The organism is Microcoleus sp. BR0-C5 (genome assembly GCF_036705045.1).
In the GTDB taxonomy this organism is placed as follows: domain Bacteria; phylum Cyanobacteriota; class Cyanobacteriia; order Cyanobacteriales; family Microcoleaceae; genus Microcoleus.
Window position 1 is genome coordinate 41,976 of sequence record NZ_JAUBTR010000022.1, and the last position, 57,671, is coordinate 99,646.

General features: G+C 45.3%; 51 protein-coding genes, 1 tRNA gene and 1 pseudogene (1 of these 53 only partly in view). 29 read left to right on the top strand and 24 right to left on the bottom strand.

The features are described 5' to 3' along the window. From QUB08_RS13030 to crtB, 3 genes are all read left to right on the top strand, one after another. Positions 1–2,468 (top strand): Eco57I restriction-modification methylase domain-containing protein (locus tag QUB08_RS13030; RefSeq protein WP_333225104.1); only part of this gene is annotated, 2,468 nt, incomplete at its 5' end. Positions 2,469–3,071: 603 nt separating this feature from the next. After that, the gene (gene pds / locus QUB08_RS13035) at positions 3,072–4,445 is read left to right on the top strand and encodes a 15-cis-phytoene desaturase (RefSeq protein WP_333225105.1); all 1,374 of its coding nucleotides are present in this window, start codon (positions 3,072–3,074) and stop codon (positions 4,443–4,445) included. 91 nt (positions 4,446–4,536) lie between these two features. Next, positions 4,537–5,466 (top strand): 15-cis-phytoene synthase CrtB, encoded by a 930-nt coding sequence (gene crtB / locus QUB08_RS13040; protein ID WP_333225106.1) that lies wholly within the window; start codon positions 4,537–4,539, stop codon positions 5,464–5,466. Between the two features lie 142 nt (positions 5,467–5,608). Here crtB and QUB08_RS13045 read toward each other — a convergent pair whose 3' ends face one another. The 4 genes from QUB08_RS13045 to QUB08_RS13060 all read right to left on the bottom strand — a co-directional run bounded on the left by QUB08_RS13045 (position 5,609) and on the right by QUB08_RS13060 (position 9,853). Then, positions 5,609–6,106, bottom strand: a complete 498-nt coding sequence (locus QUB08_RS13045; RefSeq protein WP_333225107.1) for a hypothetical protein — start codon at positions 6,104–6,106, stop codon at positions 5,609–5,611. 74 nt (positions 6,107–6,180) lie between these two features. After that, the gene (locus QUB08_RS13050; RefSeq protein WP_333060153.1) at positions 6,181–6,528 is read right to left on the bottom strand and encodes a DUF5615 family PIN-like protein; all 348 of its coding nucleotides are present in this window, start codon (positions 6,526–6,528) and stop codon (positions 6,181–6,183) included. Continuing rightward, positions 6,529–6,840, bottom strand: coding sequence for a DUF433 domain-containing protein (locus QUB08_RS13055; protein ID WP_333060152.1), 312 nt, complete (start codon positions 6,838–6,840; stop codon positions 6,529–6,531). A gap of 196 nt (positions 6,841–7,036) precedes the next feature. Beyond that, a complete protein-coding gene (locus tag QUB08_RS13060; protein WP_333225108.1) occupies positions 7,037–9,853 on the bottom strand; it encodes a valine--tRNA ligase in 2,817 nt (938 codons plus the stop codon). A 158-nt stretch (positions 9,854–10,011) separates the two neighbouring features. Between QUB08_RS13060 and QUB08_RS13065 the strand changes: the two genes are divergently transcribed. After that, positions 10,012–10,347, top strand: coding sequence for a hypothetical protein (locus QUB08_RS13065; protein WP_333225109.1), 336 nt, complete (start codon positions 10,012–10,014; stop codon positions 10,345–10,347). Next, complete coding sequence (locus tag QUB08_RS13070; protein WP_015179269.1) at positions 10,340–10,714, top strand: type II toxin-antitoxin system RelE family toxin; 375 nt, start codon at positions 10,340–10,342, stop codon at positions 10,712–10,714. Before QUB08_RS13065 ends, QUB08_RS13070 begins: the two co-directional genes overlap by 8 nt. 317 nt (positions 10,715–11,031) lie before the next feature. On the opposite strand, the gene QUB08_RS13075 is transcribed toward QUB08_RS13070, so the two are convergent. Beyond that, a complete protein-coding gene (locus QUB08_RS13075; protein ID WP_333225110.1) occupies positions 11,032–12,684 on the bottom strand; it encodes an FAD-dependent oxidoreductase in 1,653 nt (550 codons plus the stop codon). 112 nt (positions 12,685–12,796) lie between these two features. Here QUB08_RS13075 and QUB08_RS13080 point away from each other — a divergent pair, with 112 nt between their 5' ends. The 5 genes from QUB08_RS13080 to QUB08_RS13100 all read left to right on the top strand — a co-directional run bounded on the left by QUB08_RS13080 (position 12,797) and on the right by QUB08_RS13100 (position 19,876). Continuing rightward, positions 12,797–13,120 (top strand): hypothetical protein, encoded by a 324-nt coding sequence (locus QUB08_RS13080; protein WP_333225111.1) that lies wholly within the window; start codon positions 12,797–12,799, stop codon positions 13,118–13,120. A 228-nt stretch (positions 13,121–13,348) separates the two neighbouring features. Continuing rightward, a complete protein-coding gene (locus QUB08_RS13085; protein ID WP_333225112.1) occupies positions 13,349–13,522 on the top strand; it encodes a PIN domain-containing protein in 174 nt (57 codons plus the stop codon). A gap of 198 nt (positions 13,523–13,720) precedes the next feature. Then, on the top strand, positions 13,721–15,382 hold the full coding sequence (locus QUB08_RS13090; RefSeq protein ID WP_333225113.1) for an AAA family ATPase: 1,662 nt from the start codon (positions 13,721–13,723) through the stop codon (positions 15,380–15,382). Positions 15,383–15,438: 56 nt separating this feature from the next. After that, a complete protein-coding gene (locus QUB08_RS13095) occupies positions 15,439–16,641 on the top strand; it encodes a 5-methylcytosine restriction system specificity protein McrC (RefSeq protein ID WP_333225114.1) in 1,203 nt (400 codons plus the stop codon). A gap of 457 nt (positions 16,642–17,098) precedes the next feature. After that, complete coding sequence (locus QUB08_RS13100) at positions 17,099–19,876, top strand: non-ribosomal peptide synthetase (protein WP_333225115.1); 2,778 nt, start codon at positions 17,099–17,101, stop codon at positions 19,874–19,876. 477 nt (positions 19,877–20,353) lie between these two features. Here the strand turns inward: QUB08_RS13100 and QUB08_RS13105 are convergent, their stop codons facing one another. Then, positions 20,354–21,358 carry a phosphoribulokinase gene (locus tag QUB08_RS13105; RefSeq protein WP_333035850.1) on the bottom strand — a complete coding sequence of 335 codons (1,005 nt, stop codon included), beginning with the start codon at positions 21,356–21,358 and terminating at the stop codon, positions 20,354–20,356. Between the two features lie 587 nt (positions 21,359–21,945). Here QUB08_RS13105 and petH point away from each other — a divergent pair. From petH to QUB08_RS13125, 4 genes are all read left to right on the top strand, one after another. Beyond that, a complete protein-coding gene (petH, locus tag QUB08_RS13110; protein WP_333225116.1) occupies positions 21,946–23,151 on the top strand; it encodes a ferredoxin--NADP reductase in 1,206 nt (401 codons plus the stop codon). A gap of 145 nt (positions 23,152–23,296) precedes the next feature. Further along, a complete protein-coding gene (locus tag QUB08_RS13115; RefSeq protein WP_333225117.1) occupies positions 23,297–24,052 on the top strand; it encodes a Uma2 family endonuclease in 756 nt (251 codons plus the stop codon). Positions 24,053–24,188: 136 nt separating this feature from the next. Then, entirely contained in the window at positions 24,189–25,505 is a 1,317-nt protein-coding gene (locus tag QUB08_RS13120; protein ID WP_333225118.1) for a homoserine dehydrogenase, read from the top strand. Between the two features lie 370 nt (positions 25,506–25,875). Beyond that, entirely contained in the window at positions 25,876–26,727 is an 852-nt protein-coding gene (locus tag QUB08_RS13125) for an alpha/beta hydrolase (protein ID WP_333225119.1), read from the top strand. A gap of 17 nt (positions 26,728–26,744) precedes the next feature. On the opposite strand, the gene QUB08_RS13130 is transcribed toward QUB08_RS13125, so the two are convergent. The 9 genes from QUB08_RS13130 to QUB08_RS13170 all read right to left on the bottom strand — a co-directional run bounded on the left by QUB08_RS13130 (position 26,745) and on the right by QUB08_RS13170 (position 36,449). Beyond that, a complete protein-coding gene (locus tag QUB08_RS13130) occupies positions 26,745–26,870 on the bottom strand; it encodes a hypothetical protein (protein ID WP_333225120.1) in 126 nt (41 codons plus the stop codon). A gap of 29 nt (positions 26,871–26,899) precedes the next feature. Continuing rightward, positions 26,900–27,784 (bottom strand): PhzF family phenazine biosynthesis protein, encoded by an 885-nt coding sequence (locus tag QUB08_RS13135; protein WP_333225121.1) that lies wholly within the window; start codon positions 27,782–27,784, stop codon positions 26,900–26,902. Between the two features lie 79 nt (positions 27,785–27,863). After that, entirely contained in the window at positions 27,864–29,444 is a 1,581-nt protein-coding gene (gene trpE / locus QUB08_RS13140) for an anthranilate synthase component I (protein WP_333225122.1), read from the bottom strand. A 20-nt stretch (positions 29,445–29,464) separates the two neighbouring features. After that, positions 29,465–30,325: a GNAT family N-acetyltransferase gene (locus QUB08_RS13145; RefSeq protein ID WP_333225123.1), complete on the bottom strand. Its 861-nt coding sequence runs from the start codon at positions 30,323–30,325 to the stop codon at positions 29,465–29,467. Between the two features lie 164 nt (positions 30,326–30,489). Next, the gene (locus tag QUB08_RS13150) at positions 30,490–30,915 is read right to left on the bottom strand and encodes a photosystem I reaction center subunit II PsaD (RefSeq protein WP_332949173.1); all 426 of its coding nucleotides are present in this window, start codon (positions 30,913–30,915) and stop codon (positions 30,490–30,492) included. Between the two features lie 298 nt (positions 30,916–31,213). Next, a complete protein-coding gene (locus QUB08_RS13155; protein ID WP_333154296.1) occupies positions 31,214–31,714 on the bottom strand; it encodes a peptidoglycan-binding protein in 501 nt (166 codons plus the stop codon). 885 nt (positions 31,715–32,599) lie between these two features. Further along, positions 32,600–34,588 carry a DICT sensory domain-containing protein gene (locus QUB08_RS13160; RefSeq protein WP_333225124.1) on the bottom strand — a complete coding sequence of 663 codons (1,989 nt, stop codon included), beginning with the start codon at positions 34,586–34,588 and terminating at the stop codon, positions 32,600–32,602. A gap of 613 nt (positions 34,589–35,201) precedes the next feature. Beyond that, positions 35,202–35,513, bottom strand: coding sequence for a DUF2973 domain-containing protein (locus QUB08_RS13165; protein WP_333154293.1), 312 nt, complete (start codon positions 35,511–35,513; stop codon positions 35,202–35,204). Between the two features lie 606 nt (positions 35,514–36,119). Beyond that, complete coding sequence (locus QUB08_RS13170; protein ID WP_333225125.1) at positions 36,120–36,449, bottom strand: DUF2605 domain-containing protein; 330 nt, start codon at positions 36,447–36,449, stop codon at positions 36,120–36,122. Positions 36,450–36,735: 286 nt separating this feature from the next. Between QUB08_RS13170 and QUB08_RS13175 the strand changes: the two genes are divergently transcribed. The 5 genes and pseudogenes from QUB08_RS13175 (at position 36,736) to QUB08_RS13195 (ending at position 41,385) form a co-directional block, all read left to right on the top strand. Then, positions 36,736–36,885, top strand: coding sequence for a hypothetical protein (locus QUB08_RS13175; RefSeq protein WP_333225126.1), 150 nt, complete (start codon positions 36,736–36,738; stop codon positions 36,883–36,885). After that, complete coding sequence (thrS, locus tag QUB08_RS13180) at positions 36,878–38,704, top strand: threonine--tRNA ligase (protein WP_333225127.1); 1,827 nt, start codon at positions 36,878–36,880, stop codon at positions 38,702–38,704. Before QUB08_RS13175 ends, thrS begins: the two co-directional genes overlap by 8 nt. Before the next feature lie 109 nt (positions 38,705–38,813). Further along, a pseudogene (locus QUB08_RS13185) lies at positions 38,814–39,590 on the top strand (DUF4058 family protein); the annotation flags it as partial. A 45-nt stretch (positions 39,591–39,635) separates the two neighbouring features. Then, positions 39,636–40,421 (top strand): DUF4058 family protein, encoded by a 786-nt coding sequence (locus QUB08_RS13190; RefSeq protein ID WP_333225149.1) that lies wholly within the window; start codon positions 39,636–39,638, stop codon positions 40,419–40,421. Between the two features lie 151 nt (positions 40,422–40,572). After that, positions 40,573–41,385: a DUF4058 family protein gene (locus QUB08_RS13195; protein ID WP_333225128.1), complete on the top strand. Its 813-nt coding sequence runs from the start codon at positions 40,573–40,575 to the stop codon at positions 41,383–41,385. Here QUB08_RS13195 and QUB08_RS13200 read toward each other — a convergent pair. Both QUB08_RS13200 and QUB08_RS13205 read right to left on the bottom strand, forming a co-directional pair. Next, a complete protein-coding gene (locus tag QUB08_RS13200) occupies positions 41,382–42,317 on the bottom strand; it encodes a DUF1350 family protein (RefSeq protein WP_333225129.1) in 936 nt (311 codons plus the stop codon). The two genes, QUB08_RS13195 and QUB08_RS13200, sit on opposite strands and share 4 nt — an antisense overlap. Positions 42,318–42,426: 109 nt before the next feature. Continuing rightward, on the bottom strand, positions 42,427–43,245 hold the full coding sequence (locus QUB08_RS13205) for a hypothetical protein (protein WP_333225130.1): 819 nt from the start codon (positions 43,243–43,245) through the stop codon (positions 42,427–42,429). A 434-nt stretch (positions 43,246–43,679) separates the two neighbouring features. Between QUB08_RS13205 and QUB08_RS13210 the strand changes: the two genes are divergently transcribed. The 6 genes from QUB08_RS13210 to QUB08_RS13235 all read left to right on the top strand — a co-directional run bounded on the left by QUB08_RS13210 (position 43,680) and on the right by QUB08_RS13235 (position 47,895). After that, positions 43,680–43,898 carry a DUF3285 domain-containing protein gene (locus QUB08_RS13210; protein ID WP_172190724.1) on the top strand — a complete coding sequence of 73 codons (219 nt, stop codon included), beginning with the start codon at positions 43,680–43,682 and terminating at the stop codon, positions 43,896–43,898. A gap of 206 nt (positions 43,899–44,104) precedes the next feature. Continuing rightward, the gene (gene ybeY / locus QUB08_RS13215; protein ID WP_333225131.1) at positions 44,105–44,641 is read left to right on the top strand and encodes an rRNA maturation RNase YbeY; all 537 of its coding nucleotides are present in this window, start codon (positions 44,105–44,107) and stop codon (positions 44,639–44,641) included. Positions 44,642–44,802: 161 nt separating this feature from the next. After that, a complete protein-coding gene (locus QUB08_RS13220; protein ID WP_333225132.1) occupies positions 44,803–45,312 on the top strand; it encodes a diacylglycerol kinase family protein in 510 nt (169 codons plus the stop codon). A gap of 180 nt (positions 45,313–45,492) precedes the next feature. After that, positions 45,493–46,080, top strand: a complete 588-nt coding sequence (locus QUB08_RS13225) for an aminodeoxychorismate/anthranilate synthase component II (protein WP_333225133.1) — start codon at positions 45,493–45,495, stop codon at positions 46,078–46,080. A gap of 258 nt (positions 46,081–46,338) precedes the next feature. Beyond that, a complete protein-coding gene (locus tag QUB08_RS13230; protein WP_333225134.1) occupies positions 46,339–47,121 on the top strand; it encodes an MBL fold metallo-hydrolase in 783 nt (260 codons plus the stop codon). Between the two features lie 165 nt (positions 47,122–47,286). Continuing rightward, positions 47,287–47,895: a fasciclin domain-containing protein gene (locus QUB08_RS13235; protein ID WP_333225135.1), complete on the top strand. Its 609-nt coding sequence runs from the start codon at positions 47,287–47,289 to the stop codon at positions 47,893–47,895. Positions 47,896–48,206: 311 nt separating this feature from the next. On the opposite strand, the gene QUB08_RS13240 is transcribed toward QUB08_RS13235, so the two are convergent. Together QUB08_RS13240 and QUB08_RS13245 are read right to left on the bottom strand one after the other, a co-directional pair. Continuing rightward, positions 48,207–49,124: a cobalamin-binding protein gene (locus QUB08_RS13240; RefSeq protein WP_333225136.1), complete on the bottom strand. Its 918-nt coding sequence runs from the start codon at positions 49,122–49,124 to the stop codon at positions 48,207–48,209. 89 nt (positions 49,125–49,213) lie between these two features. Then, positions 49,214–51,943, bottom strand: a complete 2,730-nt coding sequence (locus QUB08_RS13245; RefSeq protein ID WP_333225137.1) for a phospholipid carrier-dependent glycosyltransferase — start codon at positions 51,941–51,943, stop codon at positions 49,214–49,216. A gap of 133 nt (positions 51,944–52,076) precedes the next feature. On the opposite strand from QUB08_RS13245, the gene QUB08_RS13250 reads away from it, so the two are divergent. Beyond that, positions 52,077–52,149 (top strand) — tRNA-Phe (locus QUB08_RS13250). An 85-nt stretch (positions 52,150–52,234) separates the two neighbouring features. On the opposite strand, the gene QUB08_RS13255 is transcribed toward QUB08_RS13250, so the two are convergent. The 3 genes from QUB08_RS13255 to QUB08_RS13265 all read right to left on the bottom strand — a co-directional run bounded on the left by QUB08_RS13255 (position 52,235) and on the right by QUB08_RS13265 (position 54,336). Further along, positions 52,235–52,534, bottom strand: a complete 300-nt coding sequence (locus QUB08_RS13255) for a type II toxin-antitoxin system RelE/ParE family toxin (RefSeq protein WP_333225138.1) — start codon at positions 52,532–52,534, stop codon at positions 52,235–52,237. Next, positions 52,531–52,797, bottom strand: coding sequence for a type II toxin-antitoxin system ParD family antitoxin (locus QUB08_RS13260; protein WP_333225139.1), 267 nt, complete (start codon positions 52,795–52,797; stop codon positions 52,531–52,533). The genes QUB08_RS13255 and QUB08_RS13260 overlap by 4 nt, the downstream gene beginning before the upstream one ends. 111 nt (positions 52,798–52,908) lie before the next feature. After that, positions 52,909–54,336, bottom strand: coding sequence for a DUF4339 domain-containing protein (locus QUB08_RS13265; RefSeq protein ID WP_333225140.1), 1,428 nt, complete (start codon positions 54,334–54,336; stop codon positions 52,909–52,911). Between the two features lie 181 nt (positions 54,337–54,517). Between QUB08_RS13265 and bchI the strand changes: the two genes are divergently transcribed. Both bchI and ruvC read left to right on the top strand, forming a co-directional pair. Further along, complete coding sequence (gene bchI, locus QUB08_RS13270) at positions 54,518–55,633, top strand: magnesium chelatase ATPase subunit I (RefSeq protein ID WP_333225141.1); 1,116 nt, start codon at positions 54,518–54,520, stop codon at positions 55,631–55,633. Positions 55,634–55,723: 90 nt separating this feature from the next. After that, a complete protein-coding gene (ruvC, locus tag QUB08_RS13275) occupies positions 55,724–56,257 on the top strand; it encodes a crossover junction endodeoxyribonuclease RuvC (protein ID WP_333225142.1) in 534 nt (177 codons plus the stop codon). Positions 56,258–56,264: 7 nt separating this feature from the next. On the opposite strand, the gene QUB08_RS13280 is transcribed toward ruvC, so the two are convergent. Further along, entirely contained in the window at positions 56,265–56,834 is a 570-nt protein-coding gene (locus QUB08_RS13280) for a Uma2 family endonuclease (protein ID WP_333225143.1), read from the bottom strand. A gap of 262 nt (positions 56,835–57,096) precedes the next feature. On the opposite strand from QUB08_RS13280, the gene QUB08_RS13285 reads away from it, so the two are divergent. After that, complete coding sequence (locus tag QUB08_RS13285; protein ID WP_333225144.1) at positions 57,097–57,471, top strand: hypothetical protein; 375 nt, start codon at positions 57,097–57,099, stop codon at positions 57,469–57,471. A gap of 127 nt (positions 57,472–57,598) precedes the next feature. On the opposite strand, the gene QUB08_RS13290 is transcribed toward QUB08_RS13285, so the two are convergent. Then, on the bottom strand, positions 57,599–57,671 hold the end of the coding sequence (locus QUB08_RS13290; protein ID WP_333225145.1) for a hypothetical protein. Its footprint extends 197 nt past the window's final position; the window shows 73 of its 270 coding nt (coding positions 198–270); its start codon lies off the right edge, out of view; it ends in the stop codon at positions 57,599–57,601.

Below are 57,671 nucleotides of genomic sequence, written 5' to 3' on the forward strand. Positions count from 1 at the left end.
CTCTTGATCAGCAAAACAACGCATCCAACTCTTCCAACTCTTCCTCCCCCCTTAGCAAGGGGGGCCGGGGGGGTTCTCTTGATCAGCAAAACAACGCATCCAACTCTTCCAACTCTTCCTCCCCCCTTAGCAAGGGGGGCCGGGGGGGTTCTTCTCCCCATCACTTTGAAACCATCACCGAACTCCTCACCAATCTCGATGCCAATCTCTGCCGCAGGCTGCTAACAGACATCCTCCCCAACTTAACATTATTAGACCCAGCCTGCGGTTCCGGCGCGTTTTTAGTTGCAGCGATGAAAACGCTAATTTACATCTATTCAACAGTCTTTGGTACAAGCAAGTTTTTAAATGATAATTACCTCAATGACTACCTAAAAGACATCGAAAAGGAGCATAGTTCACTCAACTACTATATCAAAAAAAAGATTATTAGCGACAACCTCTACGGCGTGGATATCATGCCGGAAGCAGTGGAAATTGCTAAACTGCGACTATTTTTAGCCTTAGTTTCGGCCGCGCAGAATGTCAACGACTTGGAACCCTTGCCGAATATTGATTTTAACATCATGGCGGGCAATTCCTTAATTGGATTACTGCGGGTAGATGACGCAGAATATGAAGGAAGTGGAACTCAGTTAAATTTGTTTCACAAGACATACAGACAAGTATTAGAGGAGAAAAACCGTCTGATTTCTATCTATCGTCATGCGAGTACCTATAGCCAAAACTTGCAGAGTTTACGAGATGAAATTGCCGAAAAGAAAGCGCCGGCTATCGAAAATATTAATAAGATTTTGTTGGAAGATTTCCAGCAATTAAAAATTAAGTTTGAACAATCACAGATTAGCGGTAAGCCGATTAAGCGTAGCCTTTCTATAGCTGATATAGAAGCTTTGCAGCCTTTTCACTGGGGCTATGAGTTTGATGAAATTTTGCATCAACGGGGCGGATTTGATGCGATTATTACTAATCCGCCTTGGGAAATTTTTAAGCCAAATGCTAGAGAGTTTTTTGTGCAGCATAACGAACTAGCAAAAAAAAGTAAGATGGATATCAAAACTTTTGAAAAAGAGCAAAATAAAATTCTGCAAAACCCTGAGATTGCTGAAACTTGGTTAAAATATTTGAGTGAATTTCCTCATGTTAGCGCTTACTACCGTTCAGCAGAACAGTACAAAAATCAGATTTCAATTGTCAACGGTAAAAAATCTGGCACTGATATTAACTTCTACAAGCTTTTTCTAGAGCAATGTTTTAACCTCTTACGCCCAAATGGCGAGTGCGGCATCATCATTCCTTCTGGAGTTTATACTGATTTGGGAACTAAGCAACTGCGGGAAATGTTATTTGTTCAGACTGAGATTGATGCGCTGTTTGGTTTGTCCAATGAAAGGTTTATTTTTGAAGGAGTGCATCACAGCTTCAAGTTTTGCTTGCTCACTTTTGAGAAAGGTAAAAGTACAGAGTCATTTCAAGCTGCTTTCCGCATCAATCCGCGAGAAGCGATTCGGGTGGACAAACTCGATACTTTTCTGAACAATCAAGATGAATGTATTGAGATTTCTGTTAACTTGATTCGTCGCTTATCTCCTGACTCTCTGTCGGTGATGGAGTTTAAAAATGAGGGAGATATTCGGATTGCTGAGAAAATGCTGCAATTCCCTTTACTGGGCGAACAGATTGAGGGGAAATGGAATCTGCGGTTAACTCGTGAATTTGACATGACTAATGACAGTCATTTATTCCAGCAAGAACCAGGGAAAGGGAGACTGCCACTTTATGAAGGTAAGATGATTCATCAGTTTACTCATCTATACGCTGAACCGAGGTACTGGGTAGATGAGAAAGAAGGGAGGAAAGCTTTATTAGGAAGGAATGGCGTAGATAACGGTCAAAAATTAGACTATCAGTGTTACCGTTTGGGATTGAGATCCATAGCTCGTAATACTGACAGTAGAACAATAATTGTAAGTGCTGTTCCCCAAAAAGTAGTTTGTGGAAATTCAATGTTAGTTTCATCAGGGATGGATAAAATATCAAATAATGAAACTATTTTATGTCAAGCGATACTTAATTCTTTGGTGCTAGATTTTTACATTCGCCAAATGGTTTCTGCCAATATCAATATGTTTTATATTTACCAGACACCTGTCCCAAGATTAACATCAGGTGACAAATACTTCACCGATATCGTACAGCGCGCTGCCAAACTAATCTGCACCGCCCCAGAATTTGACGAATTAGCCCAAGAAGTCGGCTTACACTCCCACCGAGAAGGCGTTACCGATGAAACAGAACGCGCTCAATTGCGAGCCGAATTAGACGGCATCATCGCCCACCTTTACGGCTTAACCGAAGCCGAATTTACTTATATTTTGACTACTTTTCCGATTGTGCCAGAAACCGTGAAACAAGCAGCATTAGCGGCCTATCGCACCTTTGCAGCATCACCCGGAGATCCCCCCTAACCCCCCTTAATAAGGGGGGGACAGGAAGTAGATCCCACGTTTGCAGGGGAAAGAAGAGGAGACGGCAGTGCCGTTTCCCTACAAATAATTGGGCGATAGTTACATATTTCGTGCATGAAAATTGAGGATTTTGCGGTAGGGAAACGGCAATGCCGTGTCCTCTTTTCCTCCGCCAGTCTTCTCGCTTACCCGGCAGTCCGCCAGGGAATGAATTCCCTGTCTAATAGCGAAAGTCCTCGCTCAAGAGGACTGAAGAAGAACTCATTAGTCCTCTTGCAAAAGTCCTTTTAATCAAATTTTGGAACGGGCAAGATGCCCGTTCCACAAGAAAAAATGTTTTTTATAGGATGGGCATCTTGCCCGTCCTAGTTATTTTTGCAAGAGGTCTATTAGTCCTCTTTCAGAGGACTTTTGCTTTGAGGCAGGGGTTTCAACCCTTGCCGGACTATCGGGTGCGAGGACTGTCGGACTGTGGGACTGTCGGTTTAACGTGTTGGTTGACACATCCAAGCACAGCCGTGTCCCTACAGATTTCCCAAAAAAATGTAACGAGTTGTAAAGTATAATTAAACCGAAGCGAACACAGAGGCCAAGTAGTATCAAATGCGAGTTGCGATCGCCGGAGCAGGCTTAGCAGGACTTTCCTGCGCTAAATATCTTACCGACGCGGGCCACACCCCCATCCTCCTAGAAAGTCGGGACGTACTCGGCGGCAAAGTAGCCGCATGGAAAGATGCAGACGGCGACTGGTACGAAACCGGCCTCCACATCTTCTTCGGCGCATACCCAAATATGCTCCAACTCTTCAAAGAACTTGACATTGAAGACCGGCTGCAATGGAAAGAGCACTCGATGATTTTCAATCAGCCAGAAGCCCCCGGAACCTATTCCCGCTTTGATTTTCCCAATATTCCGGCTCCCTTCAACGGCCTTGTGGCTATCCTGAGAAACAACGATATGCTCACCTGGGCCGAAAAAATCAGTTTCGGCATTGGTTTGATTCCGGCGATACTTCAGGGCCAAAAATACGTCGAAGAAATGGACAAATACTCCTTTTCCGACTGGCTGAAAAAGCAAAACGTCCCCCCCAGAGTCGAAAAAGAAGTATTCATCGCCATGTCCAAGGCGCTCAACTTCATCGACCCCCACGAAATATCCGCAACCATACTGCTGACAGCCCTCAACCGCTTCTTGCAAGAGACAAAAGGCTCGAAAATGGCCTTTTTAGACGGTTCCCCCACAGAGAGGTTGTGTCAGCCGATGGTAGACTACATAACTGAGCGGGGCGGTGAAGTACGGCTGAATGCACCCATCGGGGAGTTTTTGCTCAACGAGGACAACACGGTGCGCGGCTTCCAGATTCGGGGCGTAAAAGGGGCAGAGTCCGAAATTCTGACGGCCGATATTTACGTTTCCGCGATGCCCGTTGACCCGCTGAAGTTGATGATGCCGAAAGCTTGGGGCGAAATGGATTATTTCAAACAGCTCGAAGGTTTGGAGGGAGTACCCGTCATTAATGTACACTTGTGGTTCGATCGCAAGCTAACTGAAATCGACCATTTGCTGTTCTCGCGATCGCCCCTGCTGAGCGTCTACGCCGACATGAGCAACACCTGCCGCGAATATGCCAACCCAGACAAATCAATGCTGGAACTGGTACTCGCACCGGCCAAAGACTGGATCGGCAAATCCGACGAAGATATCGTCGCAGCCACAATGGTCGAGTTAGAAAAACTCTTTCCCGATCAAATCCCAGAACCAGCCAAACTGCTCAAATATCACGTAGTCAAAACCCCACGTTCCGTCTACAAAGCCACTCCCGGACGCCAGCAGTGCCGTCCCACACAAACAACTCCCATTAGCAATTTCTATCTAACGGGGGATTATACAATGCAGCGTTATCTTGCGAGTATGGAAGGTGCCGTGCTTTCTGGTAAGCTGACAGCGCAGGCTATTTCGACGGCCAATAACCAATGAAAAATTAAGAATTTTTCATAAAGACGTAAAAAATCTCCCGTTTTCTAAACGGGGGAGTGTCAATTCTAATCTTTAAATTTCTTATTCTCGGATGCTGCAACTGTCAAAACTCCAGTGCATGAGAACTCTGGCCTCTTTGGATGAATCCTACGAACTGTGCCGCCAAGTCACGGCGAGTTATGCCAAAAATTTTTATTTAGGCACTCAACTCATGCCCGAAGCCAAGCGTCGGGCGATTTGGGCGATTTACGTCTGGTGCCGCCGCACCGACGAACTCGTAGACGGGCCTGGTTCTGATGCAACGACCCCTGAAACCCTCAATCTGTGGGAAAAACGCCTAGAATCTGTGTTTGCCGGCCATCCTCACGACGACTACGACGTAGCGTTGGTGGATACGCTGTCTCGTTTCCCGATCGACATTGGGCCGTTTCGAGAGATGATTGCGGGCCAGCAAATGGACTTGTACCGCAGCCGCTACGAAACTTTTGAAGAGCTCAATCTTTACTGTTATCGAGTAGCGGGTACTGTAGGGCTGATGTCGATGTCTGTCATGGGTGTAGGCGAATCGAGCTCCGCTGCTAACTGGAATTGGCACTGGGGGAATAGAATTCCCAAAGAAGAAGCCATCTCCCTCGGTATTGCCAAGCAGTTGACTAATATTCTGCGCGATGTCGGAGAAGACGCCCGCCGCGGCCGCATTTACATTCCCTTAGAAGACTTAGCCTTGTTTAACTACACCGAAGAAGATTTATTCAACGGTGTAATTGACAACCGCTGGCGGGAATTGATGCGGTTTCAAATTCAGCGAGCTCGCAAATTATACGCCAGCGCCGAACCAGGAATTAAAGTGCTCAGTCCCGATATCCGCTGGACTGTTTGGGCTGCTACAATGCTGTACAGCAGAATCTTAAATGCGATCGAACGCAATCAGTACGATGTTTTCCAGAAGCGGGCTTATGTTAGCAATTCTCAGAAACTGCTGTGTCTCCCCGCCGCTTGGATGAAGTCAAAAGTGCTCTAGCCGCAGGCAATTTTGCTGGCGATTCGGCAACGGGTAAGGGGTATTGGTCAAGTTACAAATTATATGATGTCCAGCAAATTGCATATTAGGTTTATGGGGACGCGCTAGTGCCGTGTCCCTGCCTGTTTTGTGTTAATCTAAGTCAAAGTGGCGGTGTAGCGGGTAAAATTTTCAATTGGTCGATCGAACTTTCCAACAATTGCTTTTCCTGCAGGAGTTTTGCTTCTAAATTTTGAATTTGTTCTCGGCGGGCTTCAACTTCAATCAAACGGCGAGACAATTCTTGACTTTGCAAAGTGAGAGATTGCCGCCAATCTTCTGCTTTCTGGGCTTCTTGCTGTAAAAAATCGGGAGTAAAGCCTGTTGTTAAATATTTCTCAACTAATTGTAGTACCCAGTTGGTAGCTGCTTGAATATGCAAAACTTTGCTATTTTCGTCAATGTCTGCTAATACTAAAATCCCTTCATTTAAAACATTAGTTCCAGAGTTAATTGGATTTTGAGCAAAATCTTTCGGTAATGTCAAGAAACTTTCTTCACTAAGAATAGCCCAAGTATCATCCGAATTTTGGCAAGCCAGCAATTGCAGACTTATCTGGCCTAAAATTTCCTGATTTTGTACTTGGGCTAAATATAACATGAGGGTAATTAGTGATTGGTAATTTTTGTTTGACCTAATTTTTACTATTTTTCTCACACGGAAGTGCGAGCGTCCTAAAAAGGAATATACTCAACAGCATTCATCCATTCATCAGATTCCGAGGCTAAAGTAATGAGTTCCAAATCCTTAACAAATTGTCCGATCGTACCGCCTAGCTGATGTCCAAATATCAAACCAGCAAACTGTCTTTCCTGACGCTGCCAATCTTGAGCCATTGCCCTAAAACGGATATCTTGAGTAAACAATACTCTCCCTAGCTGAGTGGCACGTTCCAAAAGTTCATCATCCGGCAATTCTGTCGCACCATCTTCGATCGCAGTCAAAACATCTACACCACGACGGCGCAACTGCTCGGTAATTGCTTGGGGAATGTGAACGTCCATGTACAGAAAAATTGCCACTTACAATAATCCCTTAGCTCGCATTCTCACGAAAAATGGTGAAGGTAAAAGCAAAGATTTTTCCTGTTGTACCTGCTCCCATTCCGCGCGAATCTCCTGCTCAATTTCAGATTGAAAGTCGAAGTAATAAGCCATTGCTGCATGAGCCTCCGACGGCATCAAATAAGGATGCTGGCGGCACATTTCTTCGACTGACCAACCGTAAGCTAAATAATCCATCACAATCTGAACAACCCGCACGCGGGGTATCCGCTGCAACCGTGCGGGTTGACCCGCTACTTTCTCGATATGAGGATAAATTATTGATAGCATAATGAGATCCCAAACTAAAATCTCTAAATAGTTAAGTTAAAAACGAAAGACCTTGTAAAATCTTATTTGATTATAGCCGATCGCGCCTGCGGTGCGTGAGAGTCAATATTTTCGTTGGGATTCCAAGATTCTTCGCCCTCACGCAGCCTACAAATTGACTAAAAACAGTCAACTGTCCACAGTCCACAGTCAACTATTAAAACAACTTTAGCCGATCGCGCAAAATCTCCGCTTGTTTTTCGGCTTCCGCCAAAGCATCCCTCGCGCCCTGAACCACATCAGGAGTAGCCTTATCCACAAACTTCTGATTAGTCAAACGCGCCGCAGTATGCTTAATTTCAGCTTCCACCTTGCTCAACTTCTTCTCTAATTTAGCACGCAAAGCCGCCAAATCCACCACCCCAGCCAGAGGAATCAATACTTGGACAGTACCAACAACACCAGCAATTGACCCCCCTTGCCCCCCCTTACCAAGGGGGGGATTAAGGGGGGGTTCTGCATCCAAACTAGCAGTTACGGTCAGATTTTCGACTTTTGCCAAATCCTGAATGTAAACGCCCCCATCTGAGATTATTTGGCGTTCTTTCTCGCTTTCGCTTTGCAAAATCGCCGTCACCTTCACACTGGGTTTGATATCAGCATCTGCCCGCAAATTGCGAATAGTGCGAATTGTAGCGAACAACAACTCAAACTGCTGTTCCAATTCAGCATCTATTAGCGAGATATCAGCTTCAGGATAAGCTTGCAAAGCCAAACATTGATCGTCACCTGTTTGAGTCAGAGTGTGCCAAATCTCCTCAGTAATGTGCGGCATAAAAGGATGCAGTAGTTTCAGAATCCCTTCCAACACAAAAGCAAAAGTTTGCTGGGCCACTTTCTTAGAATTTGGTTCAGCATCCTGTTGCAAGCGAGACTTGACTAACTCAATATACCAGTCACAGAAATCGCCCCAAATAAACTCATAAAGTCCCTTCGCCGCTTCCCCCAAACCGTAATTTTCCAAACAATTGCGGCTTTGTTGCACAACTTGATAATAGCGAGAAAGAATCCAGCGATCGCACAATTCCAACCCTTCCTCTCTCCGCCCGTCAACAAGGGAATCTTCCTCTCTCCCCCCCTTAGTAAGGGGGGGCTGGGGGGGGTGAGGAATTCCCAATTGTTGCGGAGTCTGTCCCTCCAAATTCATCATCACAAACCTGGCGGCATTCCACAACTTATTAGTGAAATTCCGCGAAGCTTCCACAGATTTCGATTCATCAGTTTTGCGATCGTACTCCATGCGAATATTTTGACCGGCCCCTACCACTTCCTTAACCAAAGTGTAGCGCAAAGCATCAGTACCGTACTTGCCAATCAACAGCAGCGGGTCAATACCGTTATTTTTACTCTTAGACATTTTCTGACCGTTTTCATCCAACACCAAACCGTGAATGTAAACAGTATCAAAAGGCATCTTTTCAGTAAAATGTCCGGCCATCATCGTCATTCTAGCAACCCAGAAAAAGATGATATCAAAACCCGTTACCAAAGTAGTTGTCGGATAGTAAAACTCCAAATCTTTAGTTTCGTCAGGCCATCCCAAAGTTGAGAAAGGCCACAACCCGGACGAAAACCAAGTATCCAATACGTCTGGATCTCTTGCTAGCTGGACATCCTGACCAAACTTACCCTTAGCTTTTTCCCTAGCTTCAGCTTCAGTTTTCGCCACTACAAACGGCGTTGTGTCAGTAATTTCGCCGTTAGTTTCGCTAACAGCATACCAAGCCGGGATTTGGTGTCCCCACCACAATTGTCGGGAGATACACCAATCCTTCAGCTTCACCAGCCAATCGCGATAAACCTTTGTCCATCTGTCAGGAACAAAGACTGGTGAGTTACTTCGATCTAATGCTTCTAAAGCGCGTTTAGAAAGAGGATCTATCTTCACAAACCATTGCGTAGATAGCAACGGTTCCACCGGAACTTTGCCACGTTCGCTGTAGGGAACAGTATGCTTATAATCTTCTATTTTAACCAAAACTCCGTCAGTTTCTAACCGCTGCACCACATTTTTCCGGGCAACAAATCGGTCTTGTCCCTGGAACTCTCCGGCATTTTCATTTAAAGTGCCGTCCTTATTCATAATGTTAATAAACGGCAAATTGTGACGCTTACCCATCTCGAAGTCATTCGGGTCGTGGGCGGGAGTTACTTTGACACAACCAGTTCCGAAAGTGGGATCGACAAACTCATCAGCAATGATGGGGATTTCGCGATTTGCGATCGGCAAAGTGACAGTTTTACCGATAAGATGTTTGTAGCGATCGTCCTGTGGATTCACAGCCACCCCAGTATCGCCCAACATCGTTTCCGGTCGAGTCGTCGCCACCTCCAAATAACCAGAACCGTCCGTCAAAGGATAGCGGAAATGCCACAAATGGCCCTCAACTTCCTGCTGGTCTACCTCCAAATCCGACACAGCAGACTGACTAGCCGGACACCAATTCACCAAGTAATTGCCGCGATAAATCAGCCCCTCATCGTAGAGGCGGACAAACGCTTCTAAAACCGCAGCGGATAAGCCTTCATCCATCGTAAAGCGTTCACGCGACCAATCAACAGACACGCCCAAACTGCGTAATTGATTAGTAATAGTATTGCCCGATTCCGCTTTCCACTCCCAGGCCCGTTCCAAGAATTTTTCTCGGCCTAAATCGTGGCGAGTTTTGCCTTCTGCTTTGAGTTGTTTTTCGAGAATAGTTTGAACTGCGATGCTAGCATGATCCGTTCCCGGCAACCACAGGGTATTGCGTCCAGTCATGCGGTGATAGCGGACGAGTACATCAATCAGCGTCTCTTCAAAAGCGTGTCCCATGTGGAGGCTGCCGGTGACGTTGGGCGGCGGGATGACGACGCAGTAAGGTTCGCCACCTTTTTCGGGGTCAGCTTTGAAGGTTTGGTTGTCTTCCCAGTATTTTTGCCATTTGGCTTCGGTGGCTTGGGGGTCGTATTGCGGGGGTAGGTTTGCGGTCATTGGCGAGAGGGTGCAGGTTTTATATATAAGATTGTGCCACAGAAGGGAGGAGAAGAGTTTTGAACCGCATCCGCATCAGAGGCAGAGGGAATAGCGATATTCAAGGCGGGGCGGGTTTACGTTAAAATGAAGGTAAAATTAAAAGGTTTGATGGCATTATGAATGTAGCAGCACTTCGACATCAAATCGATCGATGGCTCGATCGACTTTCTCCAGAACATCTGGCATTAGTTGCGAGTTTTATAGAGTTTCTAAGCCAAAAGCAACGTCAGGGGGTAATCATTTCGCAAAATAATCTGCCAGAGGTTTTCTCAGCCGAAATCCAAGAGATGTCTCCTGCTAATTCTTTTAGTATTCCAGAACCCTCAGAAATTGACGGAGAGGGCCAATCTAAAGCAGCGCTTCTACAAGATTTTCGGCAAGCTTGGCACGAAGCCATGACTGGGCAAACCATTTCGGTTGCTCAAATGTGGGAAGGAATTGAAAATGACTGACTTGCCCTTAATTCAAGTTATAGTTTCACCAACCTTCAATCGCAATTTACGCACTCTTGCAAAAAAATACCGCAGCATTCGCAATGATATTCAGCCCATTATCGAACAACTCACACGGGGAGAACTGCCAGGAGATCGAATTGCTGGAGTGGGTTATGCAGTCTTCAAGTTGAGAGTCCGAAATAGCGACACTCAAAAAGGTAAAAGTGGTGGATACCGTTTAATTTACTACGTCCAAACAGCAACGGGAATCATTTTGCTGACCCTTTACACCAAATCTGAACAAGTCGATATTGCAGCCGAGGATATTCAGAACATTATTACAGAATACGAGCAGCAGCAGAGCGAAGATCGAGAGGATATCTAAGAGTTGGGGAAGCTTGCGCCGTCGAATATGAGGTTTCGACATCTTCAGTGGTTAAATCCTTTTAATATCTTATTTGACAGAAATCCCTAATCCAAAACCCGCCTTCTCTCGGAGAAAGCCACGATTTTGCAGAAAAACCGGTTTTCTGTTTGCCTTAGTCCTACTGGTAAAAAAACTTGCAATAATTAAGTATCGCAATGAATAACAGTTATCAAACTCCAGGAATTGCGTTTTTTGTTCTCAAACTCAAACAAAAGTTTATAGTTCGTAGGCGGGTTTAACATCGTATAGCAACACGGGCGACTGCTATACCTCGATTACTTCACCTCCTTATAATCCACGCCATAACTCGTATCTCTCCCCGACAAATACGTCGTTTTCCCCGTTAAAGTCTCCAGAGTTTTTTTCGTTTCAGCCGAAGTAATCGAATTCAGCGGCACGCCGAACTTACTAGCCAAACCAGCGGCCACGCCCACACCTTGTCCTTGATAAATATTCACCGTCGCAATTCGCCCCACCGATACAGCCATACCGACATAACCGGACGATCGCCCGACAATTGCTAAATTCTTGACTTTGCTAGCCAAAGCGCTTTCTATCCCGAAATTATAGACTGGCAGCGGCGGAATTCTCGCAGATAAATTCTTGACTCCGCCCCGCATATCGAAATCGTAGGAAAAACTGCCGATCGACTTTTCGGGTACTGTTCCCCCTTTAATAATCTCCTTCCCCGTCAGCGGGTCTACCACATCGCGAATGTTCAAACTGTGCCTGATATAAATCTCGTCTGGAATAAATACTCTCACATCTTTACCAGACTTCTTTTGTAGCCACTGTTGGAGATGTGACATTTCTTTAATCATTTCAGGAGTCGGTTTTCTGCCGTTAGCTTCCATCTTCATGATTTGGTCAACTTGGTATTTAAACAGAAACCCGTTCCAGGAAAGCACATTTTTGTTATAAAGGCAGACATTGCCTTTATCAAAAAAGAATCCTTTATTTTGACTAAATGGCAGATTTCTGTCTATGTGATACGCGGCGCCTATGGCTACGCTTCTGATATCGTAACCGTCTGTATATGGCTGATAAATCGTACTCAAGAAATTCCTCATCCAGAATTTTGTACTGGCAGGATCTTTAGATTTTGTAATGCTTTCTTTAATTTTTTTTACTAAAGGCCTGTTGTAGAGAATTTCATCTTCTATTCTGCGGAAGTCGGACATCGTTATACCTGTAATTCTCGGAACTATAGAGACAGCTAAAGTTTCATTTTTGGCTCTTATATTTTGAGATTCATATCCTGTATAATAATATAATCCTGCTTTGCGGGCCAATTCCGCGTCTTGAGTTACGTCAATAAAAGAGTTGGCTTTAATTGTTAAATTTCTGCCTTTTACTTCGGCGTATTCAATTTTTTTATCTACGACCCGGGGAGTAAGAGTTGAGTTGGAAATAACTTTGATTCCGGCTGCTGAAAGCATCTGTTTGAGAGCTCTATCTGCCTTTTTTGGATCTAAGCAAGATTCGGGCGCATTGGCTTTATCTAAGAATTCCTTAAAACATTGGGCGTAGGGTTGGCGATACCAACCGGGGATTTTATCTACATCAATGTAAGCTAAACCGCCACGAGTAAGTAAGCCACCCAAAGGAGCACTTCCGTAGTTCGATCGCACGATCGCAACTTTGCCCTTTGCGCCTAAAGTTTTCTTAGCCCATATTGCCGCACATATCCCCGGTACTTCATCACCATATACTACTACATCGAACTTTTGCTCGGGTGATTTTTTGGGAGGTACCGGAGGCGGGCTGCTGGATTTTTGGTGCAGAGTTTCAGTGTCTAAGGTGGCACTTGCTGGGTCTCTATTTGCGATATAATTTTCTATTTCTCTGAAAACCGGATAATTAAGTAAAAGTTTTAGGGCGGCAAAGATGATGGCAATTGAAGCTAATTTCTTAAAAGTAGAGAGCATTCAGTTGACTCGTTTGTAAATTTGCATTACCTGAAAGCACAGTTCAGGGTTGACGGAATTGAATATAGCACGTTTAGATAATTTCGACACAAGTTTAAATTTTCCGGGAAGCGTGGTAAACGAATCTTCTCAACCCAAACCTGGTGATGCTGTGCTTGGCAGCCCAAATGCTACAATTACATCAATCACAAATTTAAACATAAAAAACATGACTTTTGAGGCGGTTTTAAATCTTGTCAAGCACTTGTCTCTAGCAGAAAAGTTACGATTGATTAAGTGGATAGTTCCTGAAATAGAACGAGAATTAGTTGCTCGGCCCGCTCCCCGCAAATCATTGTGGGGTTTATGTGCTGATTTGGGAATTGCACCTTCTGCCGCTGATATAGATGAAACTCGCAGCGAAGAATGGGGGAATTTCCCAAGGGAGGATTTCTAATGCTGCGTGCTGTAGCGGATACTCATGCTGTGATCTGGTATATCTTTGCCGAGAAAGGGACTTTCGGTGACTGCTAGAAGGACAATAGAACAGATAGCTGCCCAGGGAAATCAGGTGGCTTTTTCATCAATTACATTAGCAGAAATTGTCTATCTGAGCGAGAGAGGGCGGATTAATTAAACTACTCTCGATCTATTATTGAGAGAAGTTGAGAGCGATGATGCCTGATTGGTTGAAATTCCTTTCGATCGCAATATAGCTTTGACTTTAAGGCAAGTTGACCGATCGCAAATTCCCGATTTGCCCGATCGCATTATTGCTGCTACTGCTTTGTATCTTAATGCACCCGTTATTAGTCGCGATCGCCGGATTCAATTATCTAGTATAGACACAATTTGGTAAATCTGAGTCACGCGGCGCAAGTTTAAATTTTCCGGGAACGGTTGTTAGCGGTTTTGCCAGTGTTACTGGTTTGGGAGGGCATTTGATGTGGGTAAGGATGGTGGGTGCGATCGCATTTCTGATGTCTGGTGTCGGGAAGGGCGATCGGCTACAATAAGTTAATCACAACAATTGAGTCACCTCAAAAACAGACAAAACATGGAAAAAGTTTTTGTACATCCTGAATGCCCTTTTTCAGTAGAGACATTTAACCTATTGGCACAATTTGATGAAAATTCAACCTCAGATTTTTACATGGCACACAAAAAAGATTTCTTAAAATATGTAGAAGAGCCATTAAAGTATATTTCCAGCCAGGTAGAAGAGCAGTTGCCTAATTTTATTAAAGAATATATAAATGTCAAACGTGAGGGGTTTGGCTCTATTAATGAAATAGGTAATTTGGAATCGACAGCCTACAGTATAATTTTTGATTTAAAAGATATCATTTCTACTGTGCATTGTATAAGTCGTGCTCAGTTAATGCTGAATCTTGAAAACCAGAAATTAACTTTTGGTTTTTCTTCAGAAAGTAACGATTTTGAGGCAGTAAAAGAATATCGCCTACTGCCTTATATAGATGATGATATGATCGAACTCTTTAAACGTTCTCAACTTCCAAAAAATTATAGCTTCTGCTTGACTCAGAAAGCAACTGATTTTAAATTCACTAACTGGGATTTTGATTCCAGAATGGAACCCGCAAAAAATGTTTATGAACTATTAGAAAATATTTTCACTGAGTCACCTGGTATTCTACCATATGAAGTCAACATAGAACTTACTAAAATTCAGGTTCAAATATCACTTGAATCACAAAAAATATTAGGATATTCTGCTAATTGCTTAATTAGGAAAATAGGACAAACATTTAAAAAACTATTTCCATTGTTTTTGATTTTCAATTTTTACGATGACAATAATTATTTTACTCCAATTATTCTCAGTGAATATTTGTCAGTATATGAAAAGGAATTTAATCCAGTGTATGAACTAGAAGAAATTTCACAAACTGCTGGTTTTCAAACAACCCAACTAGCCCAATGGATACACACCATTAACCGCAAAGGCCAAACCATCATCCAAGGCCCGCCCGGAACCGGAAAAACCTTCCTCGCTCAAAAACTTGCCCAACACTTAATCGGCGGCGGTGATGGTTTCTCCGACACGATCCAATTTCATCCAGCTTATACTTATGAAGACTTTATTCAAGGCATCCGCCCCCAAAGTCAAGACGGGCAATTAACTTATCCCATAGTTCCCGGTAGATTCCTAGAATTTTGCGAAAAAGCCGAAGTCTGTGAAGATATTTGTGTTCTGATCATTGATGAAATTAATCGCGCAAATTTATCTCAAGTCTTGGGCGAGTTAATGTATCTCCTAGATGACCGACAGGACACAAAACGCTTTATTACACTAGCCAGCGGTAAACAGTTTAGAATCCCTGCAAATGTCCGCATCATCGGCACAATGAACACCGCAGACCGTTCTATTGCCTTAGTCGATAACGCCCTCCGCCGCCGCTTCGCATTCATCTCTCTTTCTCCTAACTATGAACTGCTACAAAAATATCACCAGAGAGAGGAAACAGGTTTTCCAGTTGATCAATTAACTAGCATTCTAGAAGATGTCAATCGCGCAATTAACAACAAACACTATGAACTAGGTATCTCCTTCTTTTTGACAAAAACCTTAGCTGAAGATATCCCAGATATTTGGCAAATGGAAATTGAGCCCTACCTTGAAGAATACTTCTTTGATAACCAGGCAAAAATGGATGAATTTCTATGGGATAATATCAAGACAAAATTGGGATATTGACAATCTAACGCCGTCATTAACGCCCATACCGTGGCGTAACTGCATCCACCACAATTATGAAACCAGAATCCCCCCGAATTATCGAACTTACAGAATATCAATTAGCAACTTTTGACAAAGACTTAATCCCCGAATCAGTAGGACAGAAAATATACCAGAATTATGCCAAGGAAATAGATATAGAATTTCCCAACCCTAAAACAAAATCTCAATGGCACTTAAAATCTAAAGGCAGAGTTGGCAACATTCCCATCACTCCTAAATTTCACATCGCCATCCGCCCCAAGGTTCCCATAAACAACCTCTTCGGAATGCTTGACTATGCCTACAACCTTAAGATAAAATTTCCCCAAGGCTCGATTCAGTGCCAATTTTTAGAACAAATTTACGAGACATTAGCTAACATTCTTGCCCAAAAAATCCTAGAACGCTGTCGCAAAGGATTATATCGCGATTACTTATCCAAAACAGAAAGACTCGCCTACATTCGCGGCCGCGTCGATTTGCGGTCAGCCCTGCAAAAACCTTGGGATGTTAAACTAAAATGCCACTATAACGAACAAACAGGCGACATCGAAGACAATCAAATTCTGGCTTGGACACTATTCATCATTTGCCGCAGCGGTTTGTGCCGTGAATCAGTTTCATCCACTGTGCGAAAAGCCTTTCACACACTCCAAGGATGTGTTACATTAAAACCTTTTAAATCAGAAGCTTGTATTGATAGAAATTATCACCGTTTGAATCAAGATTATCAACTTTTACACGCCTTATGTCGATTTTTTTTAGATAACACAGGGCCGAGTCACGAAACAGGCGATCGCGAAATGCTCCCTTTTCTCATAGACATGGCTAATTTATATGAACAATTTGTCGCTGAATGGCTCAAAGCAAATACACCAAAAGGCTTTTTTGTCAAACAACAACACCGCGTCACCCATGACCAAAACTATTTCGATCGGATTGACTTACTGCTGTGCGATATTGCAACAAGTAAAGTCCAGTATGTCCTCGATACAAAATACAAAGCTCCCGATAAAGTAGGCAGTAATGACCGTCATCAAATAGTTGCTTACGCAAATGCGTTAAAGTGCCAAAATGCAATTCTCGTCTACCCGCAAAACCTCAAACAGTCACTAGACATAAAAAATGACGATATCCGAGTTCGCAGTTTAACTTTTTCCCTAGATAGCGACCTCCATGAAGCCGGAAAAACCTTCTTAACCTCTCTACTTCCAAGCACCGTCTCCTATTGGTGACAACTTAAGAAAACGTACAAATTTTTAAGGCATACAAAAAAAATGTAAATAGCTGAAACATTTACAGGCAAAGCAGTTTAGCTCCACTGAAGGAGTAAGGAATCATCTCTGTTTTGCTTTTTTACTGCGATCGCCCCCGCTCGCTAATGAGATGATTCCCAAAACAGTCTTGATGTACAACAGCTTAATTAATAAGCCGTATAATTAAAACAAGAGAAAAAGTAATTATCCAGAAACAACTTCCGTTCCCCAAAAGCCCATTGATTCGCGCCGCCATATTCAGATAGACCTGGCAACTGTGATAGATTGGTTCGACGCAGTATTACTGCACTGCGGCAGTTTCGACACTGCACAACAAGCAGTCCACAAAAAGCTGTGAGCTGGATGAATGCGGGAGAAGGAATTGCCGACACGGTGCCATCTCTTAAGCTCGCTCGCCCTACTTAAATCACAAATTATGATGAACTCTCAAGATTTTTTGACCAGTGGTGATGGGTACTTACCCAACAAGGAAACTGATGCGCTAAAAACTAGCCACGATGTCTGTGTTGATGTTCCATTATATACTCACGATATTTCCTCTGTCGAGGACTCTCAAGTCGATCTAACTCGATCTGACTATGTGAGTATCCATCAATGGTTTGAAGCACAGGTTAAGCAGACTCCTGATGCGATCGCCCTGTCATTTCAAGGGCAAGAATTAACCTATGATGCCTTAAATCAACGCGCAAACCAGCTCGCCCATTACCTTCAAGCACTAGGAGTGCAACCGGATGAACTGATTGCTATCTCTATGAATCGCTGCATGGAAATGGTGATTTGCTTTTTGGGGGTGATCAAGGCTGGGGCGGCTTATGTGCCGATCGACCCAACCTATCCCTACGAACGTCGAGCGTACAAGTTACAAGACGCCGCTGTGCGATTCATTTTGATTCAACAGCATCTGGTTGAATTTTTGCCAGAACACAATGGTCGCGTGATTTGTCCAGATACAGACTGGCACGAGATGGCGCTATACAGCACTGAAAATTTGTCTCTGCTGACAACGCCCGAGCATTTGGCTTACGTTATTTACACCTCTGGTTCAACGGGATATCCCAAGGGTGTAATGATTGCTCACCGGGGCATGGTTCACCACAGCAAGGCGATCGCACAGGCATTTAATCTTGGATTGGGCGATCGGGTACTTCAATTCGCTAGCATGAGCTTTGACACCATCATTGGGGAAGTTTTTCCATCCTTGGTAAGTGGTGCAACAATCGTGCTGCGAACGGAAGACTGTATTAGCTCTACCCGCCAATTCCTCGAATTTATTGAGCAAGAACGCATTACTATTCTGCACTTGCCAACTGCTTTTTGGCATGGCCTCGTCAGCGGACTCTCATTGCTACGCGTTCCCATGTCGCCAGATGTGAGATTGGTGGTTGTGGGCGGAGAAAAAGCCTCTCGGGCTCTGTATAGTGAATGGCGAGAATTGGTTGGGCAATATCCTCGTTGGCTCAATGCCTATGGGCCGACTGAAACTACGGTGACGGCCACCATTTTTGACCCGATCGCTGAAGATTACGATCTCAGTAGTGAAGCAGACATTCCGATCGGTCGTCCTCTTCCCAACAGCCAAATTTACATTCTGGATGAAAACCTAAATCTTGTGCCAGATGGCGATATTGGAGAACTGTATATTGGCGGCCCAGGGCTTGCGAGGGGATATCTCAATTTGGCAGAACGCACTGCAAGTAATTTTGTTGCTAATCCATTTAGCGATCGACCTGGAGACAAACTTTACAGAACAGGGGATACTGCCCGCTATTTACCCAATGGAACGTTGGAGTTTATTGGTCGCATCGATTTTCAAGTAAAAATTCGAGGTTTTCGGATTGAGTTACTAGAGATTGAAACCTATTTGGAACAGTACCCATCTGTGCAACAAGGTATAGTTTTGGCACGGGAAGATGTACCCGGTGAAAAGCGCTTAGTGGCATATATCATTCCGAAGCACGGACAACCAATTCAGGTGTCTGCATTGCGTAGTTTTCTACAAACAAAGCTACCGGCATACATGATTCCGGCAGCGTTTGTAGTGATGGAGAGCTTCCCCATGACCCCCAATGGTAAAGTCGATCGTCGTGCATTTCCAGAACCGCAGGTTGTCGATCTGGTTCAGTACGGTGAAGTTGTGTTGCCTGCTGATGTACTAGAAACTCAACTTCTCCATATTTGGGAGCAGGTACTCAATATTAAGCCGATCGGTACTGCGGATAATTTCATGGATTTAGGCGGTACATCCCTGCTAGCAGCTCGCTTAGCTGACAAAATTGACCAAAAGTTCCAGCAGAGTTGGCCACTATCGATTATCTTCCAAGCCCCAACCATCAAACAATTAGCCGACATTCTACGTCAAGGGAATATCCCCAACCAAAGCCTTTCCTTAGTTGAGATTCAACCGAAGGGTTCTGTGCCACCACTATTTCTGTTTGAAGGAGTGTCTATTTATTATCCGTTAATTCCATATTTGGGGCGAGAGCGGCCGATATATGCCTTAATTACTCTTGTTAAAGATCGCATGAATGAACCACTCAATAAGGTTGAGGCGATCGCAGACTATTACATCAATGAACTCGTGAAGGTGCAACCAGAAGGCCCCTATTATTTGGGTGGTTTGTCATTTGGAGGTATTGTTGCTTTTGAGGTAGCTCAAAAATTGGCAGCTAAAGGACAGGAAATAGGGTTATTGGTGATGTTTGATCCCATATTGCCCTCTGCCTGCAAGCCCCTACCCATTCAGCAGCGGCTGCGCTTCCATACCCAAAAAATTGCTAAGCAGGGTATAGGTTACATCGTCCGTAGTGTCGTCTATAAAATAATGACACTTACAGACCCAATGACAATGCTGGCCCGCAAGACGATCGGGCGATACCTTAAGCCGAAAGAACCTACAGAGTCAATGTCTTACACCACAGACTATTGGATGACAGACAAGATAATTCAGCAAGCAGAACGAGCTTACGTGCCAAAACCCTATGCTGGCAAAGTAGTTATGTTTAGAGCGCTGGATTCTGAAGATGGCAAAAGTGTCAGTCTCGATCCGGATCTAGGCTGGAAACCTTATCTCAAAGACGGTCTGACCATTTACGATGTACCTGGAGACCATGTAGGTATTTTACAGGAACCCAATGTCGGGGCGATCGGCAACCGAATGAAGCTATTGCTGGAAGAGGTAATGGTGCAGCAGTAAAGTTTTTGGCATTCTTAATCGATATTCAGACAGGGTTGCATCGAATTATTGCGGTTATCAGAAAGATGAGGTACAACTTAGATTGCAGAATTTTAGATTAGGGGAGTGGAGGATTGGAGGATTGGGGGATTCGAGGATTGGGGAATTGTTAATGAATTGGTGAATACCTCATCTTTCCGAGAACCGCTATAGATAATTCAAGAAAGTAGAACTACCCTCAATCAAGTAGGAAAAACATTTTTAAACTCTCTATTGCCAAACACTCTACCCTAACTCAATATGCTTGGGTTAACGCTTTTTTCCGAATCTCATCTCACGATTCCATAGGCAATACAGGCATTTTTTGAAATTTAGATATTTCTGAAATGAATTGTATTATGCCCTAACTCTTCTCTGCGCCAAAATCACCCTCTGCGGTTCATTTCTCCACAAAAAAAGAGGCGCAATTGCGCCTCCCAAATCTTTCATGTCTGTGTTCTAAACACTAACAGCCACTTTCGCTTCCTTCGCAGTCAACTTCTCGTAAGTCGCCCGCATCTTCAATCCGACTAACACTTGAAACAAACCAGTTCCATTGTTGGAACCAGGATATTCGCGGTGCTGGAGCAACAGGTGAGTTAACTCGCCTTCATACTTCGCAGAAGTTTTGCTCAAATGGCTTTCGATGTAAATAACTTCTTCGAGATTCTCGAATTGACCATCTACTTCCAAAATCGAGACTTCGTGACCGTAGAAAGCATCAGGCCCGTAGTACATCTTAATTCCGGGATAGGAACAAGTCAGCTTGCGGCCGCAAGGAACCCAGTTAATTGTTGAACCTTCGTCAAACAAATACGCAGGCTCAAAATTGGCGATGCCTTCGCGCTGGATCATCTGCACGCGCAGAACTTTCCGCTCTTTGTCATCTTTGATCAAGTTGGTCGGCAATACTTGAATTACCACATCAGCATATTGCTTTTGCGGGTCAATGTAGGCGGTAAAATCAGGTTTGCGAGCATTGATCGCAAACAGCACGTCTTCGTAACGGTGGCCCCGTTCCGCCATGTCGCGCTGGATTTTCCAAGCAATTTTTACCTCGTCGCTGATGTCGAGGTAGACGCTGAAGTCGAGGAGCGATCGAACTCGCTCGTCGTACAGGGGATGCAGCCCTTCAATCACAATCACATGATTCGGCTCTACCCGCTCAGGAGGATCGAGCAGACCGGTTTCGTGGTTGTAAATCGGCTTGTCGATCGCGTGACCTTCTTTGAGCGCCTTCATTTGCTCAGCCATCAGGTCAAAATTGTTCGCTCTGGGGTCAAGGGCTGTAATCCCTGTTTCCTTGCGCTGCTTGCGATCGAGACAATGATAGTCGTCAAGGCAGATTACAGTAACGAAATCTTCCCCGAACAAATCTGTCAATCGGCGCAAAAAAGTAGATTTTCCGCATCCGGAGTCTCCGGCAACGCCAATTAAAACCACGCGATCCGGCTTACTGGTCATAGTTTCCCTCTAACAAAATCACTGTTTACTAACTAACTCAAGTCTAGATTCCACAAAATTTCAGCCCGTAGGTAGCGGCAAGCAGGCTTTGTGCTGCTTTGCTACCCCGAGAGGATCAAGTTCTCACCAGCATACAGCAGTGAGTTGACTGCCTGCCCGGAAAGACCCAAGCAATCTTCAAGGCAAGTAATTAATACTAACTTTAGCGGTTAATCTTACCAGAATGCGTTCGCCCCCTACAAGCTCAACCTCATTAAACTGCTCGAATCTTCCTTGATCTGGTGGGGCGCTCCCCAAATCAGAATGACTTATCGGGGCAGATCCCCCGATCGGGTAAAATATTGGCAGTACGCAGACAACAATAGCTATAGGTCAACAGCCGAACGCAGTAGGGCTCGGTGAGCGCGGCGTTCGGCTAGTAGGGATTTGATACGCGAGCGATCGCAACTTCAACACTCCCGCCGGCGTGGCGAGGCCCCAAAATTGGCGAGGCTAATTAGTCCCGATGGCCTTAAGAAAAAAGTAAATTGAGTCTAACGTCACATTCTCTTTCTTTATAACTCTGTATCGTGAAGGAAAATCAACAAATGTACAGCCCAAGCATATCTGGTGTGGCGACCAACTCAGAATCAGGCAGTCGCATCTTTGTTTACGAAGTGGAGGGTATGCGTCAGAGCCAAGCAACTGACCAAATAAGTAACCCGATTCGCCGTAGCGGTAGCGTATTTATCTCCGTTCCCTACGATCGCATGAATCAGGAAATGCGTAGAATTGCTCGCATGGGTGGAAGGATTGTCAGCATCCGCCCATCAAACAGCGCTCCCGAAACAAATGGCAAAGTCGCACCAGAAGCAGGGCTACAGAGTCAGAAATCTGGAGAAAAAACTAAGCCCATGACTCAAGCCAAGGAAAAAGTTCAGGTTCCTGTCAACCTCTACAAACCGGCCAATCCCTATATTGGTAAGTGCATTTCTACAGAAGAATTAGTCAGAGAAGGCGGCGACGGCACAGTCCGCCACGTCACCTTCGACATTTCTGGAGGCAATTTGCACTATCTCGAAGGTCAAAGTATCGGGATTATTCCTGATGGCACGGATAAAAACGGCAAACCTCACAAAATTCGGCTTTATTCGATCGCCTCCACCCGTCACGGCGACCACCTCGACGACAAAACAGTCTCCCTGTGCGTGCGTCGGCTGGAGTACAAACACCCGGAAACTGGCGAACAAGTGTTCGGCGTTTGTTCGACTTTTCTCACCGGTTTGGAACCGGGGAATGAGGTCAAAATCACCGGCCCCGTAGGCAAGGAAATGCTGTTGCCCGATGACGAGGAAGCCACCGTGATTATGATGGGTACGGGTACGGGTATTGCTCCTTTCCGGGCTTATTTGTGGCGGATGTTTAAAGAAAACAACCCCGATTATAAATTCAGAGGTTTAGCTTGGCTGTTCTTTGGAGTGGCTTACACCCCCAACATTCTTTATAAGGAAGAGTTGGAAGAATTGCAGCGCGAGTTCCCGGATAATTTCCGCTTAACTTATGCCATCAGCCGCGAGCAAAAGAATGTTGACGGCGGCAAGATGTACATTCAAAACCGGATTCAAGAGAACGCAGACCAATTGTGGGAATTGGTTCAAAAGCCGAATACTCACACTTATATCTGCGGTTTGAAGGGTATGGAAGGCGGAATTGATGAGGGAATGTCGGCTGCGGCTGGCAAGTACGGTGTTGACTGGGCTGCCTATCAGAAACAGTTGAAGAAAGAGCACCGTTGGCACGTTGAAACTTATTAATGTGTTACCTGATTTAATCTGATTTGTAGGGTGGGCTTGGCTCGCCCTACAATTGTTTGAAACAGTTTTGAGTCTTGAGGGGCTGGTTCACCCAATACAAGTGTAAAATATAGAGTAAGCTCACCGAAAAAGGGAGATAACTGACATGGTTATAACTTCTACCCAAAAACTCACCTTTGAAGAATATCTGAACTATCAGGGAGAATCAGGTGTTTGTTATGAATTATATCGGGGCAATCTAATCGAAATGCCAACACCTACAGCCATACATATCAAAATTTGTGAATTTTTGGTTTACCAGTTCCGGCGCTTCTTTGCAGCACACAACCTACCTATTGTTGCAATTGTGACTACTGCAGTCCGAACTGAGGAAAACTCTTCTCGCATTCCTGATGTGGTGATTTGCACTCAGAGTCTGTGGGAACAAGTCTGCGCGCAACCTGGTTCCGCCGTGCTGGAATTTGAAGAAAAACCGTTGTTAGTTATCGAAGTTACCAGTCAAAATTGGCGGGACGACTATATCCGTAAACGGGCCGAATATGACTTAATTGATATCCCTGAATATTGGATTGTAGACCCAAATCAACCGAAAATACGAGTATGCAGTCGCCCGGAAAATGAAGGCAGTTATTCTCATCAGGAATTTTTGCCGGGACAGCAAGTTCAGTCTGTACAGTTCGCTGAATTTATTTTATCGGTTAATGAAGTGCTATGTCCGCCCCTAGTAGAAGATTTAATTCGAGAAGAACAAGCACAGCTACAGCAACTAGAACAACAAAATGTGCAACTAGAACAGCAAAATGTGCAACTAGAACAGCAAGTTAATGCCGAAAGGCAGCGGGCCGAAAGATTGGCGCAGCGGCTGCGAGAAATGGGGATAGAGATGGATACAGAACTTTAAATTGCCATGTAAAATCTGGATTAATTAGTCATGTAGATCCCGGACTTTTTTAAGAAGTCGGGTCTCTGGGTATTCAGTGAAGCCGCGGTTATCATACAATGATTCTAGATGAAGTGAGTTTCAACGGGTCAAAGTCGTGGCTTTCAAAATTGGTTTGTTAGGTTTGGGTACAGTTGGCGCGGGAACAGCAGAGATTTTGCTCTCCCCAGATGGCCGCCATCCGCTGTTGCAGGAATTGGAAATCTATCGGGTGGGAGTGCGCGATATTTCTCGAACTCGGTCTTTACAATTGCCAGAAAATGTGCTGACAACTGACCTAGAAGCGATCGCAACTGACCCGGAAATTGATATTGTAGTAGAACTGATTGGCGGATTGGAACCGGCGCGATCGCTCATTTTACAGGCTATTGCCAGCGGCAAGCACGTCGTCACGGCCAACAAAGCAGTTATCGCCCGCTACGGTAATGAAATCTTCGAGGCCGCCAACAAAAAAGGCGTTTACGTAATGCTAGAAGCAGCTGTCGGCGGCGGCATTCCAGTCATTCAAAGCCTCAAACAATCTTTAGGTGCAAACCGCATTCAAACTGTCACCGGCATCGTCAACGGCACAACTAATTACATCCTGACGCGGATGCAAACAGAAGGCGCAGACTTTGCCGAAGTGCTCGCCGACGCTCAGCAATTAGGTTATGCTGAAGCTGACCCCACAGCAGATGTAGATGGATTAGATGCTGCCGATAAAATTGCTATTTTAGCCTCGCTAGCTTTTGGCGGACGCATCAAATTAGCAGATGTTCACTGCGAAGGTATCAGAAAAGTTAGTGCGGCGGATATTGACTACGCCGACAAGCTGGGATTTGTGATTAAATTGTTGGCTATTGCTCAAGAAACCTCCCACTACAATGGCAAGCAAGCGGAGGGAGAAAGCGAACTGCTGTCAATTCGAGTGCATCCTAGTTTTGTGCCCAAAACTCATCCGCTAGCCAATGTCAACGGGGTTTACAATGCAATTTTAGTCGAAGGAGAGCCGATCGGGCAATTGATGCTGTACGGGCGCGGCGCCGGTGCAGGCCCCACAGCTAGCGCCGTAGTATCCGACATCATGAATGTGGCGGCCATCCTGAAAACCGAAACTGTTCCGATTCCCCATCCTTTGCTGAGTTGCAGTCACCAACACTACTGCAAAATTGCTCCGATGCAGGAACTTGTTACTCGCTTTTATGCCCGTTTCCTGACGCGCGATACTCCGGGGGTAATTGGCAAACTCGGCACTTGTTTCGGCAATCACAAAGTTAGTTTGGAATCAGTTGTGCAGACGGGAATTCACGGCGATTTAGCAGAAATTGTGGTCGTGACTCACGATGTTAGGGAAGGGAATTTTCAACAAGCACTCGATGAAATTCGCGCGATGGAAGCAGTCGATAGTATTGCTAGCACGTTGCGAGTTTTGTAAAAGTGATTTGCTAGGGGCGGGTTTTACATAGAATATTTGCTAATAATTGACAATCTATAAAACCCGCCCCAATCCAAGCATAAATCATCATGTACCGGGTGCTTGTAGGGGCGGGTTTTACAAACAATAATTGCCTGAAACAAACTATCTCGAAAACCCGCCCGAACCGAACCATAAATCATCATGTACATTTTTCGATGCGATGCAAATTTCGGGTTGACGTAGGTTATCGGTGGTGGGGGCGGGTTTATCTAGATTGTCGGTCATCGTTAGATATGGTTGGTGAACCCGCCCCTACCAAATCTGGGTAAAGGTATTTTGCAAAAATACCGGGTTTTCCCCCCACAAGCAGTTAAAAATGAGATTTGGGATGAAAATAACAAAATCAGATTTTGTCGATCGCCAAACGGGAAGGCACTTGCTAGATTCCCTGTATGAAAAATTTTCTAAACCCCAACTGCACGATACTTTTAAACCCAATAATCCTTCAATTTACATTCGGCACGGGGAAGGGCAAGTTATTGATGGAAATTATATCATAACAAAAGTATTTGAAGATTCTCGCACTGGTTTTTATGCTGAAAGTCGCTTCCCCCTTTCTGGCAACAATCCGCCTGTTTTAGTGATTCGCGGCTACGGTTCTTGGTATCCTTTCGATCGCGTTTTGGAAGATACGCCAGATGTATTTATGGCAAAACTAGAACGCCAGTTAAAATCGGCCCAAACTGTGGGTGCTATTGATTGGATAAAGCATCAATTTTACAGCGGAAATCCGCCGGATGTCATCGGAGAAAGTTTGGGAGGCAAAGTTGCTCAGCAAATAGCCGCAAAATACCCAGATTATATTCGATCAACTGTAATTTTTAATTCTTTGGGCGTTTCGGAAAAGTTAGCTAAAACTTGCACGGCTAATAATGTTTTTCACTACTTTACTTTAGGCGAAAGGTATGCTTTCTGGGCAAATGAAGGTGATTACATACCGGGAACGATTTTTGTGATTTCCCAAAAGGGGAAAAGCTGTTGTTATAAAATCGAGGAGGCGATCGTCCGAATGGCGCGTTTTGAAGGCAAGTTTCTCAAAAGGCGCGCGATTGTGGCAATATGGGCTCAGTGGCTTTTGCTAAACAGACACAATGCGATCGTCCTCAACAAACGGCGGCCAGTAGTTGTTCAGATCGATCGCACTCAATTGCAAATTTTCCGAAAAAAGCGCTTTGTTTAAACTCAGACAGAATGGCTTCAGGCCGCAGATGGCTGATTTTCCCGCGCTGCGACGGCCAGAAGCAGACAAAGTGCTGCGATCGCTATTAGCAAAATTGTAACATCTCGATCGCCAAACAAGCATCTAAATCTAGCTGCGTCCATCTGCGGTTAAAAATTCTCTGTTAAAAATTCTACACAAATTCTCCCTTAGCAACCATCACCACCTTACCACCAACCAAAACAGTTATTTCCTGTTCATTTTTGGCGGCTTGTAACAACAGCAAAGAAGGTCGATCAATTTCATAACCCTGCTCGACTCTCACATCAATCTTTGCTGACCCATAATAATCATGTTCTACCAAATATCCAGCCAAACAGCCGTTAGCACTGCCAGTCGCCGGATCTTCTGGAATTCCTAATGAATGGGCAAAAACTCGCACGCTTAAATCATTAAGATCACTGTAGGTTTCTGGGCAAAATATCAAAATTTCTTTCGCTTCCATTGTATCAACTAGCTCAAAATATTTATCTAAGTTGACTTGAGCTTTTTTGAGCGAGGCGAGAGTTTTTAATGGGACAATTATAAAGGGCACTCCAGTAGAAACTTCTTGAATTAGGAATCTCGAATCAATTTCATCTGGTTCTAAATTCAGGACATTTGCCAGACGTTCGGCTGATAAAACTTGACCAAAACTAGGCGGGTTTTGTCGCATCCACAAAATATCGGCCGCTTCATTATGATAATTAAAAGTAACTGGAATTTGACCAACGGCTAGATTGAGAATTACTCGATCGACCTTTTCGCGAATAATCTCTTGCTGCAACACAAACGCAGTGCCCAAAGTCGGATGACCGGCAAAGGGCAATTCCTTCTTGGGCGTGAATATCCGCACGTCATAGCCGCCATCTCGCGGATCGGGCGATCGAATAAACGTAGTTTCTGAATAATTGATTTCCCTCGCTATCTGTAGCATTTGAGCGTCAGATAGTTCGGCAACTCCCGCACCGCAAAATACAGCTAGTTGATTGCCAGCATATTTTGACTCCGCAAACACGTCAACTATATAAAAATTCACATTTCCCTCGTTCAACAGTAGTTTGTGTTTCTTGTTACCAGGCAGAGCCTGGTAACAGAGATCCAGAGGCTCCGCCTCACTATTTCAAACAGCGAATTGCTTCCAACATTCCCCTGGCTTTATTGAGCGTTTCTTCGTACTCCATATCCGGGTTAGAATCTGCCACCAAACCAGCACCTGCTTGCACAGAAACCGAATGTTTGTCACCACCTAAAGAACGAACAACCATAGTCCGAATCGCGATCGCACTATTCAATTGCCCCTCAAAATCATAATACCCGTAAACCCCAGAATACGGCCCCCGGCGACAACCTTCCAACTCGTGCACAATCTCCATCGCCCGAATCTTCGGAGCACCGCTAACAGTACCCGCAGGAAAACCAGCTTTCAACAAATCCCAAGCTGTCTTATCCTGGGCCAATTCTCCCACCACATTGCTCACAATGTGCATGACGTGAGAATAACGCTCAATTTCCATTAATTCGTCAACTTTTACAGTACCGTTTCGGCAAACTCTGCCTAAATCGTTCCTGCCCAAATCAACTAACATGACGTGTTCCGCAATTTCCTTCGGATCTTGCAGCAATTCAGCAGCCAAAGCATCATCTTCTTGAGGAGTTTTACCCCGGCGGCGAGTGCCGGCGATTGGTCGCAAAGTTGCTATCTTTTTGCCATCAGCAGTATTTTCCGCCTTCACCATAATTTCGGGACTCGAACCGATAATCTGCCAATCTCCGAAATGAAAATAAGCCATGTACGGAGAAGGATTTATCAGACGCAAAGAGCGGTAAAGTGCAAAAGAATCGCCGCTGTATTCAGCCTCTAGTCGCTGGGAAATAACTACTTGAAAAATATCTCCGGCTTTGATATAATCCTTAGCTTTTAAGACATTGGCACAATATTTTTCAGGTGTAATATTGCTGCTGTAACTCAACTCTGTATTTTCTGTTGTGGAACGGGCATCTTGCCCGTCCTTATCTCTTGTGGAACGGGCATCTTGCCCGTTATTGGGAGGTGTCCATTCTATGAGAGTTGATTGGCGGGAAAGCGGCGATTGCAGCTTCTGAACTAACTTGCCAACGCGATCGCACGCTTGCTGATAAGCATCGGCCAAATCCACGCCCACCTCCCGCAAATCCGCATAGGCGACGGCCCAAATTTTCCGCTTCACCTGGTCGAAAATCAGCAAATTATCCACCTGCATCCACAATCCATCCGGCAAATCATTCTCGCTGGCTGGATGCACGGGAACTCGCGGTTCTATCCACTTAATTAACTCGTAACCCCAAAAACCGAATAGCCCGCCAATTCCCGGCGGTAACTGCGGCAATTTCACCGGTTGATAAGACTCCAAACATTCCGTTAAAGCTACAAACGGATCGCCTGTAAATACTTTTTCGGAACCGTCACGGTAAACTTGAGTTGTGCGATCGCCCTTAGCCTCCAAAATCCACAACGGATCGCACCCCAAGAAACTATAACGCCCAAGTTTTTCCCCACCTTCCACTGACTCCAGCAGAAAACTGTAAGGTTGACCCGCACAAACCCGATACCACGCAGACACCGGCGTATCCAAATCAGCAACCCATTCTTGATACACGGGTACAAAATTGCCTTGTTTCGCCAGTTCCGAGAATTGTGAGAAATCGGGGAATATCATATACTAACTTCGCTATACAATCAATAAACAAAAGACGGAAAGCAACATCCCTCCGGCGACTGATACTCGCCAAGTGCCATCACCGCCATCGGCTTGAGGGCGCGCAGCCCCTCTTGCAAGCACCAGCGAAACAAACTTGCGTACCTCAGCGGCAAGTGAAAAGAAAGCAATTCTTGGGAATTGTACGCAGCAGCCCCCAAAAGTAAAGCCTGCATATCCGCCTCAGTTTCCGCGACGCTGTGGCTCAAAGCCGACACCGCACAAGTATAAGCCACAATCCGACCTTGTTTGCAAGCAACGAAGGGAGAAAAGAAATTCACGGCGTCTTCAATCTCCGAAATTCGATCGCACCTGTATAATTTCTTGCACAAAGCCGCACATTCACCAACATCCTCACTAGCCATCGGGCGCACCTCAAACCCATGCGGAGGCTGGCTGCGAAACTTCCCTTCCATTAACACGAAAGGTTCCTTCACCTCAAAACCCAAAGAAGCGTACAGCGACAGCGAGGCCATATTAAAAGATTCCTGAACCAAACGGATACCCGCAGCGTCCTGTCCGCGTTCCAGCAAAGCTTTCATGATTTCGCGTCCCGTGCCGCTGCCTTGAAAAGTTCGATCGACACTGACGGGCCCGATACCGCGAATCGGGTTGCGTTCGTCCATAAACCCGCAGCCGACTACCGCACCGGAGCTCTCGGCTACTATGCCAAAAAATACCGGACTTTCGATCACAAGACCAATAATTTCAGTTGAAAACTCCAGCGTCGGAAAATCTGTAGGGAATTGATGGCGATCGGAAATACCTTTAAAAGCTTCATAATTAATGCCAGCGCAAACATCGATATCAGAAGGCTGCGCTCGCCTGATTGCGACATTCATTTTTAATTTAACGATTAACTTTTAATTAGATTTGAAGTTTGCAGTAGTATTCGGGTGCTGCGACCGACGGCCTCGGGCGCCAGAATACTACTGCAAAAACAAGTTTACAAGCTGAGCCTTACAGGAAATATTACCTATGTTTTGCTCAGCCATGCACTCATGGTCTAAGGATCGAAAGTCTTCTTACCGCTGAACTTGAGCTTAGCCGGATTTGGATTGCTGCCAATATTGCGGTCAATCTTACCGTTGTAGGGACGACCTTCGTTCACCTTCTCAGGGAACACGCCATCCTTGGGATGCAGGTACTCAGTAGTACCGTCTGGAAACACGCGGTAAATTTTGTAGTTGGTGATTTTGAATTTAGCCCGCAGTTGCTGGCCGCCCAAAGCGATGCACTGCTCCTTCCGGGGCAGATGCAGCAAGTTGTCGCCTTGACGCATAATCGCAGCGCCACCCGTAGGCATTTCAAACACCTGCTCCTTGGGGCTAGTCCAAGTGATAGCGTACTTCTCTTCAACTAGCGCCTTGGTCAGCAAGCCGCCTGTGCTGCCGCCGAAGATTGGGGGTTGTCCAGTAAGTTGTTCGGCCATAGATATATCCAAAGGATTTTTACGGCATCGTATCATCGAGACTGCACGCTGTTCTCGAAATTGTAAGGAAAATTAACAGTTTTTTGGCGATCGATCTTTTCTGATAATTGATAATTAGTAATTAATAATTGATAATTGGTAATTTTCACCAAAGTTATAAAACAGAATTAGGCTGCACGACTTCCCAAAAAATAATCAAAAAAAAACAGCAATTATTCTGGTGCTTGTGGGCACCCGAATAATCGCACATTCCCCCAATTTCCCCCCACACACGATCGCACAATTTACCGCGTCAACCCTAAGTCAAGAACCACTTAGGGTCATAGCCGCGCGGAATTTGGCTCAAAGCAGTCCAAGTTTCTTGATTGACAATCCCGTCTGCCTGAATCCCAAAGCTTTTTTGAAATGCGCGAACAGCTTTGTCCGTCAAAGTAGCAAAGTCGCCGTCAACTTTACCGCCATAATGCTGGGAAGTTTTGAGAACTTCCTGAACAGTAGCGACTGCTTCCCCAGAACTGCCGAATTTGAGTATCGGCATATTAACAGGAGCTGCAGTATAAAGCGCCTGCCAAGTCAGCGGCCCGACAATGCCGTCCGGCGACAAGAAAACCCGAAACTGAAACAGTTTCACAGAAAATTCAACTGCTTTGTTAAAAATTCCTTTAGCAGGGTGCCGATAAAGTTGCAACTTGGTTAGCAGTTGTTCGAGTTCCAATACCGCTTTACCTTGAGAACCTAATTGTAGTTGTGGCTTTTTGGCCATAGGTTGAGTAGATTTCATCTGGCTTGTAGGTGACATAATCGATTTTCCTACCCTCTAGGTTTGAGTATTCTTCTGGGAAAAAACTTTTTCCGGGCAAAACATTTGCCTTCTCAACTTTTCACGAATCAACACTGGCCTCGGCAGTGCCTCAACAGATTCGAGCGACTTTTACCATCTCGCGACTTGTGGACAAGAGACTTATACCATTTTAGATTTTAGATTTTAGATTTTAGATTTTAGATTCGGCATGACTGATTACTATGGGGGTTTGCAGCTTACCTACAGTTGGATTATTTTTTTAAACTGATATTAATTTTGGGCAGCCTCCCTAGGTATTCTGTCGCCAAACCGGGTTTAAGACGGCAAGCGCATCCTGAATCTGCTTTGATACTTTCGATTTTAAATCTGAACAGCGCGTAGCCACATCACCTTTAAGGCTGATCTCACAGGGTGAGGATTGAGGGTGATATCCTTGACCTTTGCATCGGAATTATTCATCTCTCTCTTCTCTTTCTCTGCGAGCTCTGCGTTCTCTGTGGTTAAATCCTTCCGATGCAATCGGCATTAATATTAGTCGTTAAGTCCGACAGGGGTTGAAACAAGAGCCTCATAGCTCAAGTCGTCTCAAGACGACTGTAGATTAGTATTTGATATCAAGTCCGGCGTAAATAGCCCCTCATATCAAATTTGTTAGCAGCGGATTTGATATCATGCCAGCGCAGCCGGATTTGATATAACTCGATCGATACTTGCGCGCTCAGACGCACACCAACCCGGTTTTTTACAGTATATTCCATGTAAATTTAGTACGGATAAACAGGGTTTCGAGCAACAGAATCAGTAATGATGCGATAACTGTAAAGAAACCCCGTGAGAGCGCGGTGTACTTCATCAACCTGGAATACGCTGTATCAATTGACTCTAAACAGTGGGAATAGTAAAGTGAAATTCACTTCCTCGGTCTTTTCCTGCGGAATCTACCCAAATTTTACCGCCCCAGCCGGCAACAATCTGTTTGCAAATTGCCAATCCCAAACCGGTACCGCCTGCGCTGCGGCGCAAAGCTCCTTCTTCTTGATAAAATCGATCGAACACTACTTTTAAACTGTTCGCCTCTATTCCCCTCCCCGTATCGGCTACGAGCACTTCCACCATCCGAGAACCGTTGCATTTGGCTCTTATGGTGACGCTTCCTTGAGGTGTGGTAAATTTGCAAGCGTTGTCTAGCAGTTTGGAGAGCACCTCCACCAACCACTCTCCGTCTGCTTGCACTAAAGGCAATTCTGCCGACACCTCGGCGATAATTTCCGGTAACTGTCGATCGACCGTGCGCGATCGCACGCTGCTGAGGGCTAAATCCACGCATTCTTGCAGCGTCAGCGATTCTACATTCCATTGGACTCGCCCGCTTTCTAAGTGAGAAAGAGTTAAGAAATCCTGCACGAGCTTCCGCATTCTATCGGCATCACCGAGGGCAGTTTCTAACATGATTTGCCGCAATTGGGCGGGCATATCTGGTTCGGAGTTCAAACTTTCCAAACACACTTGAATCGTAGAAAGAGGGGTGCGGAGTTCGTGTCCGGTGATGGCAATTAGATTGCTACGAGTGCGGTCTAATGCTTCTAATTGTTGGTTAAGTTCTTCTAAATGAGCGTAGGTTTCTGCTTGAATTAAGGCCGCTCCGAGTTGGGTGGCGATCGCCTCTACTAAAGCAATTTCGTCTTCTTCCCAAGGTAAAACCGATCGGCACTGGTGCATTTCCACCATGCCCAAAACCCGCCCCTGATAAAGCACTGGCACCATTAACCAAGAGACTATTTGCCAATTTTTTACAGTTTTTTCCAGGAATTTTGTATTGACAATCAGCGGGTGTTGTGCTGTGTCTTGGATGTAAACTCGCTCTTGTCGCGCCACCGCGTCGATCCATATTTGATTTTCCTGCAACAGCCAAGTCTGATCCAGCATGGAACTAGCGCCCGGAGCCAAAAACTCGCGATCTATTTTGACCGCCACATCTGCGGTCTTGCACCGATAAATCAAACATCGGCTTGCCGACAGGGCAGTGCCGAGTTCTTGAACTGCAACTTCGACGATTTCTTGTGGGTTGAGAGACTGCCGCATTGCCGTTGTAATTAAGTTTACCAGGCGTTCTTTGCGTTCCTGGGCGGCGATGGCGGCGTATGCTTTGAGCAGTTTGTGCTGGCCTGCTTGCAAGTAGGTGACTAAGCGTTCGGTAAAAGCATCGCTCAATTTTGGATTGGGAATTTTTGAGCTTTTTGCCGTACTTTTGTCGGGTTTGGCGGCTTTGGCAGTGGCGGATTTCCTCGTTTTTTTCGGTGTTTTTAGCTTGTAAGTAGTTCGCGCTCGATCGATCTTTTCGGCCAATTCCGGGCGATATTTGACAATTCTATCTAGCAACAATGCGGCCGCTTTGGAGCTTACCTCGCGATCGAACGTCCAAATTCCTTCAAATCTCCGAGCTTGATCCATTAACAGTTGCCCGCGATCGTCCTGGTTGTCGATCGGCACAATTTTTTCTTGACAAATCAGGCAAGTTGAGTAGTGTTCCCCCAGTACCACTAAGTGCCACTCTTTGCTTAATCCGTCCTCCGGTGCAAACGCCACAGTTTCGTGACACTCCGAAGCATTTTTAAAGTCAGTTTCCGGTGCTGCCAGCACGTATACCTGAGACGAGCGTGAGGCAATTCGCCGGTAGCGGTGAGCTTCCTGGCGGTAGAAGCGCTCTCGCTGAAAGCTGGCAATCACTAGCGGTTCGTCGTCGGAACCCGCCAAAACTAAGTCTTCCATCGCGTGAGACAAGGCTGTCATGGAAGATTTGAAATAAATTTGTGCCCGCAGTTGGGGCAAAGCTTGCAGAAGTTCTGCCAGTAGCGAAATAGGGACGATCATCTAGCCTTAAACGTGCATTTTTGCCGATGACAAAACAGGATCGATAGGAGGTTTAGAGCGATCCCTTTTCAGTATCTGATACATTTATGCTTCATAACACGACTGTTTAAGTCATATCATGCTAGCAATAGCACTTAGACGAATCTAAGCAGAGGTATGCCTCCAAGACCTTGAGTTCATCCCAAAGTCACCTGTTTTTACCTCTAGGTTTTGACGCCAACTCATCTATTCAGGCTGGGATTCGGGCGTTAGCACTCTCACCATTCAGACTTGTTAGGCACCGCTTGCGGATCTCTTGCATTATACTATTCTTGAGCTATTTGATATCAGTGCTATCTTTATCGGTTTTTGGCGAATCGGTTTTTGGCGAACCGGTTTTTGGCGATCCGGTTTTTGGCGATCGATCTGGCTAATCGGCAATTAAACTTTCAAAAATCACAAATAATTGGCCATTAGTTAAAAACTAACGACCAATTATTTGGAGGACTTATGCCAAGAAACCCAGTTTTTACCCACAATCTATGAATAAACCGGGTTTCTGACACCTAACGTGTAAGTCCTATATTTTTTTGAGGCATCGCGCCTGAGTATAAATGCTGCGGCTGTGGTTTGATCAGGCTAGTTCGCCCCCTTCGTCGTTGCCACCCGGAGATGATTTGTAGAGAGCATCTAATTGTTCGCGGGCGTCTTGGACAGTCAGCGAACGCATCACTAACAGCGGCTCATTGACAATATTTCCGTGTTCGTCTAAAAGTTCTGGATGCGGTACAGATTGAGAGCGAGGATAGGATGCGTGGCGATTATTTGCCCTGAATTGTTGAGGGCGCTGGGATTCCATACCAACGGTGACTAGACTGCGGATTAAGTTACCGACTGCCAGAAAGGCAAGAACGGTAAAAGCTAAAATATAAAGCAAGTGCAACATTATCTTCTCCTCCGGGCTAAACAGCCACACAGCAATTTACAAATGTGTTTCAGAAAGTATTGACACTCCCGGCCGTAAACGCGGGGATTCTTGGTTCACTGACATACCTTTAAACTATTCATCCCTTCGGCAATATTTAAACCACAAACCCGTCCAATTGAACGAAGCTTCCAGCCTAATTTGAATAGTCCCAGAGGGCTTGTCTCCCCAAGCGTTAAGGGATCATTCCCTTTGTTCCCGTATGCCCTACGGTACATCTAACTACTAAGATTTTGAGTTTTCTGGTATGGGTGCGCGATGGCTACCCTAGCTATGTTTTTGTGGTTTTCGCCACCCACGAGACATTATTGTTTCCTAGCCAGTCATTTTGGGGTTGGTTATCCATTCGATGCTCGCGGTTATTCTACCTGTATCTATTTGTAGTATAGGGTACTATTTGGGAAACTTTTAGAACTTTTTGGAAATAAAGCCTTCCTAAAAGGACGGGGTTTTAAACCCAATTTTCTGATAACTTATTAACTGGAAATCTGTTTTAGGTTGTCAAGTGGGCCGCCACATTTCCTCATGTTTGGGATTTGACTGCAAGTTTAACTTGAACTCGCTTCCTTATTTTTCAGGGGGAGCTGATTGCAATGAGCGAAAGCGCGCCGATACTTGCCAGCATTCGGCGAGCAGTCTGTGCCACGGCATCAGTGCTGCTGTTTCAATCCCAACTTGACCTCCGGTTGCTTGAAATAGAGCTGTAGCCGCGCCTACTTCTTGCTGAGCCTGTTTGACTCGCGCCAGCAAGTCAGATTGATCTTCGTCGCTGAGAAAGGGAATTTCCTCACTTTCTAAGAGTTTTGCCGATCGAGCGAACCAGTAATTGAAATCCTCTAACAGCGGTTCCAGTAACGCTTTGAGCAATTCTGGTTCGGGCAAATTGGAATTAAGCATGGATCAAAATTGGGTTATTTATCTATTATAGTCTTAGACAGTCTTTACAAATTGTAACATATTTTTAACAAAAATTCAATAATTTAATAACAATTAGCAGGTGGGTGTGAATAAATTTAACTGTGCCAGCAGCGATTTTTGAGTCGAAATCCCCAAATTGTGCAATATCGGCTCAGACTCGCTAGCAATAGCTGATAGCAGAAGGAAGTTCGGCAAGGGATTCGCTTTCTTCGGATGTAACGGATGTAACGGATGAAAGGAAGAAGAAAGAAGGAAGAAAAAAACTATGCCCAATGCCCCATGCCCAATGCCCCATGCCCAGAATGACCTAATTTCCCGGAGTGTCCCCCTGCCGGAAGTCGGCGCTTGCTGTCCCAATCTGAGTAAGATAGAAGCAACTGCAACTAAATTAATTGCTAATTCAGCCGATGTCTAGCTCAGAATCCATGTCCGCTCCAGAAGAGTCCGTTAAGATTGAGTTGCCCCGCACGAGTGAGTCGGAGCCACTAAAAAAAATTCGCCACACCACTTCCCACGTTATGGCGATGGCGGTGCAGAAGTTATTTCCCAAGGCGCAAGTGACCATTGGCCCTTGGATTGAAAACGGTTTCTATTATGACTTTGACACTCCTGAACCTTTTACGGAACAGGATTTAAAAGCCATTAAAAAAGAGATGATCAAAATCATCAACCGTAAATTGCCTGTAATTCGGGAAGAAGTCAGCCGCGAGGAAGCGGAACGCAGAATTAAGGAGATTAACGAACCTTACAAATTAGAAATTTTAGAAGGTTTGATCGAACCGATTACTCTTTACCATTTGGGCGAGGAATGGTGGGATTTGTGCGCTGGGCCTCACTTGGATAATACCAGTGAGTTGAATCCAAAGGCGATCGAACTAGAAAGCCTAGCAGGCGCGTACTGGCGCGGCGACGAAACCAAAGCTCAATTACAGCGCATTTACGGCACGGCTTGGGAAACCCCCGAACAATTAGCAGCATACAAACACCGCAAAGAAGAAGCCCTAAGACGCGATCACCGCAAATTAGGCAAAGAATTAGGCTTGTTTATTTTTGCCGATCCGGTGGGGCCTGGCTTACCTTTGTGGACACCAAAAGGCACTATTTTGAGAAGTTTGCTTGAAGATTTCCTCAAAAAAGAACAGGTAAAACGCGGCTATCAGCAAGTTGTTACCCCGCACATCGCCAAAGTCGATTTATTCAAAATCTCTGGACACTGGCCTTACTACAAAGATGATATGTTTCCGCTGATGGCGGAGGATGAGGAAGTGACAGAATCACAGCAGGGTTTTGTACTCAAACCGATGAATTGTCCCTTCCACATTCAAATTTACAAAAGCGAACTGCGTTCTTATCGAGAACTGCCGATGCGACTGGCAGAATTCGGCACAGTTTACCGCTACGAACAGTCCGGTGAATTGGGAGGTTTAACGCGAGTTCGCGGCTTTACGCAGGATGATTCCCACCTGTTCGTGACGCCGGAACAGTTGGATCAAGAATTTTTAAATGTGGTGGATTTAACGCTGTCCGTATTTAAGAGTTTGCAGCTAAAAAATTTCCGAGTTAGACTCAGTTTCCGCGATCCAGAATCTGATAAATACATCGGTTCCGATGAAGCTTGGGAAAAGGCTCAAGGTGCAATCCGCCGCGCAGTGGAAACTTTGGGAATGAATTATTTTGAGGGAATTGGGGAGGCGGCTTTTTACGGGCCGAAACTCGATTTCATTTTCCAAGATGTTTTGGATAGAGAATGGCAATTAGGAACTGTTCAGGTAGATTACAATTTGCCTGAACGTTTTGATTTGGAATACGTTGCTGAAGACGGCATTCGTAAGCGTCCGGTGATGATTCACCGCGCTCCTTTCGGTTCTTTGGAACGCTTGATCGGGATTTTGATCGAGCAGTATGCGGGCGATTTTCCGCTGTGGTTGGCGCCGATTCAGGTGCGGTTGTTGCCTGTCAGCGCGGAGTTTTTGCCGTTTGCAAAGGAAGTGGCAGCGAAGATGAAGGCGCTAAATATTCGCGCTGAAGCTGATGAGGATAGCGAGCGTTTGGGCAAGTTGATTCGCAATGCTGAGAAGGAAAAAATTCCAGTGATGGGTGTTGTGGGTGCGAAGGAAGTTGAGGCGAATAGTTTGAATATTCGGACTCGGGCTTCTGGGGAGTTGGGGGCGATTTCAGTTGATGAAGTGATTGGGAGGTTGCAGGCGGCTATTAGTAGTTACGGCGATTTCTAGGGAATTTTAACCGCAGATGCACGCGGATTAACGCAGATGATATTTTGATATTGTCTGCGTTTTTTTAAGTGAGCTGCTAAAATAGTAGTGGTAAACGGAAAGTACGCTCATGCCTAATCCATTTCCGGGGATGAATCCTTATTTAGAACATCCTGATTTTTGGCCAGAAGTCTATCATTTACTGATTAGTGTGATTAAGGAGTCGTTAACTCCGCAATTGCGCCCTAAATACCGCGTCGCTATTGAAAAGCGAATTTACGAAATCAAAGGTGAAAATTCTCTATTAGTAGCGATTCCTGATGTCTCTATCCAACAGAAACGCCGTCCCACAAGTGCGATCGCATCTAATGCTGTCGCCGTCGCTTCCCGAACTGTGCAGCCTTTAAAAGTGAGAATCCCAGTGTCGGAAGAATTTAGGGAAGGATATTTAGAAGTAATCGATATGACAACCAAGGAAGTTGTCACGGTTCTTGAAGTGCTTTCGCCTGCAAATAAACGCCGGGGGGAAGGTCGAGAAAAGTATGACAATAAGCGAAATAAAATATTTGATAGCAATACCCATTTAGTCGAAATAGACTTGTTGCGGGGTGGGGAACCTTTGCCAGTTTTCGGACATTCCCATAAAAGCGACTGCCGCGTTTTAGTCAGCCGCAGCAATCAACGCCCGATCGCAGATTTATACTTATTTAACCTTCCCGATACAATTCCTGCATTTCCCTTGCCTTTGCGTCCAGAAGATGTAGAACCTGTTCTGGATTTACAGGCGCTGATTAATCAAGTATACGATCGCGCCGGTTATGATTTTGAAATTGATTACACAGCCGATGCAGTGCCCCCGCTGTCAGAAACGGATGCTGTTTGGGCCGATTCTCTGTTGCGAGAGAGGGTTAAGGGGATAATAGAAGTAGGTAAATTAACAGGAGTTAAATTAATGCCTAATCCGTTTCCAGGGATGAATCCTTATTTAGAAAGTCCTGAATTGTGGTGTTCAGTTCACAATAGGTTAATAGTGGCGATCGCAGATTTGTTAACTCCGCAATTGCTGCCTAAATATTTAGTAGATATCGAACAAATAATTTATCAAGTCAGCGGCGAAGATGCTTTAGTTATTGGCATTCCCGATGTCACAATACAACGCTCACTGGCTCCTACAACCGAGACTACTTCTAATGTCGCCGTTGCCGCTGATCCCACCCAGTCTTTGAAGGTGAGAATACCTTGGCCAGTGGAAGTAAAAGAAAGTTATTTGCAGGTCATCGAAACTGAAACTAAAAAGGTAGTGACTGTAATTGAAGTGCTTTCTCCAACAAATAAGCGCCCTGGAAAAGGGCGAGAAATGTATGAAGCAAAGCGAGAAAAGGTGTTTGGTAGTCACACTCATCTGGTTGAAATTGACTTGCTGCGAAGTTACCAACCTCTGCCAGTTTTTGATAACGATGTTGAGGCAAGTTATCGAATTTTAGTGAGTCGCGGAAATCAAAGGCCTTTGGCGGATTTGTACCTTTTCAATTTACCCGATATGATTCCTCAGTTTCCCTTGCATTTGCGCGCGGGTGATGCGGAACCAATTGTAGATTTACAAGGGTTATTAAATGGGGTTTACGATCGCGCCGCCTATGACTTTAGAATAGATTATAGGGCCGCACCCGTTCCCCCGTTGTCGGAAGCCGATGCAGCTTGGGCTGATTCTCTGCTTCGGGAAAGAGAGTTAAGGTGATAATAGAAGTAGTAGTCCTGGACGCATCAAAACCTTCATAACCGGGTTTTTTGCGGTTTTTGCGGGCTATAACGCGTCTTCTGGACAAAAACCCGGTTTCTGGCCACCCGTGCATAAGTCCTAAGTAGGTAAATCAACAGGAGTTAAATCAATGCCTAATCCGTTTCCAGGGATGAATCCTTATTTAGAAAGTCCTGACTTTTGGCCAGAAGTACATAATAGGTTGATAGTGGCGATCGCAGATGCTTTGGTTCCTCAACTCGTGCCAAAATATCGCGTGGCGATTGAAAAGCGAATTTATGAAATTAAGGGGGAACAATCTCTGTTAGTCGGGATTCCTGATGTTTCTATCCAGCGCAATCCCATTCCCAGAAATTCAACTACATCGAATGTGGCTGTCGCTACACGAACTACCGCGCCTTTGAAAATCAGATTAGCGATGTCTGAGGAGGTGAGAGAAGGATATTTGGAGGTGATAGATATGGCCACTAAGGAAGTTGTGACGGTGATTGAGGTGCTTTCACCTGCTAATAAACGTCCGGGAAAAGGGCGCGAAATGTATGAGGAAAAGCGGGATAACATATTCGGAAGTCGCACTCATTTCGTGGAGATTGACTTATTGCGGGGTTTGCAACCTCTCTCGGTTTTGGACAATGATATTGCAGCCCATTATCGGATTTTGGTGAGTCGGGGCAATCAAAGACCTTTTGCAGATTTATACTTATTTAATATACCAGATGCGATTCCCTGTTTTCCTTTGCCTTTGGGTGCAGGCGATGTGGAGCCTATTGTGGATTTACAGGCGTTGCTGAATACAGTGTACGATCGCGCCGCCTATGACATTACCCTCGATTATACGGCTGAGTTAGTCCCTGCGCTGTCCGAAACTGATGCTGTTTGGGCCGATTCTCTGTTGGAGGAGAGAGGATTGAGAGGGCGATCGCAAATAACAACTGATAGTTAAGGGCCTAACCGCTTTTTCAAAGCATCCAAAAAATGAACCGACCAATATTCCAGGAATCGGCTTTTCAGAGGTTTGATGAATTTATCCCAAGGATTGAGGTCAACAATATAATAACCGATTTTGATGCCAATCGGCTCTAAATGTTTGCCTTCTATTTCTTGGCTCACTAAAGGCAATTTTCTATTACTTAGCTGTTGTATGAGCCAAAGTACATCGCTGTTTTTTTGTTGTTCTGGACTTTTGTTGATATCATTGGTAGAACCAGCAATATCATCTCGATCGAAAGAAATTATTGCAGTCAAATTAAACAGAGAACTATTAGCAATAAAGCATTGAGTTTGTTCTCTGGTTGGTAGCACTCCTAAGCGGAATTTGTCTAACAGTTTTGCTAGCGCTCGCACTGGAATAGCGCTCTCTGTATTGCTGATATCAGGAGCAATTAATAAGGACGGCTGGCCTTTAATTGAAGGTCTGTCGATGCCCAGATTTTCGATTAACCTTTGAATCCGTTCGTAGTCAGGGCGATCGCAGAATTTCTCCACAATATTTGGATACCGATCGTCGCTTAAAAATTCTAAAAGAGCAATGTACTTGCATCCCAGACTGTGACCCACCCAAAAATAACTCGATGGTTCTTGATAAATTTCGCTTTCATAGCCTAATCTTTGAGCAATTTGGGTCAGTTCTGTTCTCAGAATCTCCTGCTCTTTTAATAACCCAATAGCGATGGGCCAGTGACGAAAAGTAAATCTAAACGGCAAAGCAACTACGGTATAACCTTCTTCAAACAACTGGTGTAAAAAATATCGATAAAACAAAGTTGGTAAACTACCAAAAAAAGTTCCACCAATAAATTGAACCACACCTTTTGGCTGCGGATGAACAGCCACCCAACTAAAAGAAACAGGCTGAAATTTAAATGAGTTCGACATTTGAATAAAGCTCAGTGAGTGTATAAGTAGGCTTAATTAAACGTAATCAAAGGTAATTAAACGTAAGGTGGGCATTGCCCACCCTACAGTTACTTACCATTTAACAGTTCTAGCCGCGAGACATTCTGACAGGAATATCGAATTTATCCATCACTGTATTTAGCTCTTTCAAATTGACATCATTGGCATCCAGTTGGGCCAGCAGTTGCACTAGCATTTGAGCTTTTTCTGAATTGTCTCCTTCCAAAGTAGCCAAGTCCAAATTACCGTTGCGTAACTCTTCCAAAATAGGGGTAACAATTGGTAAATCGATGATAATTGGTTTACCTGGTTCCGGCGTAATCTCGTTCAATCCTTTTCCACTGGCGATCGCTAAAGTGTAATTAATTTGATCGAAGTCCGGTGAAGTTCGAGTTTCTGATGGGAAATCGTTTGGCAAGAAAGTACCGCGAATTTCGGGATTCAATAACACCTTGACTGGTTTCTTGCTTTGGGGTTGAGGCTTTGGAAAGATGGAACGCGCTGGCACAAATAGCGAGACATAGCCGCGCACTTCCAACAAACCTGGAGTCAGAGTTTTTGGCAAAATGGGCAACAATTGAACAGATGCAGTTTTGTGAGCGGGTATTGTGAAAAATGCGCGATATACCTTCGGTTTCCCTGGCTGCTGAGTCAGAGGCACCTCGATGTTAGTGCCTTCAACGTCAACAACTAAGAAAGCGTTGTTGAGCAAGATTTTATTAGGATCTGCCGGCACGGGTAAGCTGATGGTAAACTCAATCCGATATCGCAAGTCGATCGCTTCGAGATTGGAGATGGTGAGAAAGTATCCCTGAACGATTCGACGAGCCACTGGGATGAGTTGTGGAGGGATGCCCATCACAGGTGCGATCGGTGCGGTGAGGATTTCAAAGGTGGAAACTTCCATGTTTGTGTCCGAGTAATTTAACTTTTAGCTTGGGTTATTTAGCCGAAAAATTTTGTTTCTGTTTTTCCGTGGCTATATCTATGAATAACTGCCCGTCGCGGTTGGTTAACAGTCGCTTTTTCTGGTGACACTCATTTGAGTTAACTCAAATGAGTGTCGCTTGATTGTGCGACTTGACAATTTAAAAATTTTTGTTAAAGCGCACAGGAACACGGATCGGGAATTTAATTTATCCCTGTGTATCTGAAGATGAAAAGAAAATATCGAATTGATAATCAGGGCGATCGCACATTAATCTGTTGGTATAATCCCCCTTGAATGGGCCCAGGGCGATCGAAAAGCTAAAAAAGCCTACACAAAACGTTACATATTTGTTAATATCGGGACGAGCCTGTCCTCAACAGTCCCTCTCTTAACCTTCTAAACTAACCGTTATGAGTCAACCTCCCTCAGCAATTCCCGCCTCAGAAGAGTCCGCCGAAACCCCGACAGCACCGACAAACACTGCACCTCCACCGAGTTATGTCAAGCTGGCGATGCGGAACATGGTTCGCAAGCGGGCGACTTCTCTGTTTCATTTTGCCTTGACAGCGGCCGGACTTTTAGGCGTACTCGTGGGTTTGGCTTTTCTCGATCGCTATTTCAATTCTTAATTGGGGATTCAAACAATCAGCCTCTAATTTCTGCTGATGTTTTTGATCTTTCTTAATCGGGAGTTAAGCTGATTGTTCTGCCTGCCTGTTGCAATCTCTAACAGATTACTGTATCTTGCCAGCAACAGCAAAATCCCCTGCCGTTCGATCGCGCCATTGGAATTTGTAAAAAAATTGAATATATCCCTTGACAGGAGAGCAAAAAAATGTTAATTGAGGTGAACGTCGAAGACTGTTACGGGCACGCCCTGCAGTCAGCCGACGCTTCCAACCTCCCTGAGAGTGCAGCCAGCGGGGAGATTGCAGCCGAAACCTGGGAAAATTGGTTTAGCGTTTGGCTGGAAAACCAGGCGGCGGATGTGCCAGTGGCCCCAGGCTACGAAGTCAGTCTGCGTTTAACCGCCGATACGGAGATGCAAGCCCTCAACCTCCAGTACCGCCAGCTAGATCGATCGACCGATGTACTAGCTTTCGCAGCTTTAGAGGTAGACTGTCCTCAGCTAGAGGAAATGCAGTCATCGGAACCCCTATACTTGGGTGATATCGTCATCTCGATCGATACAGCTAACCGACAAGCCCAGCAGCAAGGACATCCCCTGAAGACCGAACTAGCTTGGCTGGCAGCCCACGGTTTTCTGCATCTTTTGGGCTGGGATCACCCGGATGAAGAAAGTCTGACTCAAATGCTCGATCAACAAGAAACATTGCTGCAGGCGATCGGTCTTACGATCCAAACAGCATAACTGATGTTGATGGTTACTTAACAAATCATGTCAAGCCCAACATAACTTTCTGAAATCAAACCAATACTTTAGTAAAAACTTAGGAAAGTTACCTAGACTAGATGAAGTCAATTTGAAAAGTCTAGCTTTCATTCATCTCTGTAACTTAAAGTTGGTAGTTTATGACACTAAATCGACCGTCAATTTCATCAAGAATCGCACAGTTTCTGCCCATGCCTCAAGACTCTTCCAGCCCAACAGTCCACGAGTCTAACACACCCTTGAGATACAACCGAGATCTGTCCTGGAAAATCGCATCTAGCTTAGCTACGAGTTTTAGATACGCTTGGGGGGGTCTGACTTATGCTTTTGAAACTCAGCGCAATTTTCGGATTCACACTGTTATAGGAACATTGGCGATCGGACTCGGGCTATTTTTGCAACTCCAACCTGTAGAAATATCTGTGATCGGCGTCACCATTGGCATAGTTTTAGCAATGGAACTGTTGAATACGGCGATCGAATCGGTGGTAGACTTGACAGTCGGGCAATCTTATCACGAACTAGCCAAAATTGCCAAAGACTGCGGTGCCGGAGCGGTTCTGGTATCGGCAATGGCTGCGATCATCGTCGGTGCGGCACTTCTTCTGCCTCCTTTGTGGGCAGTAGTTCAAATTGCGATCGCCCGTTAGTAACTTATGGGGGAAGCCAAATTTTAGGTTTTAGATTACCCATTTCAGGTTTTTAGTTTTATTCGTACATATTGCAGCTATTTTTATCTTCGGCATCTATCTAAAATTTTCAAACCCTTGCTTTCAGGCAGCGAGTCAATCTAAAATCTAAAATCTAAAACCTAAAATCCCACTTAACCCGTGATTATAGTCATCGATAACTACGACAGTTTTACATACAATTTGGTACAGTATCTAGGAGAACTGGGTGCTGAATTGCCCGTAGCCAGCGAAGTGCAAGTCTACCGCAACGACCAAATTTCCTTAGCAGAAATTCTCCGATTGCAGCCGGCAGCAGTAGTGATTTCTCCCGGGCCTGGACGGCCGGAAGATGCGGGAATTTCTCTGGAATTAATCAAAGAATTGGGGCCGACTCTACCAATTTTAGGCGTGTGCCTGGGACATCAAAGTATCGGTCAAGTATTTGGTGGCAAAATTGTTTCTGCACCCGTGTTGATGCACGGCAAAACTTCTCAGGTAGAACACGCAGGAGTCGGAGTTTTTAAGGGCGTGGAATCGCCGATGATTGCAACTCGCTATCACAGTTTGGTAATTGAAAAGCAGAGTTGTCCAGAAGTTTTGGAAATTACCGCTTGGGTTGAAGACGGAACTATTATGGGTGTGCGGCACCGGGAATATCCGCACATTGAAGGTGTACAGTTTCACCCGGAAAGTATTTTGACGACTTCGGGAAAGCAATTATTGCGAAATTTCTTAGAAAGACTTTAGTTGAATTTCTATGAATTTGTAGGGTTCGCTCTTATAGTACCTTACGGTGAGAGTAGGGTACACATTTTCGCACCTGAACCGCCCCAAAAAGGATACAAGCCCCCCACTCCTGTCGTGGTGAACCCCAAATTTTAGATTCCTGTTCGAGATTCGAGATTCAATGCTGCAAGTAAATCTAAAATCTAAAATCTAAAATCGACTGACGGTGTTTTGTGATATAACAACAAACGACCAACACCCGATAACCGCAACCACAAGATGAAACGGCGACAATTAATACGTTACGCACAGACGGGTTTGCTAGCAGCTTTAGCAACTGGTTTACCATCTGGATGGGAAAGCTATCAAGCTCAAACTGCTGATTCTTTGTCGATTCAGTGGTTGGGCCACACTTGCTTCTTGTTCGCCGGAGGCGGTGCGAGGGTGCTGGTGAATCCTTTTCGCCCCCTGGGCTGTACGGCAGGCTATCGCTCTCCTAAAGTGCCAACTGATTTGATTCTGATTAGCAGTCGGTTGCTCGATGAAGGGGCGATCGACGGATTTGCGGGCAATCCCGGCCTTTTGTACGAGCCGGGGTCTTACAGGTCTAACGGGCTGCGGATTCAAGGGATTCGGACGGAAAAAGACCGTGAGGGAGGAAGGCGATTTGGGGTCAATGTGGCTTGGCTGTGGCAGCAAGCGGGCGTTAAGATTTTACACTTGGGCGGAGTTGCTGGCCCGATCGGCATTGAAGAACAAATCTTGATCGGGCGGCCCGATGTAGTGCTGATTCCCGTGGGTGGCGGGCCCAAAGCTTACACTCCGGCGGAAGCGAAGCAAACTTTGCAACTTCTCAAACCGAAGATGGTGATTCCGACACATTTCAAAACCCAAGCCGCCGATGCTGCTGCGTGCGATTTGGTGCCACTAGATGAATTCTTGGCGCTGATGGATGGTACGCCGGTGCGCCGATTGAATAATGACACGATTTCGATCAAAGCTGGTGACTTACCCCAAACTGGTTCGGTGATTGAGGTTTTGAGTTACAGATTTAGCGGTTAATGCCAGATTTCTTAGGTTGCGTTATATTAAGGAAGTTTTGGTCGATCGGGGATGCAAGAGAATTTTCTTGCTATTTTAGCCTCTGGCAACCTTGCCTTTTGTCGAGATTTGGCTAATATAACATTTCATGTTCACTGTTTTATCTCATAAGGAAATGCAAGCGCAATGAAAAATCAAAATTTACCTAGCTGGATGAAACAACTCACAGGTTTCGCAGGAATAATCGGCGCTAGCGCGTTGATTGGTTTCCCGGCTTGGGCTCACATCACCTCCAACACCAATGTTGCTAATGCAACTCAAACTTCACAAGTTGCAGGAAAAGTGAAAACCGCTGCTTCACCGGCACCAATGGCTCAGGCTAAGGATATTGTCGCTATTGCATCTGGCGACGCTCAATTCAAGACGCTGACAAAGGCTTTGGGCTCTGCCGGTTTGGTGACAACTTTACAAGGAAAAGGCCCTTTCACTGTTTTTGCACCGACAGATGCGGCATTTGCTGCTTTGCCAAAAGGAACTGTGGAGGATTTGCTCAAACCGGAAAACAAAGCCAAACTTACTAAGATTTTAACTTACCACGTTGTTCCTGGTTCAGTTTTATCTACTAGCCTAAAATCCGGCGATGTAAAAAGTGTCGAAGGAAGTTCGCTGAAGGTGGCAGTTAGCACAGGCAAAGTTACTGTCAGCGGCGCTAATGTTGTGAAAGCTGATATCAAAGCTAGCAACGGCGTTATTCACGTAATTGACAAGGTTTTGATGCCACCCGATGGGATGTAAAAATAGCAGTTTTTGCATCAATTGATGTTAGATTCGGTTAAATGAAAGCGAAGTAAGGACACAACAATGTTGTGTCCTTATTTGTATGGCAGGCAATTCCGAATTAATATATACAGCATATTCGGTGGTTGATGAAGTACAGTAGCCGCTATATTTATGTTGTGTGATTTTAATATGTAGGGTGCGTCGCTTCGACCTTTTAAATAGAACTTGCAGATTGACGGGTGGCGACGCACCTTACTTACTACAAGATTGTGTGTACTACATATACATGGAATATGCTGTATCAAGCTTTAGCTAGCCGCAGGTACTTACAAAAATAGCTGCCAACCCTTACCTCGATGGCCAAAATCGAAGATTTCGGGATGGAGAATTTCTGCTAAAATTTCTAACGAATCAACCAATCTCGGCCCCGGCCGATTAAAGTAAGAATTGCCGTCAGTTATGTAAACTTTCCCCGTTTTTACTGCTGGCAAATTAGGCCATTCTGGGTTGTTAGTTATCTGCATTGCTTCGCTGTGAGTTCGGCTTAAATCAAAGCCGCAAGGCATAAAAATAATTACATCGGGATTAGCTTCTACTAAAGATTCCCATTTTAACCAAGGGGAATGCTCCCCGACAATTCCAAACAGCGAATTGCCTCCCGCCATTGCGACTAATTCGGGAATCCAGTTACCTGCAGCCATCAAAGGTTCAATCCACTCGATGCAAGCTACTTTGGGTTTAACGGTTAATGTTTTGGTTTTCGAGGTAATAGCATCGATGCGGGATTGCAAAAGGTCGATCGCACTTTTGCCATTTACGCCCAAAGCATCAGCAACTCGCTGAATATCCGTCCAGATTTCTGCTAGCAGATTCGGCTGCAAAGAAATAATTTCCGGCTTGCTATTTACCAGCGTGCTTACCGCTTGTTCAACCTCTGTTAGAGAACAAGCGCAGACTTCACATTGAGCTTGAGTAATAATGTGAGTCGGCTGCAATTTTTCCAAAGTATCTATTTCTACTTTATACACACTCAGCGCATTTTGCAACAATTCTGTCACGCGGTTGTGAATTTCGCTGCTAGTTCCTTCGGGATTAAATTTAGGCTGAGTGCAAACAGGTAAATTTTGGATTTCTGGGGGATAGTCGCATTCGTGGGAACGGCCCACAATTGCATCGGTTAATCCTAAAAGTGCTACAATTTCGGTGGCACTGGGAATTAGAGAGACAATTCTTGGTTGGTTCATTGGTTTTCTGTTTTTTACAGATTTATAAGCACAGGCGTTACAGATTTAGAAGCACAGGCGGGACGCCCGTGCCACACTAAAAGGGATTGTTAAATTTTTAGTTTTTTTAAGTATTGCAAATCTTGCCATGCTTGAATGAGATTACCTTGCATTAGTTGCGCTACACCGTTTAAAATTCTAATTTCCGGTAGATTGGAGTTGAGAGCGAGAGCAGGTTTTAAGGCTGTTTCAGCGGCTTTGGGATGCCAGCCGTACAGGTGTACGAAAGCGAGATAGGCGTAAGCGTAAGGGTTTCTTGAGTCGAGTTGAGTGACTTTTTCTAAGGCTGCGATCGCACTTTTGACATTCTGCTGCAATACCCGAGAAAAGGCCAAAGCATAAGCCAATTCTAGATTATTTGGTTCCTGCTGCAACCGATATTCTAACGCTTGTTCCGCTTGCACGGTATAATCTTGAATTGGATCGTACTGATTGATGCGCCCAATCTGCTCGAACACAGGTTCTAAACCGGGCAATCCTTTGGGTAAATTAACCGCCATCGCCCGCAATTGAGTTACCAAATCTAACTCGGGCTTATCTGTATTATCCTCGTTCCCAGGGTCTTTATCCTCGTTCCCAGGCTCTGCCTGGGAACGCATATCCAGAGGCTCTGCCTCGATTTTAACACTAATTGCCGGCACATTAATCGGATAAGTTTCCCCGGTTTTCCGATTTAGATAAGTAGCTTGCAGATTGTAATTTCCCGGTGCAATATTAGCAGGAGGAAGCATCGCCGTGCGATCGACAACTCGAAACCCCACAGCAAATTTATCCGCTTCCAGCATCCCCGGATGCAAAGTCCCCTGGGCGATCGCGCGATCGTGTAAAATCCTGAAAGTCTGTCCCGGTGGAATATCGCCAGACTGCTGATTTTGCCACGTTACCAACACTAAACCCGACTGCAACTGCTGCCAAGGCCCAGACCAAGTATAAGTAACCGGCAGCGCGACTCCGGGAACTGCTTTTGCAGCGACAGTAACTCGCTCTAATTGTACTTGCGATCGCCCTTCATTCAAGGGCTGTATTTCAACAGGCTGCACCCGCTTGTGATAAAGATTTAAATTAGTATAATCTGGCAAAACCCAAGTTTTGTCTAACTCAAATTTATCACCTTTTTCAATCGCAGCAACCGCTGCATTTTGAGCCTTTTTAATCCCTTCGCGAATCGATCCTTGCGGGCCACTTTTAGTTACGAACCAAGAGAGCGATCGCACATCTTGCGGCACGTCTTTTAAATTCGTTCCCACCTGCCGCCCGTAAACCTGAAAATTAGCCAAAGCACCGTAAAAATTCAAATTATGCTGGTTAATTTCCGGCGTAGAAGGTAACACGCCTAAAGTAGATTGCAAATAAGGTTCCCTATCAATAATTTCGGCAATTACCTCTGGGTGCGGCCACTCTTTCCCCAAGTAAGGATAGCTAGAATTGCCGGGACTGATAATTTGGACTAAGCTATGTCCAAAAGCACCTCCCAGCGGCCAGATATGAAACAGCATCGCCAGAATTGCCAAGCCAATTGTACCCCAGCGAATTTGTCGCCCCCATCGAGAAGGCCAAAGCGTTAAACAATATGCTAAGAAAATAGATAAAACTGGCAAATAAGGTATCACATATCGATCATCTTTGTTGATATTTAGAGAATTAATTAAATAAGCTCCTCCCCAGAAAACAGCCAGCCAGCGACAGGAGTTGAGATAAAAAATTGACGAACTATTTTGCCTGCGACGCCAATAAAGTATCAATCCTACTAAGGGAACAAGTAACAGAGGCCAAGAAACGTGTTCGGGTAAGTGTTGACCGTAGTAAATCCAAGCGTCGATCGTATTGAGGCCCGGATCTCCTTCGGCGATCGCAGAATCGAGCGTTGCCCGTTTTCCCCCGGTCAAAATTAACAGCCAATTAGTTTTCGCCCAAGGCCCAAACACCGCCACCGACAGCAACAGAGCACCAGTTAATTGACCTAATCTTCCCCAAGCTTTTTGTCGCACAGCACCCACAGCCAACCACACTATCGGGGTAAATAGAAATAATACGGTAGTGTGTTTAACTAATATTGATAAACCGAGAGAAATTCCAAAGGCGATCGCCCAAAAGAAAGACGACGGGGAAAGTGGGGGAGTGTGGGAGGGGGAGAGGGGGAGATTGGGGGAGGGGGAGAGGGGGAGATCCGGAGAATGGGGAAAATCTTCCTTGATTTCTCTTCCTTCTTCCTTCTTCCTTCTTCCTTCTTCCTTCTTCCTTCTTCCTTCTTCCTTCTTCCTTCTTCCTTCAGAAGCCTTCCACATTGTCAAACAATAGAAAGCAAAAGTAATCCCAGCAGTGAGGGGATAGTCGAGCAAAAATTGCAAGCGGAACCGATAAAGCCCCGGTAACAAAACGCAAATTGCAGCGGCCCACAAACCGACTTGCCGGTTAAATAGTTGGACGCCCAGACTGTAAACTGAGGCGAGGAGAATTGCACTAAATAATAGATGAACGAGGGTTGCCCGATCGCCCCCAGTACCGAAAACCTGAAGAAACGGAACCGTTAAGATGTATGCCAAGGGCGGAATTTTCGTCGAAAGCAGCCAGAAGTTTGTCCACCACTCGCCGGAAAACCACTGAGGATGCTGCAACGCCTGCAAGTATTTCAGGGTGCTAGTCAGGTAGTCTGCTTGATCCCACGCCGGGACAGATCGATCGAGGGCAAACCAGAGGCGATCGCTAATTGCCCCCAGCAGCCAAATTATGCCCAAGACAAGCAGACTCTTACTTCCGCTGTCCCGATGTTGCTGTGCCATTGCGATTCTTGGATTTTAGGTTGCAGCTTTTAGCTTACAGGTGGGCGGTTCCGGGCGATCGAAAAATTAATTGAGAAAAGTGCTTGCTAAATTTTGTATGTGTCTGCTAAGATAGTAAAGCGCGAAAAAACAAGCCGGGATAGCTCAGTTGGTAGAGCAGTGGACTGAAAATCCACGTGTCACGAGTTCAAGTCTCGTTCCTGGCATCGCAAAGCCCTCACAAAGTTGAGGGCTTTTTTTTAGGAAACTTGAACTATCAGGATTTGGCGGATGTACAGGAACCCCGAACGCTCAGTTTTCATCGGGAAACATTGCTTCCAAGTCTTGGAAACCGCTCACAACCCGCAAAATTGCGATCCCATTCTCAACCACCCGATAAAAGATAATATAGCCATCCAGCGGTACTCCCCGGAGTCCCGACTTAATGCGATCGTAATTGCGCCCCATATTCGGAAATTTGACTAAGTTGTCACACTTTTTGACAAACTCCCGAAGCAACCGCTCCCCAGCCTCAATATTGCGCGCCACAAAATAATCACCAATGGCATTCAAGTCTCGGCTTGCAGTTGGAGAGACAAAGCATCGGCTCATCCCTGAACCTCTCGCGCCTTGCGAAACTTTTCCTGCAATTGCTCGATGGCAGTCTCTAAGGGGATTCCCTCACCCCGCGATAGTTCCGCCTCCGCTTCCTCCACCGAAGAGCGCACTTCCTCCACCCACTTCCAATAATGCTGGCGTGTTTGAGTCAAAGTCTGGAGGGCTTTTGTAATCACCTCTTCCGGCGAGCTAAACTGCCCCAGTGCTAATTGCGCTTCGATCAATTTCACTTGCTCAGGACTCAAAGTAATATTCATAAAAATCTCCGGGAGTCTCGCTGACACAAATCCCTTTTCTAACAATAGCGCTACTTTCTGGGCAGTGCGATCGTCTTGGGCGCAGATCGACGTGCGGTGACGTGTACTGTCTTATTTTTGAGTGAGGTACGACGCTAATTCTGGAATTTCACCGCCGCGCTGCCACTCGGCTTCCCCGCGCCGCACTTTGGTTCGGGCTGTGATGTCCTCAATCTCCCATAATTGCAATTTGGTATAGGGCCCTTTGGCTTCACCGCTGCGAAACACGTACCATTGAGGAACTTCAGGAGTTGGCTGGGTCGATCGTCTCACAGGCTTCATCCGATTCATTCCAGTTGTGGTTTTGAGCTGATTTAGCTCTTGTTCTACCGGATTGGGAGGGGGTGAGTTAGAATTGGGCGATCGCTTTTTCTTAGCCTCCGGCTTACCTCTAGCAATTTCTACTTCGCGCGGCCACCCCCAGAAATGCCACACCGCCACCCACACTAGCGCCACGGCAGATCCTAAAATCTCTTCTTGTGTTTCTGACCATTCTGAAGACTTTCCAAACAGCAGAAAACCGATCGCACCGAGTACGATCGCTATGAGGTTTAGGTAAATTAGGTTGGTAGTGTCGTTAGCCGCTAAGTGCCAACTGGTTGTGTGCCGAACAAAAGATTGGCTGGTTGCTGTCCTGTTGTGTTTCCAAGCTTTGCGAGCTTGAATCCGGCCGTAACCAGGAGAGTCAGCGGGCCACCACGTCGCGGCCCAATTAACTAGATGCGCTGACCAATACTGCAAAGCTGCATATCCCACTATTCCGCTTAGCAGTACGCAAATAACTAACAGAAAGGTTGTCAGCGGCAGTAGCTGTATTGGCACGATTTCGGCCGTCGCAACAGTTAACAGAAAAAACGGAGTACCAGTTAATATTGGAACTAACAAAAGTTCAAGTATCTTTAGAAGCTCTGCATAGAAAATCCATAAGAATTTAAGAAGATTTTTAAGCAGCTTTGCAAAGCGGAAGTGATACAGATAAGCAGATGCGATCGCAGTTCCTAGAATTAAAGCAATCAGCGCGCCCGGAGAGCTTCTGAGCGGCAGAATAAAAAGGGCAGTCGCCGGAATTCCCATCATGATTGCTGCTGGCAGTGTGAGAAATGCTATAACACCTTCCCTCCAGTGCTGCCAAGCCGATACAGTCGGCGGTTGCTGATTGTGTCGGCGAATTTCCACCCACTCTGCAAACTTGGTTAACCCCCAGTGATAGAAAGCAAATAACCAGATTTGGCACAACCAAGCAAGTACCATCGGGGATTCCCAGTCAGAGTTTCTGATGGTGTACCAGTACATCCTGCTAAATCCGTAGGAATAGTAGTAAGCATTGGGCCACAGTAAAGAAACAATCAGCCAAAAGCTAATGCTTAAGGCAAACCCTCTGGCGCACGATGTAGGATCGGGGAGGAATTTCGGCCAATTATTCATGGTTGGGATAATTTGACGGGATATCATCAATATTGTCCCATCGCGCCGATCGCTCTGGGGAGTGCGATCGTCCATAAAAATTGCTGGACAGTGCCGGATGTGCCAAGTTGATTAAAACTTTTTTAAAATAAACACTCGTACTCGTTATCCTGTTGAAGGGGCTCAGTGCTTTGTGGGCATCCTACAACTATGATCGCCCCAGACAATCCCTTATCCCCTACAATAAACAAGCAATTATTATATTTTGAGTTATCCTGTGAGTCCTACTGCCGAAGTCAGCAATACCCTAAATGCGGGCGCTCTACCAACCGTTACCGCTCCCGCAGCCCGCCGCGCTGTTTTTCCCTTCACTGCAATTGTTGGCCAGGAGGAGATGAAACTGGCGCTGCTGTTGAATGTCATCGATCCCAAAATTGGCGGGGTGATGATTATGGGCGATCGAGGTACTGGTAAATCTACCACAATCCGCGCCCTCACTGATTTGCTGCCGGAAATTGAGGTGGTGGCTGACGATCCTTTTAACAGTCATCCCACTGATCCTGATTTGATGAGCGATGAGGTGCGCGATCGCACTTTATCTCAAACTGACATTAAAATCGCCCGCAAGAAAGTCCAAATGGTAGATTTACCTTTGGGCGCTACCGAAGACCGAGTTTGCGGTACGATCGACATCGAGAAAGCTTTGTCGGAAGGAGTTAAAGCTTTTGAACCCGGTCTTTTAGCTAAAGCTAACCGTGGCATTCTGTACGTTGATGAAGTCAATTTGCTCGACGATCATTTAGTCGATGTTTTGCTCGACTCCGCCGCCAGCGGTTGGAATACTGTGGAAAGAGAAGGCATTTCGATCCGCCACCCGGCTAAGTTTATTTTAATTGGTTCCGGGAATCCAGAAGAAGGAGAATTGCGGCCGCAGTTGCTCGACAGATTCGGGATGCACGCAGAAATTCGGACTGTAAAAGACCCGAATTTAAGAGTGGAAATTGTCGAACAGCGATCGAGTTTTGACCAAAATCCGCCGGAGTTTCTCGCGAAATACCAGCGCGAACAAGATGAAATGCAGCAAAAGTTGGTAGAAGCTCAGGAAAGGTTAAAATCGGTAACTATCGATCGAGAGTTGCGAGTAAAAATCTCCCAAGTTTGCGCTGAATTGGACGTAGACGGGCTGCGGGGCGATTTGGTGACGAATCGGGCTGCGAAAGCTTTCACGGCTTTGGAATGCCGCACAGAGGTGACTGTGGACGATATTCGCCGGGTTATGACTCTGTGTTTGCGGCACCGGTTGCGGAAAGACCCGCTAGAATCAATAGATTCGGGGTATAAAGTGACTAAAGTGTTCGATCGAGTATTCGGGCTAGAAACAACTGAGGGGTAATTAATAATTGGTAATTGGTAATGGGTGGTGAGGAAACATTTCCCACATTTTTAATGCCTCCTTCCCCATTTCCAATTACTAATTCTGGCAATGGAAAAACGAATTTTAGGATTAGATCCCGGCTTAGCAAATCTCGGCTATGGGGCAATTTGCTGTCAAATTGTCCCCGGCAAGCAAGATGAAAACTTTGTTTCCATGATTGATTGCGGCGTCATACAAACCACGCCAAAACAGGAAATGGGACAGCGGTTGAAAACAATTTACGACGATTTGCACGAGGTAATTGAACAGATTAAACCTGATATAGCAATTGCCGAAAAACTGTTCTTTTACAAGATGGGAAATACCATACTTGTAGCGCAAGCGCGGGGCGTTTTGACGCTAGTATTGGCGCAGTGTGGAGTGCCGCTGTTCGAGTTTACGCCGGCTCAAATTAAGCAAGCTTTGACAGGCCGCGGTAATGCAGATAAGTCTGAAGTGCAAGAGGCGGTGGCGCGGGAGTTGGAGTTGGGTTATATTCCGAAACCGGACGATGCGGCGGATGCTTTGGCGGTGGCTTTGACTGGTTGGTACGATGATGATATTTGTCCGAAGAAAATACAGTTGGAAACAGGAAAAATTTGATGCAATATCAAATCATCGGCAAATTAAGAACAAATCCGGGCAAGACATCTTCTCCCGATAAACTTACAGGAAATTGTACAATCTCTACTTCGCGAGAATGGCGATAAATTTCTACTTGTTCGTCTTGAGGATTAATTAGCCAACCCAAACGCAAGCCGCTATTCAGATACTCCTGCATTTTCTCCTGAAGCGGCCGCAGCGGGTCTGGGGGCGATCGCAATTCAATGACAAAATCAGGACAGATTGGCGGAAATTTCTCCCTTTGTTCATCCGTTAAAGCAGACCATCTTTCCAAGCTAACCCAAGCCGCATCAGGGGATCTGTCTCCATTATTAGGCAACCGAAAAATAGTTGAAGAACTAAACACTCTCCCTAGCTGCGTTCGTTGATTCCACATCCAAACTAAGCCAATTAAATCGGCTTCTCGATTGCCGCTGACTCCGCCTACTGGTGACATAATAATGATTTCCCCTTTAGCAGTCCGTTCAAATTGCCAATCTCGATTCATCTGGCACAAACGGTAAAACTGTTCGTCTGTTAGTTCGACAGTATCTAAGTTTAAAATAATGGTTGTCATTTTTCCTAACTCCTTAGAAATATGAGCCCTGCAAACCTATTTTAGCGCCGCCTTTTGTCAATTTTAACATCACTCCTCATAGCCCGGACTTAAGCTTTAATACCAGGGCTTAAGCCCCAGCCCGACTATTGCGAAGTGCAAAATATTAGTTGAAAATGTAATTAAGTTCGATCGCCCAATTCCCACCTCAATCAAAAAAATGCTATAATACCAACTTTAATTGCTAAACTTATCCCGCCAGCAGAGAACACAGGAAAATAATATGGTGATTATTACCTCACAACAAATTGCCCAATTTCGCTCACAATTAGCCGAATATCCCGAAGCCCTAAAAGCCCTAGACGCCATCGAAGATTGCGAAGGTAATATCGAAGATGCAGCGATATCTCTAGCAATTCAAGCCGGACAAGAACCGAATATCTCGGAAAATTGGTTAGACGGATTGGCCAAAAGATGCCGCGTTGCTATCTGCAAATCAGAGGTTAAAGAAGAGTTGACAAACGGACAATTGAATGCAGCATTTAGAGATTTAGTTGCAGCAAAAATTTGCCCGGAGATTTTGGTGACTTCGGTGATTATTTATGTATTTAAAACTGGGGTGAATGAGTTTTGCGAGCCTCTCGAATATAAGCTGTAAAGCTATAGCTGCATTTAAAAATTAGGTGAAGCAAAGCTATCCCGAAGGGTAGGGAATCGCCCTCATTTCTCAAAACATGATACAACGAGGCGATCCTCTTCGAGGGCTTCGCTAACGCACTTTTTCTCTACCCCTGTGCACTACTGTACGCAGTCGGCACCAAATCCGGCGACAAACCCAAAGATTTCCCCAGCAAACGA

What these genes read in the sequence shown, in the direction of transcription:
- pds (WP_333225105.1), top strand. Translation starts at nt 3,072, where the DNA reads ATGCGAGTTGCGATCGCCGGAGCAGGCTTAGCAGGACTTTCCTGCGCT.
- crtB (WP_333225106.1), top strand. Translation starts at nt 4,537, where the DNA reads ATGCTGCAACTGTCAAAACTCCAGTGCATGAGAACTCTGGCCTCTTTG.
- QUB08_RS13045 (WP_333225107.1), bottom strand. Translation starts at nt 6,106, where the DNA reads ATGTTATATTTAGCCCAAGTACAAAATCAGGAAATTTTAGGCCAGATA.
- QUB08_RS13055 (WP_333060152.1), bottom strand. Translation starts at nt 6,840, where the DNA reads ATGCTATCAATAATTTATCCTCATATCGAGAAAGTAGCGGGTCAACCC.
- QUB08_RS13060 (WP_333225108.1), bottom strand. Translation starts at nt 9,853, where the DNA reads ATGACCGCAAACCTACCCCCGCAATACGACCCCCAAGCCACCGAAGCC.
- QUB08_RS13065 (WP_333225109.1), top strand. Translation starts at nt 10,012, where the DNA reads ATGAATGTAGCAGCACTTCGACATCAAATCGATCGATGGCTCGATCGA.
- QUB08_RS13070 (WP_015179269.1), top strand. Translation starts at nt 10,340, where the DNA reads ATGACTGACTTGCCCTTAATTCAAGTTATAGTTTCACCAACCTTCAAT.
- QUB08_RS13075 (WP_333225110.1), bottom strand. Translation starts at nt 12,684, where the DNA reads ATGCTCTCTACTTTTAAGAAATTAGCTTCAATTGCCATCATCTTTGCC.
- QUB08_RS13090 (WP_333225113.1), top strand. Translation starts at nt 13,721, where the DNA reads ATGGAAAAAGTTTTTGTACATCCTGAATGCCCTTTTTCAGTAGAGACA.
- QUB08_RS13095 (WP_333225114.1), top strand. Translation starts at nt 15,439, where the DNA reads ATGAAACCAGAATCCCCCCGAATTATCGAACTTACAGAATATCAATTA.
- QUB08_RS13100 (WP_333225115.1), top strand. Translation starts at nt 17,099, where the DNA reads ATGATGAACTCTCAAGATTTTTTGACCAGTGGTGATGGGTACTTACCC.
- QUB08_RS13105 (WP_333035850.1), bottom strand. Translation starts at nt 21,358, where the DNA reads ATGACCAGTAAGCCGGATCGCGTGGTTTTAATTGGCGTTGCCGGAGAC.
- petH (WP_333225116.1), top strand. Translation starts at nt 21,946, where the DNA reads ATGTACAGCCCAAGCATATCTGGTGTGGCGACCAACTCAGAATCAGGC.
- QUB08_RS13115 (WP_333225117.1), top strand. Translation starts at nt 23,297, where the DNA reads ATGGTTATAACTTCTACCCAAAAACTCACCTTTGAAGAATATCTGAAC.
- QUB08_RS13125 (WP_333225119.1), top strand. Translation starts at nt 25,876, where the DNA reads ATGAAAATAACAAAATCAGATTTTGTCGATCGCCAAACGGGAAGGCAC.
- QUB08_RS13130 (WP_333225120.1), bottom strand. Translation starts at nt 26,870, where the DNA reads ATGGACGCAGCTAGATTTAGATGCTTGTTTGGCGATCGAGATGTTACA.
- trpE (WP_333225122.1), bottom strand. Translation starts at nt 29,444, where the DNA reads ATGATATTCCCCGATTTCTCACAATTCTCGGAACTGGCGAAACAAGGC.
- QUB08_RS13145 (WP_333225123.1), bottom strand. Translation starts at nt 30,325, where the DNA reads ATGAATGTCGCAATCAGGCGAGCGCAGCCTTCTGATATCGATGTTTGC.
- QUB08_RS13150 (WP_332949173.1), bottom strand. Translation starts at nt 30,915, where the DNA reads ATGGCCGAACAACTTACTGGACAACCCCCAATCTTCGGCGGCAGCACA.
- QUB08_RS13155 (WP_333154296.1), bottom strand. Translation starts at nt 31,714, where the DNA reads ATGTCACCTACAAGCCAGATGAAATCTACTCAACCTATGGCCAAAAAG.
- QUB08_RS13160 (WP_333225124.1), bottom strand. Translation starts at nt 34,588, where the DNA reads ATGATCGTCCCTATTTCGCTACTGGCAGAACTTCTGCAAGCTTTGCCC.
- QUB08_RS13165 (WP_333154293.1), bottom strand. Translation starts at nt 35,513, where the DNA reads ATGTTGCACTTGCTTTATATTTTAGCTTTTACCGTTCTTGCCTTTCTG.
- QUB08_RS13170 (WP_333225125.1), bottom strand. Translation starts at nt 36,449, where the DNA reads ATGCTTAATTCCAATTTGCCCGAACCAGAATTGCTCAAAGCGTTACTG.
- QUB08_RS13175 (WP_333225126.1), top strand. Translation starts at nt 36,736, where the DNA reads ATGCCCAATGCCCCATGCCCAATGCCCCATGCCCAGAATGACCTAATT.
- thrS (WP_333225127.1), top strand. Translation starts at nt 36,878, where the DNA reads ATGTCTAGCTCAGAATCCATGTCCGCTCCAGAAGAGTCCGTTAAGATT.
- QUB08_RS13190 (WP_333225149.1), top strand. Translation starts at nt 39,636, where the DNA reads ATGCCTAATCCGTTTCCAGGGATGAATCCTTATTTAGAAAGTCCTGAA.
- QUB08_RS13195 (WP_333225128.1), top strand. Translation starts at nt 40,573, where the DNA reads ATGCCTAATCCGTTTCCAGGGATGAATCCTTATTTAGAAAGTCCTGAC.
- QUB08_RS13200 (WP_333225129.1), bottom strand. Translation starts at nt 42,317, where the DNA reads ATGTCGAACTCATTTAAATTTCAGCCTGTTTCTTTTAGTTGGGTGGCT.
- QUB08_RS13205 (WP_333225130.1), bottom strand. Translation starts at nt 43,245, where the DNA reads ATGGAAGTTTCCACCTTTGAAATCCTCACCGCACCGATCGCACCTGTG.
- QUB08_RS13210 (WP_172190724.1), top strand. Translation starts at nt 43,680, where the DNA reads ATGAGTCAACCTCCCTCAGCAATTCCCGCCTCAGAAGAGTCCGCCGAA.
- ybeY (WP_333225131.1), top strand. Translation starts at nt 44,105, where the DNA reads ATGTTAATTGAGGTGAACGTCGAAGACTGTTACGGGCACGCCCTGCAG.
- QUB08_RS13220 (WP_333225132.1), top strand. Translation starts at nt 44,803, where the DNA reads ATGACACTAAATCGACCGTCAATTTCATCAAGAATCGCACAGTTTCTG.
- QUB08_RS13230 (WP_333225134.1), top strand. Translation starts at nt 46,339, where the DNA reads ATGAAACGGCGACAATTAATACGTTACGCACAGACGGGTTTGCTAGCA.
- QUB08_RS13235 (WP_333225135.1), top strand. Translation starts at nt 47,287, where the DNA reads ATGAAAAATCAAAATTTACCTAGCTGGATGAAACAACTCACAGGTTTC.
- QUB08_RS13240 (WP_333225136.1), bottom strand. Translation starts at nt 49,124, where the DNA reads ATGAACCAACCAAGAATTGTCTCTCTAATTCCCAGTGCCACCGAAATT.
- QUB08_RS13245 (WP_333225137.1), bottom strand. Translation starts at nt 51,943, where the DNA reads ATGGCACAGCAACATCGGGACAGCGGAAGTAAGAGTCTGCTTGTCTTG.
- QUB08_RS13255 (WP_333225138.1), bottom strand. Translation starts at nt 52,534, where the DNA reads ATGAGCCGATGCTTTGTCTCTCCAACTGCAAGCCGAGACTTGAATGCC.
- QUB08_RS13260 (WP_333225139.1), bottom strand. Translation starts at nt 52,797, where the DNA reads ATGAATATTACTTTGAGTCCTGAGCAAGTGAAATTGATCGAAGCGCAA.
- QUB08_RS13265 (WP_333225140.1), bottom strand. Translation starts at nt 54,336, where the DNA reads ATGGACGATCGCACTCCCCAGAGCGATCGGCGCGATGGGACAATATTG.
- ruvC (WP_333225142.1), top strand. Translation starts at nt 55,724, where the DNA reads ATGGAAAAACGAATTTTAGGATTAGATCCCGGCTTAGCAAATCTCGGC.
- QUB08_RS13280 (WP_333225143.1), bottom strand. Translation starts at nt 56,834, where the DNA reads ATGACAACCATTATTTTAAACTTAGATACTGTCGAACTAACAGACGAA.
- QUB08_RS13285 (WP_333225144.1), top strand. Translation starts at nt 57,097, where the DNA reads ATGGTGATTATTACCTCACAACAAATTGCCCAATTTCGCTCACAATTA.